This is a genomic window from Chryseobacterium sp. Marseille-Q3244 (assembly GCF_940807095.1).
Taxonomy (GTDB): Bacteria; Bacteroidota; Bacteroidia; order Flavobacteriales; family Weeksellaceae; genus Chryseobacterium.
On the sequence record NZ_CALNWX010000007.1, the window covers coordinates 1 to 57,671 of the forward strand.

Below are 57,671 nucleotides of genomic sequence, written 5' to 3' on the forward strand. Positions count from 1 at the left end.
GTCAACATAAGCTGTTTAACAATGTTACGTATGTTAATGCTCCAATACCAGGTGAAATCCTTAATTTAACTTTTGTAAACTTAATTTTGTTTACAATAATTTTAACAATTTTCGTCATATTTATGCTGTTTACAAATGTTAATATTTATTGTATGCCTTAAAATGGTTAAATTTGATTCCAGTAAATTATTTTTCCAGCAATGAACTTTGAATCTATTTATTCTCCCAGCCCTGATTTCTCAAATCGCTATATTTCCCCTGAAAAATTATTTTCTTACCTACAGACAAATCTCAGCGATTATATTCAGGAGATCGGAACTTCTTATTTAGAGAAGCCTATTTATCAATTAAGCATAGGAACCGGAAACATTCAGGTGTTGGCTTGGTCACAAATGCACGGAAATGAATCCAATGCTACGCATGCCATGCTTGATCTTTTAACAAGCCTTGATAAGGTTCCCAAAATGAAGGATGACTTATTTAGTAAAATCAGACTAGATTTTATTTTTATGCTCAATCCCGATGGATCTGAAAGATGGACAAGACTTAATGCAGCAGATATTGATCTTAACCGTGATTTTCATAATGAAGCAAGCAAGGAGATTAAGTTTCTGAAAAAAGCAGCGGCTTCAAAGAAATATGATTATGCCTTAAACCTCCATGAGCAGAGAACCATTTTTACAACAGACGGTATTCATCCGGCTACACTTTCTTTTCTTGCTCCTTCTGAAAATGTAGAACGTACTGTTACCGAAAACAGAAAAAAATGTATGGCTGTAATCGGAAATGTTTATACCCATTTAAAGGAAATGATCCCTAATCAGATCGGAAGATATTCTGATGAATTTTATCCAACTTCAACCGGTGATAATTTTATAAAAGCAGGAATGCCTACCATCTTATTTGAAGGCGGACATTTTGTAGATGACTATACCAGAAAAGGAACCAGAAAATATTATACTATTGCTCTATATTATGCACTGAAAGCAATCAGTGAACTGAACTCAGACAGTACCGGATGGGAAGCTTATTTGGACATTCCGGAAAACAAAGAAACCCACTACGATATTATCTATAGAAATGTAAGATTGAATACAGAACATGAATGTATTTTAGATATTGCCGTTCAGTATAGAGAGATGAAAGAAGATGGGAAAGATGAGATTTCTTTTGTCCCTTTTGTGATGGAAGCAGGAGATGTGAAAAAAAGAAAAGGCTGGCTGGAAATAGATTGCACAGGAAAGAAATTTGTTTCGTCTAATAAATATCCGAAGCTGGATGCAGTAGTAGATTTTACAATAGAAGATTAAACAGTTTCGGCAACCCAAAGGGTTGCCGAAACTGCTTTTTATATTTTCTATGAATAAAAAATCAGATACATATTGTAGTAGGAAAACTATGATTCAGATCCTTAAAAATGAGAAATTATAGATTATCTTTTTCTCAATTTTTTTAATTTATATAATCTGTAAAATCTGCGAGGGGTTTTAATATTTTATTCAATTAATAGAAATCTCTAGTTTACCACTTTAATGCCACTAGCCAGGAACCTGATTTCTTCCTTAGGTTGTGTAATGGCATCAATTTCCGATTGAGGTTTCTTAGCATCCTCAGCATAATGTTTTTGTTCATCTACAGAAATTACTTTTCTTTCAGCATTTCCTTCTAAAACTACATTTTTACCTTTTAAAGCAGTAGGTACAAAGAAAGCATAGTCTTTCATTTTTACAAAAAACTGAGAGTTGTCATCAGTTTGAATAGTCAGCCAACATCCTTTTTTCTCACATACATCGGTAACCTTTCCTTTGATGGCTACATTTTCCAACTTCTTATTTTCTTTTTTAAGTTTCTTTCCCAGTTTGTCTACTGTAATCGCTTTAGACTCTGTATTGGCAGCAACTCCCGCTCCGTAAGTGTCACCTAACAAGGCATTCCCAGCAGGTGGTGAAAATTTCTTTTGTGATGTCTCCTGTGCAAACGCCAGGGTAGAAGCGCTTACAGCAACTGCAAATAGAATAGCTCTAAATTTCATGTTTAATATTTTTTTCAAAAATACTAATTAATATTGAATCATAAATCCATAAAAATTAATAATAAACAGGTGCTTGTGTAAATTTTTAATAAAATTCAAAATGAAAGGTAGATTTGTTTATATTTGACGCCTATACTTGACTATGCATAAAAAACTGAAACTATGGGATGCCATCATGCTTGTAATGGGATCTATGATTGGAAGCGGGATCTTTATTGTAAGCGCTGACATGATGCGTAATTTAGGCTCCGGTTATTGGTTAATTGTTGTCTGGATTATAACAGGAATCATGACGGTAGCTGCAGCGATAAGTTATGGTGAACTTTCTGCTCTGTATCCAAAGGCTGGCGGACAATATACTTATCTGAAAGAGATCTTCGGTAAAAGAATGGGATTTCTTTATGGCTGGGGGCTGTTCACTGTGATACAAACCGGAACAATTGCTGCCGTGGCAATGGCTTTCGGGAAGTTTACAGCATACCTGATTCCCTCACTGAATGATGCTGCCCCTATTTTCCAAAGTGGGGAATTCAAGATTACATGGATACAAATCTTAGCCATTGCAGTTATTCTTTTGCTTACTTACATCAATACAAGAGGGGTTGAAAGTGGAAAATTTTTGCAGAATATATTTACAGGATCTAAAATTTTAGCTTTATTAGGACTGATTGCTGCAGGATTTATCCTGGTTGATTTTTCTCATTTATCTGAAAACTTCAATCTGGGAATGGATTCTTTTAATAATCTTAAAAAAGATCTGAGCGGTAATTTCTTGAAAGAAGGCTGGGAACCTATTGGCGGAATGACATTAATGGGGGGTATTGCTGCAGCAATGGTAGGTTCAGTTTTCAGTTCTGTAGCTTGGGAAAGCGTAACATTTGTTTCCGGAGAAATTGAAAATCCAAAGAAAAATGTTGTAAAATCAATGATCTATGGAACTTCTGCTGTGATGCTTTTATATATAGCCGTTAATTTTGTGTATTTAAATGCTTTGGACAGAGACAGTATTGCCTTTGCAACCAATGATAGAGTGGCTGTAGCAGCATCACAGAATATTTTTGGAAGTGCAGGAACTATAATCATTGCGGTATTGGTGATGATTTCCACTTTCGGATGTGATAATGGTCTGATCTTAGCCGGAGCAAGGGTATTTCAAACCATGGCAAAAGACGGTATGTTCTTTAAATCTGCAGAAAAAAACAATAAAAATGATGTACCTGAAAATGCATTATGGATGCAGGGAATCTGGGCTTCTTTACTATGCCTGAGCGGACAGTACGGAAACCTGTTGGATATGATTTCGTTTGTAATTGTCCTGTTCTATATGATTACGGTTTTCGGAGTCATTTATTTAAGAGTTAAGCAACCTGCATTGGAAAGACCTTATAAAACATGGCTATATCCGGTTACTCCAATCGTATACCTTATTATAGGAACTGTTTTCTGCATCCTATTATTAATATATAAGCAGCAATATACATGGCCAGGATTCTTACTGGTATTATTAGGACTTCCGGTGTACTATTTTATCAACCGTAAAAAGATAGATCAATAGATTAATATAATATAGATAATGGTTTCAGGGCTTTCAATTCAGTTTGAAGGCCCTCACTTTTGAATAATATTTTAATTTATTATAACAATTATTTAGTGAAAATGTGTATTTTGGTATTTCGTTTTTAAGTAAACGCGACCATGAAGTAAAAAACAAGAAGCTATGGATACACCAAATTACAGAATGCCCTTTGTACCGTCCACTCTAATGACAGAAGGGGGAAGTATCGATACCTGCGATATGGGAGAAAGTATTGCTCACAATATTATGTTGCTGATCACCACCAAAAAAGGAGAGAACAGATACGATGAAAACTATGGAAACGATGTTTGGAACCTGGAATTCGATAATGGAGTAACAAGTGCCATCTGGGAAAATGTTTTTGTCAAAAGCCTTAGAAGACAAATTCTTGAGTATGAACCAAGAATTGTACAGCCACAGATTGATGCTAATATCCAATTTGTAGAACACAGTTACGATACCAAAGAACACACCGAAATTAAAAAGAAAGTAAGAATTGCCATCAATGCGAAGATGGAGGAAACAGGAGAACGTTTCAGTTTTTCAACAGAATTGTTCCTGAGCCCGATGTCTATTGATTAATATTTTTAACAGCGAAAAAAAATTATGAACCTAGATCAAAATATTTATTCCAAAGAATCTGTAAAAGCAAGAATGCTGCAGAATGCAACCAAAGTATGGGGATTGAAAAGTCCGCAGTCTTTAGACCCATTTGTAAAACTATTGATTGATGCATTCAGTACAGAAGTTTTTAAAGCGAATAATGAAATACAGACAGTAAATGCCCGGATTCTTGAAAAACTGGCCAAGCTGTTAACTCCATCCATTTATACCCATCCCATTCCGGCTCATGCGGTTGCTTTCACACAGCCTTATGATTCTACCGAAGTTTTATTGGAACACACAGAGTTTTTCTTCCGAAAGCAAATGACTTCCACGGTAAAATCGGAATCAGATAAACAGCTGAATATTCCTTTTACCCCGGTGGGAAACGTAAGAATTAATAAAGTTCACACTTCAATAATGTTTGTGGGGAATACCTGCTATAGTATTGATGACAGATTTAATAAAATTCCTATTGCAAGATTTAACGGAAGACCTGAAGATTATAGAAAGGTTACAGTTGGGGTTGATGTGAGCAAATATGTGAGCGAATATTTTCCTAAATACATGAGTATATTCTGCTCTAATCCGGCTTTCGAACATTTGGATTTTGTATATAAATTATTACCGTATATTACGGTTTCAAGTAATGGAAACCCTTTGTTTGTAAGAGAAGGATTAAGCTATCTTACAGAAAGTACTCCGGATGGCTATGAGCAGATGTTTAAAGAGCAGTCCATCCGAAGCAAAGTCATTGAAGATATTAAAAGTATCTACCGTCATAAATTTATAGAGATCACAGGACTTTCCAGTAGCTTGTTCTCAGAACCGGGACAACTTCCACAAAACCTGGACTTCCTTGCCGGAAAAGAAGAGATTGTAAAATATCTGGACAATAAGCGTTATTTATGGCTTACTTTTGAATTCCCACCACAGTTTTCCGCAGAAATCCTGGATAACTTCTCATTTGTTCTGAATGCATTTCCAATTTACAACAGAGGTTGGAAAAAAACGGAATACAGCCTTGATATTATGGGAAACAATATTCCTTTAGTAACGGACGAAGGAGAGCACTTCCTGTATGTGGATGAGGTGCAGGATGGAGATGGAAGAAAATATACCGAAATACCATTTACTCCTGCTGATAATCTTAAAAAAGGATTATATACGGTGAGAAAAGGAGGAATGGAGCGTTTCACAAGCAGAAATGCAGTGGATATGATTGCCAATGTGCTGGAACTGACAAGAGATGAGATCGCAGCATTTTCCCTTTTAAACAGAGATAATGTAAAAGGTGTTCTCAGTGAAATGTCTGACAAGATGAAATCTATGGTACAGAAAGTAAACAATGCCAAGAGAAACATCAGACAGGAGCTGAACTACGTAATCATGGAACCTGTAGAAAAAACAGATCATACCTATGCGTCTTTCTGGATCACGCATTGTACATTAGCCAATCACATGCGTCCGGGAACAGAACTTTCCAATCAATTGAAATCACAGACTGTAGTACTGCTTACAGAAACCTTAGGTGGAGCTGAAGAGCAAAAAGGAACTGACAGTATTCAGGCATATAAATATGCTTTGACTACAAGAGATAAGATTATTTCCCTTGAAGATGTCAAAAACTATTGCCGAATGATTCTGAAGGATGAATTAAGAGAAGTAAGGGTAAGAAGAGGAACAATGATTAGTAACAAACCTAAAGAAGGTTTCGTAAGAACCGTTGAGATTGAAATTGTTCCGCAAAACTATTCTTTCTACGGAAGAGCATATTGGGAAAATATGGCAAACATCACCAGAAACCAAATCATTGCCAAAGCAATAGATGGAATTGAATATTTGGTGAAGGTAACCAATGAAGATGTTGAATTTCAGGATATGTAATTTTAAAATATTAAAAACAAAAAAATATGAAGAAGATTATTGTACTTGCAATGGCCCTGTCTTTAACTGCTACAGTGGTAAGCTGTAAAAAAGGTGCCGGAAAACTTGGTAATGCAGTTTTAAATATGGGAGGGGAAGCAGACGCAAATGCTATTATTGATTTTAATAACAATTTTATAGATTCTTATAAAAATACATCCAAACATATTGAAAGGATCTTAAAATATGCAGATGAGGCAGTTGCTAAATCAAAGGGAGAAAATGTCTTGATTATGCCCATTGTTTTGAGCTCAATGGATTACTCTTTTTCAAAAATTAAGGAAGTTCCATCAGGTTTTGATAAAGAGAAGGCTGCTATTGAAAAAGAATTCAATATTTATAAGGATAAAAAAGAAAATATAGATAAAAAGATTGAGGAACTTAAGTCTTATATGACATCTGAAGACTATAAAGATGATAAAGGAGCAAAAGCAGAGGCCATCAGAAAAGAAATCGAGGGTGATGTAAATGCTTTTTATGCAGCTGGGGAGAATATTATGATGAAGATCAAACCCGCTACAGATGCAGCAGAAGAGATTATTTTGAAGGATCATCCAATGAAAGAGTATATTATCTCTTCTAAAAATGTGATGAATTCATTAGATTCCGTAATTGACCTTTTAGGGAGACAATATTCAGGACAATTCAATGAAGCGGAAGCTCAGAAAAAGTATGATGAATATGCCAAAGCGCTAGAAGCTAACACTAAGCTAAACTTTGATGTGAAAGATCAGCAATATTCTTATAAAAAATCTCAGTTTGAAAGCTTCAATAAAAATGCTTCTAACTTTTTAGATTTGTACAGAAAACTAATCAGAGACGCTAAAGAGAAAGGGAAAATTCAGGATAATGATATCCAGCAAGTCGATTCTTCCTATGAAAGTGTATTGGGAGCGTACAATAGCTTTGTGAAATAACCTTTTTTGATTCGTTGTAAAATCAACAATCAATTTTAAAATATGAAATGCCGTAGGATATGCGGCATTTTTTATATTTAAATTTCAAAATGTATTACAATAAAAACTAGTTATTTAAATGAAAAAAACAGTACTTTTTATATCGATTTGTCTTTTCAGCCTTCAGTTAAAAAGTCAGACAATGAATGATCTAAGGAGTAAAATCAATACCATCATATCCACGAAAAATGCAACTGTTGGGGTTTCTGTAAAAGGTATTGAAGATCAAGATACGCTTAGCATCAATGGAAATCAAACAATGCCTATGCTAAGTGTTTTTAAATTCCATATTGCATTGGCTGTTTTAAATCAGGTAGATAAAGGAAAATTAAAATTGGATCAGAAATTTTTTATTAAAAAAGAAGAATTACTACCAGAAACATGGAGTCCGATAAGAGAAGAATATCCGGAAGGAAATATGCCTTTGACATTAGATCAGTTATTAAGATACACCGTTTCCCATAGTGATAATAATGGTTGTGATATTCTGCTGAAGATAGTAGGGGGAGCTCCCATAGTACAGAAATTCGTCAACCAACAGGGCATCAAAGACTTCACCATCCGATTGAATGAACAGCAAATGAATAGCTTTGAATCCTATTTTGTGAATACATCAACTCCTTTAGCTACCACCAATCTTTTAGAAAAATTCTACAAAAAGAAAATACTAAAAAAAGAGACTACAAAATATTTATATCAGATCATGGTAGAAACTTCAAGAGGACTTACCTGGATGAAAGCAGGTTTGCCTGCTGGAACAGAATTAGCCCATCGTACGGGGATTTCAGGAAGAAATGATGAAAATATCAGAGCCGCTATGAACGATGTAGGAATTGTAAAACTTCCCAACGGAAAACATTTCATTTTATCTGTCTATTTAAAAAACATCAATGAAGAAATGAAAGATACAGAAAAGATCATTGCTGACATAGGAAACGCTGTTTGGGAGTACTATGTAAGGAAGCCATAATTACTAGGATGCGTTTCAAATTTTTTTAAAACTGCAATTTTTAAAATAAACTTCCTTATAATCATCTGTGAAAATCAGCGTAATCTGTGTCAAATAAATTCTATAGAAGCGGGCTTTAGCCAGTTTTTTCAATCATAACAGATCCATTGGCTTTAGCCCAAAGCTATATAAGCATTGTTACAGGATCCGGTTCAAAATAAAGTCTTATTATAAAAATTTTAACCCTTTCAGATTAAAAAAAATTCCATAAAATTCCGTAATTTTGCACGTTGTGATTTTCAGGCAAAGTCATTCCAAATTATGAGCAAATCAACAGAATATATAGAAGTTTACGGAGCACGTGAACACAATCTAAAGAATATTAATGTTAAAATTCCGCGCAATGAACTGGTAGTGATTACCGGGCTTTCCGGAAGTGGAAAATCTTCATTGGCTTTTGATACAATTTTTGCAGAAGGCCAGCGTCGTTATATAGAGACATTCTCTGCTTATGCCCGTCAGTTTTTGGGTGGATTGGAACGTCCGGATGTAGATAAAATTGAAGGACTTTCACCCGTTATTGCCATTGAGCAGAAAACAACCAATAAAAACCCTCGTTCTACTGTAGGTACTGTTACAGAACTGTATGACTTTCTCCGTCTTTTGTATGCAAGAGTTTCAGATGCTTATTCATTGTCTACAGGACAGAAGCTGGTAAGTTATACCGAAGATCAGATTCTTGATACCATTAAGGAAAACTATAAAGGAGAAAAAATCATGTTGTTGGCTCCTGTTGTACGCTCCAGAAAAGGACATTATCATGAACTTTTCGTTCAAATGGCCAAAAAAGGGTATGGACAGGCAAGAATTGATGGTGAGCTACAGGATATTGAATATGATTTAAAGCTGGACCGTTATAAAACCCACGATATTGATATTGTGATCGATCGTTGGATCATAGGAGAAAATGCTTCAGAAGGAAGAATGGAAAAATCCCTGCGTACTGCGATGGAAATGGGAGAAGGAATCATCGGAATTCAGAAACTGGGAGGTACAGATATTGAGTATTTCTCTAAAAACCTGATGGATGCTGAAACAGGTCATTCCTTAGCATTACCGGAACCTAATACTTTCTCATTCAACTCTCCAAAAGGTAGCTGCCCAAATTGTAAAGGACTGGGAACAATCAAAAAGATCAACACAGATTATTTCATTGATAACCCTAAACTGTCAATCAACCAGGGAGGTTTGCTGCCATTGGAAGATATTAAGTCTAATAAATGGATTCTGGCACAGATCAAGAATATTCTTGAAATCTTCGGACTAGGAATGACAACTCCATTACAAGATATTCCGGCAGAAGCTTTGGATTATATCTATAACGGATGTCATAAGGAATTCAATAAGGATCTTAAATATGCGGGAATTACCAAGAAGATCAAGATCAGCTTTGACGGTTTGATCGCCTTTATGGAGGAAATTATTGATGAAAGAGAATCCTACGAAGCTATTTTATTGGAAAGACACTTCACTACAGAAGAAATATGTCCGGAATGTGGTGGAACCCGTCTTCAGCCCTCAAGCTTAAGTTTCAAAATTGATGGGAAAAATATTGCTGAGGTCAATGGATTAAGCTTGGCAGATTTAAAAGAATGGCTGGCCGATGTTAAAGATAAATTCTCTGAGAAAAATAAAATCATCGCCCACGAAATATTAAAAGAGATTGAAACCAGACTTCAGTTTTTGTTGGATGTTGGTTTGGACTATCTAAGTTTAAGCAGAAGTTCAAAAACCCTTTCGGGGGGAGAATCACAAAGGATTCGTCTGGCAACACAAATTGGATCTCAACTGGTGAATGTTTTGTATATTCTTGATGAACCAAGTATTGGCCTTCACCAAAGAGATAACGAAAGATTGATTCATTCTTTAAAGAACCTTAGAGATATTGGAAATTCTGTTTTAGTAGTAGAGCATGATAAAGACATGATCTTGGAGGCCGATGAGGTGTTGGATATTGGTCCAAGAGCCGGAAAGTTCGGTGGAGAAATACTTTGGCAGGGAAAACCAAAAGATCTTCTAAAAGCAGATACTATCACTGCTCAGTATATCAACGGAAAAAGAAAGATCGAAATTCCAGCAGAAAGAAGAGCAGGAAGCGGAAAAAATATTGTTCTGAAAGGAGCAACAGGAAATAACCTTAAAAATGTTACGCTGGATGTTCCGCTTGGAAAACTGGTTGTAGTCACCGGAATTTCAGGAAGTGGAAAATCTTCTTTAATTAATGGAACGTTATATCCAATCCTTAATAAGCATTTTTATAGAGCCGTTCAGGAACCTTTACCATACAAGAAGATCGAAGGACTTGATAATATTGATAAAATTGTAGACGTAGATCAGACACCGATCGGGAGAACTCCACGTTCAAATCCGGCAACTTATACGGGAATGTTTACAGATATCAGAAATCTTTTTGCAGAATTGCCTGAAAGTAAAATCCGTGGGTATAAACCGGGAAGGTTTTCTTTCAACGTAAAAGGGGGAAGATGTGAAACCTGCCAGGGGGGAGGATTAAAAGTAATTGAAATGAACTTCCTTCCGGATGTATATGTTCACTGTGAAACCTGCAACGGAAAACGTTTCAACAGAGAAACCCTTGAAGTTCGTTACAAAGGAAAATCCATTTCCGACGTATTGGATATGACAATTGATGAAGCAGTAGAATTCTTCCAACCGATTCCAAAAATCTTTGCTAAAGTGAAAACTTTACAAGATGTAGGATTGGGATATATTACGCTTGGGCAACAGTCCACAACACTTTCCGGAGGAGAGGCACAGCGTATCAAGTTAGCTACTGAGTTAGCAAAAAGACAAACCGGAAATACATTATATATCCTTGATGAACCTACCACAGGATTGCATTTTGAGGATGTAAAAATCCTGATGGACGCGATCAATCAATTGGTAGAACTAGGAAACTCATTCATCATTATTGAACATAATATGGATGTGATTAAACTGGCAGATCATATCATTGACGTAGGACCGGAAGGTGGAAAATACGGTGGACAGATTGTAGCTCAGGGAACTCCGGAAGAGATTGTGAAGTCTAAGAAGAGTTTAACCGGGAAGTTTTTGAAGAGGGAATTGGAATAGGAATATATTAACCTAAATATCAAAAGAATTTGCGCAAGCAGATTCTTTTTTTATTTTTAACTTAGGCTACACACGCTTCGAAGTTGATTGCAGAGGAAAATAAACTGCTTTATTAACCTGAGTTTAGTTTTTATTTTAACCCGTTTATTGTAGGTGATTTTTTGTTAACAATATCATTCATTTACAGTGAAAATAGGAATTAAAAGTCTCAAATTTTACATATTTCAGGATATAAACAACATTCCAATATTAATTTTTAAATTATTTGTCAAATTTAATTAACTGTAAATCAATAATTTAACACTCAATGTTAATTCAATGTTAACTGAAAGTGAATTTAATATGAATTATTTTTAATAACTTTGGTTAAAAGATAAGGATAAACTTATTATAATATTTAAAACCAGTTAGTTATGAAAAATAAAATTCAAATATTGATGGCTTCACTTTTCGTTATCGGATTAGCTACTATAATGAACCAAACTAAAGCACAAACCACAGATAAGAATACAATCCAAGAAATTCAGTTAAGTAAAAGTGAAACTTTTAGTGATATAAGAAATAAACTAATCGCCAATTTTGATCTGGATAATCCTGAATATAAACAAGGAACGGTCAATTCAGTGGTAAAATTTGATATTGCTAAAAACGGAAAAATTGTAAATGTTCATTCTAATGGTGATTGTAAGACGGTAAGCAAAGAAATTGAAACTGTTTTGAGCGAACTGGATTATAGAGTAGATCGCAATAGATTGACAGACAATATGGTGGCATATACCTATGTGATGCCTGTTACTGTAGAAATCCATAACAGATAATATGTATAGGAATCTATATTTAGTTAGAAAGTGTGAATAATGAAATATATAAGCATTAAATTGTAATAATGGATAATAATATTCGTTTTAATTTTACAAAACCATAAAATTAGAACTATATGAAAAATTTAAAAAAGCTGACTAAAGTAGATTTGAAGTCAGTGTACGGAGGAGAGCCAAAAAAATATTGTACCTATTGCGAATGGGCAAATAAAGTATTTTGCAGCGAAATTCCAATCGTTCAGTGCCCATAAAAAATCAAGCCGCTTTTTAAAGCGGCTTTTTTATTGTCGAGCATATTGGATAAAATCATTCAGACTCGTTTTGAGATCCTTGGAACTTCCTATTGAATCAAAAACAATATTATCAATTTTCCATCCTTTTTCAGTGTCAATCAGTTGCAATGTATCAGTCCATAACACCTTTGGAGAGGTCATATCATATTCAAACTGAACAAGTGCTTTTGCCGTTTTATCATGAATAATAATATTTTTGATGGTATAATGGGTATATCCTTCATACAGGCTGGAAAAGATCGCCCCTTCAAATATCAACGGTTTTTCATCCGGATGACTACTGTTTTTCACTTTTTCAATATCTGTTTTTGAAGTATTGATTGCTTTTTCTAATGCCTTTTTTAATTCCGGAGAAAATAATTCATCAGGTATCGGTTGATTGTAAATCATATCATTAGATTTTCCATATTGGCTGTAAAGTTGATTTACTTTTTCAGTAATCAGTTTTTTTTCAGTTGATGGAGATTGTGTTTTGCTGCAAGCTGTAAAGCATATAAGAAAACTTGCATATAGGAAAAGGAGTCGCATCATGATAGAGTATTGGTCTTTTCATTCAAAAGATATACCAAGCATCAGTTGTTGAGTAACTTCTGATCAAAAGCTTAAATTTCCATGACAATATATTCAAATTTAAATTATTTCCTATATTTGTGATAATTAGATCCTAATTAACACAAAAAACACAGCATGAAAAAAAACACGACTTCAGAACGTGTATCCTTTACTGGAGGATACCGTGCTCCTGATAATGCCCAGGCAGTGAAAGAAAATAATACAGCAGGAATTAACCGTGTTGTTAAACTTTCCGCAGTAATCAATGGCGAAATCATTTCAAGTTTTAAACATTTCAAATTAAAGCAAAGTGCAATAACACATCACGAGTTTGAATTAACACTGGCTCATGATGCCTTATCCGAAAAACAAGGTCATCAATTGGAACAGGCCAATACATTTTTGGGAAAACGCCTTACGATAAAAATTGCTTACAAAGATTTCGAAACGAAAAACAGCCCTGAGAGGGTTTTTGTAGGAATTATTACCAAGGTAGGTTTCAGTCAGGAAGCTCACAGCTTGGGAAATATTGTTTTAAAAGGTTTCAGCCCTACTATTCTTCTGGATGTTGCAGCCCATACCCAGAGTTTTGGAGGTGCACAGCCTGTGAATACCGGAATTATAGCTGATGAGGTAATCAAGCAGGGAATAGATCCGTTTTGGTATGACTTCAGAGTGAATGCCAAAGCCTCGTCACAAATTGTCTACAGTACACAATATAACGAAACCCATTACAATTACTTGTGTAGAATTGCCGTGGCTTATGGTGAACAGTTTTTCTATGATGGAGAAGTGCTGCATTTCGGAAATATGCCGGCTCCGGCTGCTCCTCTTGAGCTGATAAGCGGAAGTAATACTTCAAATATTCATACTGAACTTAGGGCAATTCATGCTCAACCTAATTATTACGGATATAACAGCAGTAAAAATACGATGTTGACTTCGGGAGAAACTCCGTTAAAACATATGGGAAATCTTGCTCAAACCGCTTATATAAATAATGAAAGTATTTTCAAGACGCCTTCTCTTCAATCGGCGCCTATCCGGGCAGCTACTGATATGGATGTAGTGAATTCTCAAACCGGAGCATGGGGAAGTAAAGGTGTTGATGTATTTGTAGTATCCGGTGATACCACAATGCCTTTTCTTTATCCCGGTTGCACAGCAGATCTTTATCTGAGAAAACCTGATTCCAGCAAAATAGGGTATTTCACCAAACTCATGATGACCAAGGTTATTCATGAGATTGATACCCTAGGCCATTATAAAGGAAGTTTTGAAGCCATTGCTTCTGATACGGGATATATGCCCAAACCTGAATTTACAGTTCCTTTTGCAGAAACCCAGCCAGCAGTGGTCGTTTCCAATGAAGATCCTTTGGGACAAGGACGTGTAAGGGTAAAATTTCTTTGGCAGCTCAATGAAACTACAGATTTTATCAGAGTAATGAGTCCTGATGCGGGTGGAACAGATCAGATCACCCAAAACAGAGGGTATGTAGCCATTCCTGAAGTAGGAGATCAGGTAATGGTGGGATTTGTTCATAATCATCCCGATCGTCCTTTCGTAATGGGAGGAATGTTTCATGGCGGTGTTGCTCTGGGAGGAGGGATAAATAATCACCTTAAATCGATTCAGACCAGAAGCGGAATTCGTATTCTGATGAACGATGCTGAAGGAAGTGTGAATATTGTAGATCCAAGCGGAAACAATTATTTCATGGATGGAAAAGGAAATATTACCGTATCTGCTCCCAATGATATCAACTTCAATGCGGGCGGAAACCTCAATATCAATGTCGGACAAAATATGTCTACCAGTGTTGGGATGAATAAAACAGATACCGTTACCATGAACCATAGTGAGAGTATAGGAATGATTAAAACCTCTTCCGTAATAGGAGATTCTCAGGTTTTTATAACCGGAAAACTTACAGAGTTTATAGAAGGAGATGTACACAGCGAAGTAAAACAGGAACGTAATGAAATTTCAAGAAAAGAAATGAATTTCAGTACAGAAGAAAATTTTACCACCCATACGAAAAGCTCGATCTTTATGAACAGTGGAGAAAAAGGCCATAATCATTAATACTTTTCCTATGAGCAGAACAAGAATTGTAAACGGAAAGTATACCAAGGTGACCCAAAAGGGGTATAATCTGTACTCTGAAGGAAATACCAATATTACTGCATCAGGTGTAAATAACCTGAATGCTGATAAAGACATACATCATGGTTCAGCGGTGGAAAAAGCGGCAGGTTATCAACCCAAAGATTCCGTAAATGTTTTTATGGGGATGTTTTTTGACGGAACAGGCAACAACAGGTATAATTCTGATAAAACCTATTACAGTAAAATCAATTCCGGAGAAACCTATTATAAAAATGACACCGTTCCCCAGGAATATTACGAAACGATCAAGGATCCCAAAACCGGAAAACAGAAAAAAATAAAAATCTCAGACCGTGACAGTTACTGGAATCCCTATTCGAACGTAGCAAAATTGTTTGATCTTTATAAAGAGAAAAAAAATCCAAGTGAAGATGCAAAAGGAAGTGAAGATGCACATCCGGAATATGGAAACTATGTTATTTTAAAACAATATATAGAAGGAATAGGAACAAAACAGGATAAAGAAGATGATATTGCCGGTTCCTGCGCAGGAAGGGGCGATTGGGGAGTAATTGGCAGAGTAGAAGAAGGAATTAAAAATGTCATAGCCAATGAGTTTGGCAATATTTCTAAAGATAAGAAAATCAATAAGATTGTATTTGATGTTTTTGGGTTCAGCCGGGGTGCTGCCGCAGCAAGGCATTTTTGTAATGAAGTAAAGAAATCTGCAAAATATGATACGGTGATGAGAGATGAGATGGATACCAAGATGGGACGTCCAAGAGTCACTTATGTTTCTGAGCATGCAGGTGGTCTTTTTGGGAAAAGACTGAGTAGAGCAGGGTATAAGCCTGTGGGAGATACTTTTACCATAGAAATTCGTTTTCTGGGGGTGTTTGATACGGTGATTTCGGATATGGTGGTCAAAGAAAATATAGGGTATAAAGTAGCGGGAGCATTGATAACGAATCCTTTAACTGTTCCTTACAGTATTGCTGCTTTTTTGGGACAGGCCTCGCTGCAGAAGATCAAAACCAAAGTCTCAGGGCTGGGGATCAAAAAAATATTTCATATTACAGCACACAATGAGTGGCGGAAGAATTTTGCATTAACCCCTACGGAAGAAGGCTATACTTTATCAATGCTGGGAGCGCATTCAGATATAGGCGGGGGATATGCCCATCTGGATAAATATACCGCGGTACTGGATTATTTTGATGTAAAAGTAGGAGATCATAAAACGCTTCAGGAAAAAGAAAAAATAAGACAGTTTTATATCAACCAGCGTATTTCTACAGAAAAAGAGATTGTGTTTAGGAATACCTACGATCATGTTAAGGAAACAACAGTGACCGGTGCAGGAGTAGGAACACGAGAAATTAAAGCAGAACCGGATTTCCCGGATAAAGAAAAAACAGTATCTACAAGTCCTTATTATCAGATATTCCAGGCTAAAGAATCAGACCATTATATCCTGGAAGATTCTCGGTACATTTCCAATAAATACAGCCTGGTAGCAATGTACATGATGTTGCAGAAAGGAATAGATAATAAAGTCCCTTTTTATAAAGATTATAAGGAAGCGATAAATAAGAAAGGTTTTGTTCCTCATGAATTTGAACATGAAATTCCAGATACGGATAAATATAAAGTTTTAAAGCAGTATATGGATCTGATGCTGGAAGAAAGTAAAAAAGAAGGCGTGGGGATTTATAGTGTGCCGGTTGAAATATATCAGCATATCTGTAATCATTATATCCATCTTTCTGCTAACTTTGGGGGATTGGCAGCAATAGGTGTAAAAACAGGAGACCATCACCTTCTGGAAAGTGTAGGTTTTGTCAACCAGCCGGCAGCACCTAAAGTAGATAAAGATGGGAATATCTATTATGAAAGAGAAAAATGGTACCCTTAGATCAATAAAGTATGATAAAGATAAGAACAATAAAAAGTAATATACTATTTCTTACAAGTTTAATATTAGCAGTAAGTTGTCAACCTAAGGATAAATTTGAATGGAATGTGGCTTGGTCAGCACCCAAATTTTACTCAGCTGCTCCAATGCCTATTGAATTTTTTTATCAGGGAAGAAGTGTTGCAGGTACTTCTGCGACAATAGGATCTGCTCCTGGCTGGGGAATAACAAGCGGAGGGTATACGGGTGGTGATATTTATAAACCTGTTCCTGACAGTATCTATATGAAATGGGGTGATGAAGCAGATGGGAATTACTATGAAGGAGGAGCTAAGCTTCCCAGGGAAAAGATGCTTGAATTATTTAAAAAAGGAAAAATAGTTAATGGAAAAAAAGAAAACTATACTCAGATCATAGCAGGAATGGCACCTGGAGGAAATGCCACAATATGGATGGGTGGCCAGACAGGGAATACAGAAATTACAAGACTTAAAATTCCTAATAAAGGAGTCTGGAGAGGAAATGACAAAGCTTATATGGAATCCCAATCAAAATTAAGAGTTTCTCATGAGTATATTAACTCTGAAGCAAGTAAGTATCAATATCTACATGGTATTCCTTATTCAGTTTGGGAAAAAGGAGATAAATTATACAAATATGATCTAGGTTTTAGTAGTGAAGACAATTATAAATATTCAATTACTTATTACTCAAAAGATGGCAGTGTTTACTTTTTAGATTCTGATCCTTACTTTTTACAATGGGGCAATCGTTTTGCAAGCTATCCTAAAAACCCTAATCCACAGCATCAGTTAAAACTTCCTGTACAGATGGATCTGATATGGCATTCGTATGATAATGAATCACGCTGGTTTGAGGGAAGTGTAGTTTTACCTCAAAATCTACAGGGAACATTTGAAAAAGGCCATTATGATCGAATGATTGTGACAATTCCTAAAGATACAGGAGGGGATTTTGTTGAAGGAGAAATTTATTTTGTGAATAAACAGAAACATGATCGGGTAATGGGCTTTCGTTTAGGAAGATTTAATGATGAACATAAAAAATTAATGTCACCTAAATACACACTCCCTAAAGGATTTGTAGTTCCCAAATGGGAAGGCAGAATTCCCATTCAAAAGCCTACCGATCTGGAATACTGGCAGGAGGAATAACAATAAGGGATAGTATTTATACTATATAACCTTTGCTGCCATGTGCTACAATCTTCTACAATACAACAAATACTTTTCTCATCAATACCAAAAAATCAATACATTTGAATAGATAAAAAAATTGTGGATTCTATTCTCAACGTTGCAGTTCGTTCCCTGTGTGTTTACCTTTTTATGGTAATCGCTATTCGTTTGTTTGGCAAGAATCAGCTTTCTCAGCTCAATGCGGGAGATGTTGTTTTGTTACTTTTAATATCTAACGCCGTACAGAATGCAATGGTTGGTCCGGATACTTCATTGTAGGGAGGTTTGATTGCAGCTTTAGTTTTATTTGTCGCCAATTTTATTTTAAAAAGACTGATGTTCTCCAATCGCTCCTTTGAAGCTTTTATGCAGGATGAACCCGTTATTTTAATAAGAGATGGAGTGGCAGATCAGACCGCCTTAAATCGGGTTAAAATTACGGAAAATGAACTGGAAGAAGCCATTAGAGAACACGGTATCGAAGATATCAAAAATGTTAAATTATCCGTATTAGAGGTAGATGGGAATATAAGTGTGGTCTCTCAGGATGAGAAAAGCAAACAAACCCATTATGCACGAATCAAAAGAAAATACAAAAGAAAATATCATTAATCCTATGAATTACGAATTACGAGAAATGCTTCCCAATGACGAAGCAAGAGTGTTGGAAATTTTCAGACAGGGAGTAGAGGGCGGTATTGCTACTTTGGAAACAGAAGTTCCCACTGCTGAAGCCTGGAGTATGGAATATTTCAATGATTGCCGTTGGGTGCTGGAAAACGAAAATAATGAGGTGATAGGATGGTGCGCCCTTAAACCGGTAAGCAAAAGAGAAGCTTTTAAAGGAGTGGCAGAAGTCAGCATTTACTTCGATAATGAATATCAAGGAAAGGGATTGGGCTCGATATTGCTTAAAAAAATCATACTGGATAGCGAAGACCATGGATTCTGGACCTTGCAGACCAATCTCTTTTCCGAAAATGAAATGGCAATCAAATCTCACCAGAAAAACGGATTCAGAATGGTTGGTGTTCGTAAAAAAATAGGAAAACTGAACGGTGAATGGAAAGACCTTGTTATGATGGAAAAACGAAGCGAAATTATCTGATGAATAATGAGGTTGGGAAAGTTGCTTACAGGATATCTCAACTTTAAGCTCTACACTCCAAAGATTGAATACTAAATAACTTGGCTCGAACCTTGTTGTAGATCATTCATTAAATTGGAAAAAGTAGAAATAATGAAAAGTATGTTTAAGATTACAGGTATTTTAATGGTTGTATTGGTGCTTACTTCCTGTGTGGCATATGATAATGGGGGGTATCAGACCAAGAAAATTCCACCAGGACAAGCTAAAAAAATATATGGCGGAAGTGCAAAAGATTATGCTCCTGGACAGGTGAAAAAAAGAAATGGCTATTAAAAAATTATGATAAAACATTCCTTCAAAAGGAGTGTTTTTTATTTTAAAATAAGATATTTTTTTGAATGATTTGGCATCAACATTGATTATTTTAATACAGAACAAAAAGTTGAAAAAATGAAAACAATGCTTAAGGCTCTTGGAGTCATGGCAATAATACTCACGCTGTCATCTTGTGCAGTAGATGGATATTATGGAGGCAGAACGCATGGATATGGATATTACGGACCAAGATATTATGGTTACGGTCCCAGATATACAGAAAGAGTATATGTTTATGGTGGTGGCCATCATGGCGGATATTATCACCATGGAGGCGGAGGCCATCATAACGGATTTCATAGATAATAGATTAGATAAAAAAAGCACTGAAATTTTCAGTGCTTTTGCTTTTATCATTACAGCCTCGATTTTTTTGGATTCAGAAGCGTGTCAAAAATCATTACTTCCGGTCCGAACTTATTTTCAATTCGCTCTGCGATATTTTTCAATTCACTTTCAAGAAAATCGTTTCTCAGTTCATCATTATCAAAGACTAGAAGGAGATTGTAATTTTTTCCTTCATCAATATAATCACTATGAACTTCAGATAGAATATACTTGTCGACATCCATCAGATTTTCGGTCATTAAAATCAGGGTTTCATCAATATAATTTTCCCATTCTTCCAGATTATTTTTCGTGCAGTGGAAAGTTATACTTAATACGCTCATATTTTAAGAATTTTTAAGATTTTGTGGATAAATTCTAGCGCAAAAATCGGCATTTTTTTCGTAAATTAGCCCGTTAATAAAAATTGGAAATAAATAATTTTCAGACTTACAGCTAATGGTCTGACAATCATTATAATAAAATTTGTTTATGCAAAAAGAAGGAGAAAGACTGATTCCTATCAACATTGTTGATGAAATGAAGTCGTCTTACATCGATTATTCGATGTCCGTTATCGTTTCAAGAGCGTTACCGGATGTAAGAGACGGCTTAAAACCCGTTCATAGAAGAGTACTTTATGGTATGTATGGATTAGGGGTTTTTTCGAATAGAAAATATTTAAAATCTGCGAGAATTGTTGGGGATGTTTTGGGTAAATATCACCCGCACGGAGACTCCTCTGTATATGACGCGATGGTGAGAATGGCTCAGGAATGGAGCTTACGTTATCCTCAGGTTGACGGACAAGGTAACTTCGGTTCCATGGATGGTGACCCGCCAGCAGCAATGCGTTATACTGAAGCAAGGCTGAAAAAAATCTCTGATGAGGTTCTTTCTGACCTTGATAAAGAAACTGTTGATTTCCAGAATAACTTCGATGACAGCTTACAGGAACCGACTGTAATGCCTACAAAGGTTCCTAACCTTTTGGTAAACGGAGCTTCAGGTATTGCTGTAGGGATGGCAACCAATATGGCGCCACACAACCTTTCTGAATCTGTAGATGCCATTTGTGCATATATTGATAATAAAGAAATTACGATCGATGAGCTGATGCAGCATATTGTTGCTCCGGATTTCCCAACAGGAGGTATCATTTATGGATACGACGGAGTAAGAGATGCATTCCATACAGGTAGAGGTAGAGTTGTTCTGAGAGCAAAAGTTAATTTCGAAGAAATCGGAAACAGAAATGCGATTATCGTAACAGAAGTTCCTTACCAGGTAAATAAGGCGGAAATGATCGCCAGAACTGCGGAACTTGTTAAAGATGAGAAAATTCCTGGTATCCATGAGATCAGAGATGAATCGGACAGAAAAGGACTTCGTGTGGTATATGAATTGAAAAACGATGCAATTCCGAACGTAGTTCTAAACCTTTTATATAAATATACAGCTCTTCAGACTTCTTTCAGCGTAAATAACATTGCGTTGGTACATGGAAGACCAGAACAATTGAATCTTAAAGATATCATTCATCACTTTGTAGAGCACAGACATGAGGTAATTGTAAGAAGAACTCAGTTTGAGCTTAAAAAAGCAAAAGAAAGAGCACATATTCTTGAAGGGTTCATGAAGGTGATTGGAGGTCAGGATGCTTTAGACAGAGCAATTTCAATCATTCGTCACAGTGCTAATCCTCAGGCTGCAAAAGAAGGCCTGATCGAAGCATTTGAACTTTCAGAAATTCAGGCTCAGGCAATTCTTGATCTTAGATTAGCTCGTCTTACCGGAATGGAGCTTGATAAGATCCGTGATGAATATGATGCAATTATGAAAGAGATTGCTAATTTGGAAGATATTCTTGCGAGTGAACCAAGAAGATTCCAGATTATCAAGGAGGAGCTGATCGAAATCAAAGAAAAATATGGTGACGAAAGAAGAACTGAAATTGATTATTCAGGAGGAGAAATGTCTATTGAAGATATTATTCCAAATGAATCAGTAGTTCTTACAATCTCTCACGCAGGATATGTTAAGAGAACTTCACTTTCAGAATATAAAATTCAGAGTAGAGGAGGTGTAGGAAACAAAGCAGCTACAACAAGGGATTCTGACTTCCTTGAATATATTGTATCTGCAACGAACCACCAATATATGTTATTCTTTACCGAAAAAGGTAGATGTTACTGGTTAAGAGTATTTGAAATTCCTGAAGGCTCTAAAACGGCAAAAGGAAGAGCGGTACAGAACCTTATCAACATTGAACCGGATGATAAAATCAAAGCATATATCAGAACCAACAACCTGAAAGATTCTGAATATGTAAACCAAATGAGTGTAGTAATGGTAACTAAAAACGGTACCATCAAGAAAACATCATTGGAAGCGTATTCAAGACCAAGGGTAAATGGAGTAAATGCTATTGAAATTAGAGATAATGACCAATTATTAGGAGCTTACCTTACAAATGGTACTTCCCAGATCATGATTGCTACTAAAAATGGTAAGTGTATCCGTTTCCCTGAAGAAAAAGTAAGAGAAGTAGGTAGAGGCTCTATTGGGGTACGTGGTATTGCGATGGAAGACAATGATGAAGCTATTGGTATGATTGTTGTGAATGACGTAGAGAACGAAACCGTACTTGTAGTATCTGAAAAAGGATATGGTAAGAGAACTGCGGTAGAAGACTATAGAATTACAAACAGAGGAGGGAAAGGAGTTATCACCCTAAACATTACCGAGAAAACAGGAAATCTGATTGCTATTCAAAACGTAACAGACGAAGATGGATTGATGATTATCAATAAGTCTGGTGTTGCTATCAGAATGGGAATGGATGAAATGAGAGTGATGGGTAGAAATACACAAGGGGTAAAACTAATCAATCTTAAGAAGAATGACGAAATTGCAGCCATTGCAAAAGTAGAAATGGATAAAGATGTAGAAGAAGATTCTGAAGAGATGGATGGTATTGAAGGAGTTGACGAAACTGAAGGAGAAGTTCAGGAAGGAATGGAGTCCTTATTTGATAACCTGGAAAATGATAATACAACCCCTCAGGCCGAGGAAGATGAGAATTCTGGTTCTGAAGAATAAATGTACAATTAATATAAAATAGTTATTATGAAGAAACTAATTTTAGGTATGGCGATCGTAGCATCTGCTTTTGTTTTTGGGCAGAAAGGAGATGTAAATGCTAAGCTTCAGGCTGCTAACAAAGCTGCTATGGATGCATATAATGCAAAAAATTATACAGCTGCAGCACCTAAGTTTGTAGAAGTTTACGACTTATTGAAAGCGAATGGTCAGGATAATAAGATATATATGTATTATTCAGGACTTAGTCATGCATTAGCTAACGAAAGTGATCCGGCTATTAAAATATACACAGACCTTATAAATTCCGGATTTACAGGAGTAGAAACAACTTATACTGCTAAAGAAAAGAAAAGCGGAAATGTAGTAAACTTGGATAAAGCTACTTGGGAGCTTATGAAAAAGAATTCTGATTATTCTGATTTCAAAACTGAGCAGTCCGCAGGAGTAGAAGTAGATTTATATGAAACTTTATCTTTATTACTCCTTAATGCTAAAAAACCAAACGAGGCACTTGTAATCATTGAAAAAGGATTAGTTAAATATCCAAACAATGCTAAATTGAAAGAAGGACAAACCAATGCCTATCTTCAGTCAGGAAATACAGAAAAATTTGTTGCTGGTTTGAAAGAACAGTTAGCAAAGAATCCTAATGATGCAACCAATTGGTATAACCTTGGAGTGATGCAGGCAAAGACTCCGGCTACAGTTAATGATGCTTTAGAATCATTCAAAAAAGCAACTGAGCTTAAACCTGATTTTGCAAACGCTTATCAAAACCTTGTGTATACTACCATTGGAGATGACTCTAAAATTGTAGCCGATATCAATGCGCTGAGAAAGGACAAGCCGGATGAAGCTACTAAATTAATTGATGCAAGAAGAGAAAGATTTGCAAAAGCTTTACCATTTGCAGAAAGCTGGTATAAAGCAGATCCTAAGAATATTGATGCAGTTAGTACACTAAAGGAAATTTATGTAGTAACTAAAAATATGGATAAAGTTAAAGAAATGAAAGCTAAAGAAGCTGAGCTAAGCGCAGCAGCGAAGTAATCATTAATAATTTAATAATAAAAAGCCGAAACACTGATGTTTCGGCTTTTGTTTTTAGCAAAAATCAAGATTCATTGCCTAAAATTTATCATTCAAAATTTCTATTCTTTCTGAAGAGGATCGGTAAATTTCATCCCTAGAAATTCTCTGCAATTCCGTATCTTTGAGAAAAATTTTACCAAAATGATCGAGTGGAAAACCGCTAAGGAATACGAAGATATTACCTATAAAAAATGTAATGGTGTAGCGAGAATTGCTTTTAACAGACCGGAAGTACGTAATGCATTCAGACCAAAGACAACCTCAGAATTATATGATGCCTTTTATGACGCCTCTGAAGACCCTTCAATAGGTGTTGTTTTGCTTTCAGGAGAAGGACCAAGTCCGAAAGACGGCGGTTGGGCTTTCTGTAGTGGAGGAGATCAGAAAGCAAGAGGAGACCAGGGGTATGTTGGAGAAGATGGAAGACATCGTTTAAATATTCTGGAAGTTCAGCGTTTGATCCGATTCATGCCGAAAGTGGTAATTGCAGTAGTTCCGGGATGGGCTGTTGGAGGTGGACATTCACTTCATGTAGTATGTGACTTAACTTTAGCGAGTGAAGAGCATGCTATTTTCAAGCAAACTGATGCTGATGTGACAAGTTTTGATGGCGGTTACGGATCGGCTTACCTGGCAAAAATGGTTGGACAGAAAAAAGCCCGTGAAATATTCTTTTTAGGACGAAATTATTCCGCCCAGGAAGCATTTGAAATGGGAATGGTAAACAAAGTAGTTCCTCATGCAGAATTAGAAGATACAGCTTATGAATGGGCTCAGGAAATCTTAGGAAAATCCCCAATGTCTATCAGAATGCTGAAATTTGCAATGAACCTTACCGATGACGGAATGGTTGGACAGCAGGTGTTTGCAGGAGAGGCAACCCGTTTAGCTTATATGACCGAAGAAGCTAAGGAAGGAAGAAATGCGTTTCTTGAAAAAAGAAAACCGAATTTCGGAGAAGATCAATGGATATCATAACATTGGTAATGAGTAATAAATAAGAAGCAATTTTTTTCATTATTTATTACCCATTGCTCATTACTTATAAATTTATGACTGATTGGATAAAAGCCGCAAGGCTAAGAACTTTACCGCTGTCATTAAGCGGGATTATTATGGGAGCTTTCATTGCCAAATGGAGGTTATACAGAGAAGGCGGAACCTGGGATTGGAAAATTTTTGCATTAGCCCTTTTGGTAACCCTTTTATATCAGATTTTATCAAACTATGCCAACGATTATGGCGATGGGGTAAAAGGAACTGATGCAAAGAGAATCAATGAAGCAGAGGCAAGAGCTGTAGCCTCAGGAAAAATTACAGCAAAGCAGATGAAAAATGCTGTTATTCTTTTTTCGGCGTTATCATTTGTTGCTACAATTGCGTTGTTGTATGTGGCTTTCATTCCAAACTATATGAATGAATTCTATATTTTTATAGGTTTGGGAGTAGCATGTATTTTGGCTGCAATCGGATATACAGTAGGGAAGAAGCCTTACGGATATATGGGATTGGGAGATATTTTTGTATTTATCTTCTTTGGATTGGTTTCCGTATGCGGAAGTTATTTCCTGTTTACAAAAACATTTAGCTGGGATATGCTGTTACCGGGAACTGCAGTAGGAATGATGAGTATGGCTGTTCTGAACCTGAATAATATGAGAGATATCGAGAGTGATAAGCTATCAGGAAAGAATAGTTTCGCATTAAGAATCGGATTCAAAAATGCAATGATCTATGAAATGATCCTTTTACAGCTTCCATTGGTACTCATCCTTATCTTTTTAGGAGTAAACGGATTTATACAACAGCAAAATTACTATGTATTCATTGTAATGATCCTATTGTTTCCATTAGCAAAACTGAGAAGAAATATCATGTCGGTAAAAGAGCCGAAAGAATTAGATCAATATTTAAAGCAGGTTGGAATTATGACGTTTGTAATGGCTATTCTTACAGCTGCCGGACTTAATTTATTTAACTAAATCTAAAATAGTATATCATGAGTTCCAATGTATATGTTGAAGCGCAAATGCTTATCAGAAAACCGATTGAAGATGTTTTTGAAGCATTTGTCAATCCTGAAGTAACTACTAATTTCTGGTTTACCAAATCTACCGGAAAATTAGAAGAAGGAAAAACGGTAACCTGGGAGTGGGAAATGTATGGTGTGAAAAACGTGGTAAACGTGCATCAGATTATTTCGAACCAACTGATTAAAACAGAATGGGGAGAGCCTTCAGTACATGTAGACTATGAGTTTAAAACCATGGAAAACGGAACTCTTGTTGTGATTAAAAGCTATGGGTTCAGCCAGACGGGTGAAGATCTCCTAAGACAGATTAACGACAATACAGGTGGTTTTACGACGGTTTTAGACGGTTGTAAAGCTTATCTGGAACATGGAATTAATTTGAGGCTTATTGAAGATAAGTTCCCATCGAAATAATTAGAGTAAATAGATAACGCTTCGCGTTTTAAAAAAACACGGATGGCACGAATCTTTTCGCGAATGTCACTCACCTTATGGTGTTATTTGTGAAAGCATTTGAGTCATTTGTGTTTAATAATAATTGAAATTAAACTTACAATGAAAATACAATTTTTAGGGCAAAATTGTTTTCTGTTCACCTACAAGGACAAAACAATTTTAAGTGACCCTTTCTACAACTACAAAAAAGCGGAATCAGGTTTTGATATTGCCGCTCAAAAAATCGACTACATCCTGTTGACCCATGCCCATGGAGACCATATTGCAGATGTAGCAGAAGTATTACAGCATTATCCTGAAGCAACCGTAATTGGAGTGCCGGAAGTATGTGGATATTTTACACAAGCTAAAAATAAAGATGATGTGAACTTAGGAGGATCGGCAAAAATCGACGATCTTAAAATTTCTATGGTTCCGGCTCATCATACAAGTTCTTTCCCAGATGGGAGCTATGGTGGTGTTCCTGTAGGCTATATTTTCAGATTACCTGAAGGTAAGAATGTGTATTTAGCTGGAGATACAGGTGTAATGGCAGATATGGAGCTATTCCCAAGATTATACGGGAATATTGACCTTTCTATCCTTCCAATCGGGAGCCATTATACAATGTGCCCAAGAAAAGCATCTTTTGCCGCAGCAGAATTATTAAAGACTCCAAAAGTAATCGGATGTCACTTTGATACGTTTCCAGCTATTGAGATCAATCATGAAAGTGCATTAAAGCATTTCGCTGATAAAAATGTAGAACTTGTTTTACCAAAATTAGGAGAAACGTTCGAATTTTAATCGATAATAAGACTGAGGTAATATAATAATTAGAAAAATGAAACAGATGCGTAAGGTATTAAAAACAAAAAAAGATAATTATTCAATTACCTCTCTCTTCACTTTAAACCAAAAAAAAATGGCAAGCTACCTAAATCACACCGCTACGACCGATTACCTTTGCTGCGTTCCCACCCTGGAGGATTCTCAGGAGCTGGTTGTTTAGGACTTGCCGTTGCAAAGGTAGGAAATATTTGTAAACTTCAAAACTTTATTAAAGAAAATTTGTCGAAAAAATGCAGTAGTAGAGCTAATCAGCTGACATTTAGGAGGATAATTTTTCAACTTTTTTCTAAAAATTTAAACATGACTAAAAGTCCATCAACACTAGGAATTATACTTTTTATCGCTACAATGATCGTTTTTTTTGTAGTGTACACTTTTTTTTCAGGAATCAATTATTTTGATATCTCACTGAAAGCTAATGCTTTCGTATTGCCTGTTCTGTATGCAGGAGCTGCATTCTGGTCTGTAAAAATCTATTGGAACAACCATAGAGTGGTCACTTTTAGGGAAGCTTTCAAAAGAGCATTCGTTCCGATGTTCATCGGAGGAATTCTTTCGATTTTCAGTATTTATGCTTTTTTAAACTTTGCAGATACCGATGCAAAAAAGCTCTTGAACTATCAATATGTTCAAAGACAGAAGTCGGAATTGGATACAGAATATACCTCTGCGAGAAAAATTTTAAAGCATCAGAAAGATATTGAAGAGCTGGATCAGAAGTATAATGAGAGGCTTCAGAGCTTCAGTCCGGAAGCTGTAAAAGGAAAAGATATGCTTACCGCAAGTCATTTTTCAGGATATTTTGCAGCAATTCTTATATTTTACGTAGTTTTGTCGGTGTTTTTCGGAGCATTTTTCAGAACAAGAAGTATCTATCAGCCCGAAGAAACAAATCAAGACTAATTTTTATTAAAATTAAATGAACTTATCTATAGTTATTCCGTTACTGAACGAAGAAGACTCTCTGGAAGAGCTTTTTTCAAGGATTGATAAAGTCTGCCAAACCAATAGCTTATCTTACGAGATCTGGTTTGTGGACGATGGAAGTACGGATTTATCGTGGAGTATTATTGAGAACTTAAAAGTACAGTACCCTCAAATCCACGCGATTAAATTTTCCCGAAATTATGGGAAATCACAGGCTCTTCATGCCGCTTTTGAAAGAACAAACGGAGATGTGGTAATTACAATGGATGCAGACTTACAGGATTTTCCGGAAGAGATTCCGGAACTGTACAATATGGTGATTCATGATAATTACGATATTGTTTCTGGTTGGAAAAAGAAACGTTTTGATAATGTAATGACGAAAAATATTCCGTCAAAACTATTCAACGCAGCGGCAAGAAAAGTTTCAGGAGTTTATCTTCACGATTTCAACTGTGGTTTGAAAGCTTACAAAAGACAAGTGGTAAAATCTGTAGATGTATATGGAGACATGCATCGTTATATTCCGGTATTGGCTGCCAATGCAGGATTCAGAAGAATTACGGAAAAAGAGGTACAGCATCAGGCAAGACCTTACGGAACTTCAAAATTCGGAACGGAAAGATTTGTTAGAGGATTTTTAGATCTGGTAACTCTTTGGTTTGTAAGTCGTTTTGGAGGAAGGCCTATGCATTTTTTCGGAGCGGTAGGAACCGTGATGTTCATCTTTGGTTTCCTTTCAGCACTGTGGCTGGGAGTATCCAAACTGATTGATGTAGCCAGAGGAATTTATGGCCACTTAATCACTAATAATCCTTGGTTCTACATTGCTTTAACCATGATGATTATGGGAACGTTATTGTTTGTAGCGGGATTCCTGGGAGAAATGATTATCAGGACAAATCGTGAGCATAAGAATTATAATATTGATGAAGTGATATAGTGAATTAAAATAACTGTATTATATCAATTTAAAATAATGGAATCCCTCAGGAAGAAATAGTCTTTTTGAGGGATTTTTTCTGATCTCAGCTTCCTGACTTTTGGAACTGATTCTTTATTTTCCGATATTAGTGTAAGATGAAAAAATAATTTATCTTATCGCATTCCTGTTGTGCATTAATACATTAGCACAGCCCTCCAAACCTTATACTCTTGTGTATAAGGTGAATAAGATAATTGATAAACAAGGATATGTTGCTGATGAAAAAGCGGATAAAAAAAATGAAGTGAAGATCAGGAAACACATTTACGGATATAATGCCTAAAAAGATAGTGTGGTCTATTTATAGTTTTTATAATTCAGAAGTCATAGAGAATGGAGAATCAGCATTGTATACCCTTGAAAAAAAAGCAGATAAAATAAAATTGAACTTTAAGGGAAGTTATGAAATGAATGTTACTCTCATTATTGATCAGAGAACTTTGCGTTAAAATTAAATAAGTCCTATATAAAGAATATAAAGAGAAGCACCCATAGTAAATAGGGTGTTTTTTATTTATTTTTACCTCCAAAATAACCATTAAATAATATTAAATGCTGAATATAGAAAGACTGTTAATTATTGTAATCCTATTATAGAACTATATGAAGGAACAGTGCCAAAGATCGATACCTTGAAAAATAAACAGAACCATTCTAAGTACGGAACAGGCATTTTGAGTTTTCATCAAAATAAATCCTTTAATTCTAAAGAGCTTACGGGAAATTACCAAAATAAAGATACCCTGCTGAAAATGAAATACAATGAAGGTAAAGATACAGTAAAAATGAAAATTGCCTATATCAATAAAGAATATTTGCTGTTGTCATCAATGTCTGAGAAACCTAATACATGGTTTTATAAAAGAATGAAATACAAAAAATAGCATTCACCTGGAAACTAAAAAATTGAAAATTATCAGGTATTTTATTGTCAAAAGACAAAGATTTTTAGAAATTTTAATCCTATTTTTGTTAAAAGATATTATTGAAAGTCCTGAAAACTTTCGGTAAATGATCGTCAATAGAATATTTAAAATTAAATATGAAAAAAGTACTATACACATTGATGTTGGTTGCAGTAGTTTCTTGTGGAAAAGTATCTCCAAAAGGAAATATTGAGAAGAAAGATGTGGATGTTCCGGAATTTGTAAATCTGGATCTGACCGGTAAATTCCGTGTATTTTATGCCAAAGGTCCGAAAAACTTTGTGGAAATAGAAACCTATCCCAACGTAGCGAGTAACCTGGATGTAGATGTAAAAGACAAAACCCTTATTATTAAGGAAAAAAGAGGAACAAAAGGTGTAGATTTTTACAATGTAACCATCTATTCAAAATATAATCTTGAGAAAGTAGCCGTTTCTGACTCAGTAGAAGTGAATATTTCAAGTGAAATTAAAACAGATAATTTCAGACTGAATATGAAAAATAATGCAAGCTTCATGGGATCTGTCAACACAAGAAGAGCAGAGGTAGAAATGCATAACAGAAGCCGTGCTAACTTTTTAGGATTATCCAAAGATGCTGTGATAAAAATTTCCGATACTGCAAGTCTAATTGCCCCTTATTGGAAAATTACCAATCTGAATATCGATTCCAAAAATGGAAACTATGCTGAAGTGAATGTAAAAGACTCTTTGAAAGGAAATATTCAGAATACAGCAAAATTTATTTACTATAATGATCCGATCAGAGCATTTAAAATAGAGAAAACAACAAAAGTTGAGAATAAGAAATTAGATTAGAGGGCTGGAAGATGGGAGCCGGAAGCTGGAGGTAATTCTAGTTTACCAAACTTCATTTTTCACTTTTTAATCAAGCCAAAAATAGAATAATTAAATAAAAGGCAGAAGTCTGAATTAGGGAATGCAATATCTTCCATCTCCCAGCTTCCTATTTCCAGCCTGATAAAAGACAAAATAATAAATCAAAAAGCTGAAAGGTTGAACTGGGACAAAAACTACCTCCCTCTTCCAGCCTCCAGCTTCCAAACTAAACTAAATATGAACACATTAGAAAAAGCGAAACTTTGGTTAAGTGAGACCTTCGATGAAGAAACGAGAAAGGCAGTACAGGCATTAATCGACAGCAATTCCCCGGATCTGGAAGATTCTTTTTACAGAGAATTGGAATTCGGAACAGGAGGTATGCGTGGAATTATGGGAGTAGGAACCAACCGCTTAAATAAATATACGCTAGGACAGGCGACTCAGGGATTGGCTAATTATATGTTGGAACAGTTCAAAGGAGAGGAAATTAAAGTAGCTATTGCCTATGATGTTCGCCATAATTCAAAAGAATTCGGAAAATTGGTAGCAGATGTTTTAACGGCAAACGGAATTAAAGTATTGCTTTTCAAAGATCACAGACCCACTCCTGAACTTTCTTTTACGGTTCGTGATAAAAAATGTAACGGAGGAATCGTTTTAACGGCTTCTCACAATCCACCTGAATATAATGGTTACAAAGTATATTGGAATGACGGTGCACAAATTGTACCGCCAAACGATGAAGCGATCATCAAAGAAGTATATTCTGTAAAATTTGAAGAAATCAAATTCAACGGGAATGATGATCTGATTGAATGGATCGGAGAGGAGCAGGATGATGTTTACATTGATGCATGTATTGAAAATTCTACGTACCAGAACGAAGGAAAAGAAAACTTAAATATTGTTTTCACCTCTATTCACGGGACCACTTATACTACGATTCCTAAAGCGCTGGCAAAAGCAGGTTTCAAAAAAGTAGATCTTGTTAAAGAGCAAATGATCCCAAGTGGGAATTTCCCAACTGTAGACTCTCCAAACCCGGAAGAACCTGCTGCGTTGGAAATGGCAATGGATCTGGCAAAAATAACCAATGCGGATATCGTTATCGGAACAGACCCGGATGGTGACAGATTAGGAATTGCTGTAAGAAACCTTGAGGGTGAAATGCAGTTATTGAATGGAAACCAAACCAATACTATCCTTACTTATTACATTCTGAACGAATGGAGAAAGCAGGGAAGAATTACAGGTAAAGAATTCATCGGTTCAACAATAGTAACTTCTGATATTTTCTATGATATTGCCCAAAAATTTGGTGTTGAATGCAAAGTGGGTCTTACAGGGTTCAAATGGATCGGAAAAATGATCCGTGAAGCTGAAGGAACTCAGAAATTTGTGTGTGGTGGAGAAGAAAGTTTCGGATTTATGACCGGAGATTTTGTTCGTGATAAAGACTCTTGTGGAAGTATCCTTTTGGCTTGTGAAATTGCTGCTTGGTGTAAAGCTAACGGTAAAACAATGTATCAGTACATGATCGAAATCTATGAAGATCTGGGGATGTACTTTGAAGGATTAATCAATATTGTTAGAAAAGGAAGACAAGGTGCTGAAGAAATTCAGAATATGATGAAAGACTTCCGTGAAAATCCACCAAAAGAATTGGCTGGCTCATTAGTGGAAGAAGTAAAAGATTTCAAAGAGCAGACAAGTCTTACCATTTCTACAGGAGAGAAAAAAGTAATGAACGAAATTCCACAATCTAACGTATTGATTTACTATACACAAGATGGAACAAAGGTTTGCGTAAGACCTTCAGGAACAGAACCAAAAATTAAATTCTATGTTTCAGTAAAAGATGCCATCTCTTCTGAAGCAGACTTTAAAGATAAACTGAAATCATTAGAAGCTAAAATTCAGGCCGTTAAAACAGACTTAAAGCTGGATTAATCTACTGATAAAGAAGAATGATAAAAAAAATTATAGCAGTTTTTATGCTGTCTGTAGCTGTAGTTTCCTGTAAAAAGGAAACTACGGTTTCTGATGTAAAACCTGCAAATGACTCAATAGCTAAAAACGAAACCAAAGAGAATCAGTATAAACCCATTGACACAGCGTGTTCTTCAGAAAATAAAACGGAGGATTATATTACAGCTTTACAATGGTATCGTACTAAAATAAATAAAGAGATTGCAGGAAACAGTCTGGAGCAGAACAATAAAGTGTATGAAGCTTATGTGAAAATCAGAGATAAGTACACCGATTGTTTGAATACGTCTCAAACTGAGGTGCTTGACAAATATATCGATTATCATACAGGACCTGAGACCTATAATCTGCCGGATCACATAAAGAAAATGGCCGCCGATTTGAATAAAGTAGGTCTTGAATTCCGCGAGATGGGAGAAGGTCTTACAGAAATTCATTCGTTGCCGGGATATTATGAGTCTGTTTTTAAGAATAAGGTAACTCCTGATTATGATGCTTACATCTTACAGAAGGCAAAAGATAATAAGGAAAATTATGCTGTGAATGGTGGCCTATTAATTACCTGGGAAGAGCTGGGAGACCGATTGATCGCTTGGGAGAATTTTATTAATAAATATCCTAAAAGCCCGTTGATAAAGGCTGCAAGAAATATATATAACGATTATTTGCTGGACTATCTGCTGGGAATGGACAGTGATCGTATTTATGATAGTGAGGAAGAAAAAATTTATGATGATAAAAGAGAAGCATATAACAAACTCATCAAAAATTATCCAAATTCTACTACCGCGAAAAAAACTAAAGAACTAATAGCCGCTTACGATGCCCACGTTCCTGTGGATCAAATAGAAGACAAAATTAATCTGAGAAGATAATATTAGTAAATTTTAAATAAGAATAAAGTGAAAGTTTCAAAATTAGCAGCGAACCTGATCGGTTCTGAAATTGTAAAAATTGGTAACGAAGTAAATGATCTAAAAGCAAAAGGTGCACAAATTGCCAATCTTACTATTGGTGACCTGAATTCTAATATCTATCCTATTCCAGCATTGCTGAAGGAAGAAATTCAGAAAGCCTATCAGAATAACCTGACAAACTATCCACCTGCCAACGGACTTTTATCTTTAAGAAAAGAAGTATCCAAGGATTTGAAAAATAGATGGAACCTGGACTATTCTCCTAATGATATTTTGATTACGGCTGGATCAAGACCTTTGATCTATGCAGTATACAAAACCATCGTAGATGAAGGAGATAAAGTAATATATCCTACACCATCATGGAATAACAACCATTATGCTTACCTTACTTCTGCCAATGCTATAGAAGTAAAAACAAAGCCTGAAACCAATTTCCTTCCTACAGCAGATGATTTACGACCTCATTTGGAGGGAGCTGTTTTGTTAGCCCTTTGCTCACCATTGAATCCAACAGGAACAATGTTCACAAGAGAGCAACTTTCAGAAATTTGTGAATTGGTAATTGCTGAAAACAAGAAAAGAGGAGCAGACGAAAAACCGTTATACCTTATGTATGACCAAATCTATTCTAACCTTACATTTGGTGCAGAACACGTAGATCCGGTTTCTCTTTTCCCTGAAATGAAGGAATATACTGTATATATTGATGGGATTTCAAAATGTTTGGCAGCTACAGGAGTACGTGTAGGATGGGGATTCGGTCCTGCACACATTATTGATAAAATGAAGGCTCTTCTTACGCACGTTGGAGCTTGGGCGCCAAAACCAGAGCAGGAAGCTACAGCAAAATTCTATGAAAATCCTGAAAATGTAAACGTATTCGTAGAAGATTTCAAAGGAAAACTTGAAGAAAGTTTAAAAGTTCTTCACGGAGGAGTTCAGGATCTGAAAGGAAAAGGTTTAGCGGTAGACAGTATCGAACCGATGGGTGCTCTTTATCTTACCATTAAATTAGATTATATAGGAAAAACAAAACCGGATGGAGCGGTAATTGAAAACTCTTCTGATCTTGTATTCTACCTAATCAATGAAGCAGGGGTAGCTTTAGTACCATTCTCAGCTTTCGGAGAAGATAAATCAGAGCCTTGGTTCCGTGCTTCCGTTGGAGGATTAGCTGTTGATGAGATCAAAGTAATGCTTCCGAAATTGGAAACAGCTTTGAATAACTTGAAGTAACTTCAAATAAATATATACTTCGACTCCGTTTAGCATGACATCGTTAAGGCTTACAAATCTTAATACCATTGTCACGCTGAGCGGAGTCGAAGCATTTTTATAGTTTAATAACTCATGAAATTTCCAAGAAAATCCCTTTATTGAAACAAAATATTTATTTTATTCTACACTGGCTATTATCATAGTAGTGATTATCAATGTTTGGCTTTCCGGAAAAGAAGATCACCGATCTTTATTTCAAAATTCTATCTTATCAACCTCTATTCTGGCAGGAGCATTTTTCCTTTTTATCACGTTAGGATTGTATTTTTTTTCGAACATTGTTATGTGTTTAAAAACGCTGGAAAATGTAAAGGAGATCTGGTTAAAAGCGTTGGACTCGGCTTTTTATACTCATTTCTCTATATTTTTCTGGGTCTATGGAATCATCTTCTTTATCAATTATATAAACTACATTAGATGGGTATTTTATAAAAAAATTAAATAAATATTAAAAAATAAGTAAACATTTTGTAGTAAAGTCAACAAGGATTTATCTTTGGGGCTTTTATAAGCTAAGAATAAACAGGGTTGAAAACAACAACGATGAAAAAATTGAGATTTTTGCTGCTGCCAATGTCTATACTGGTATGTTCGCAAGAAGTAGATACGTTACAGGTAAAGGAACTGTCGCCAGTACCAGACTTACCTAAAGTACAAACTTACACTCTGAAAGACGGTTCTGTCAGAACATATCCAAAACCTAAACTTCTGGATTTTGTAACCAAGCTTCCGCGAAATTTTATTGATACCAATAAAGATTTTGTAGCAAAAGATCATGCCTACTATTTAGGAGGTGCCGTTGCTTCAACACTGATCCTTTTGCCTTTTGATCAGAAACTCATCGATAACTCAAGAGAGTTGGGTGAAAGATGGGGTATGAATAAAGATAACAACTATACCAAATTGGGTGGTGTTTTCAAAATTCCTAAAGATATCGGATCTACATTGTATCTTATAGGAAATGGATCTACATTAGTATTTCTTGGAATCGGTTTCGGAGCCTATGGTTTAATTAAAAATGATTATAGAGCACAGGCAACAGCGAGTGGATTAATGGAAAGTTTAATTCTTTCCGGAGTTTTCACCCAAACGATCAAAAGAATCACCGGAAGAGAAAGTCCGTTTATTGCCGAAGAAAACGGAAATAAAGGAGGGGCATGGAATCCGTTCCCAAGTTTTTCAGCATTTGGAAAATATACTTCTAATTATGATGCCATGCCATCCGGACACTTAACAACCTTTATGGCTGGGATCACCGTTATTGCAGACAATTATCCGGATGCTCGATGGATAAAACCTGTAGGGTATACATTAGCCGGAGCTTTATGTTTTCAGATGATGCAAAGTAAAGTTCACTGGGCATCAGATTATCCTTTAGCATTATTAATGGGATATTTTATTGGAAAAACCATTTCAAAAAGCAGGTATACAACCTCAGAAGGAACAATAGGAAAAACAAAATATAAATTTGACCTTATGGCATCCCGCCAATGGGAATACAATATGGTAGGCGTAAAGCTATCTTTTTAACAACTGACTCATTTAAATAAAAATCTATACCCGATTCCCACATCTTCAATAAGAATGTGGGAATTTTGTTTTTTTAAAAGAGATAAAATTATAGCGTTTAATAGATAATTTGGTTAGAATACCACATTTTATAGAACAAACTAAAATAGTTTTCACTATTTTTGGTCTGAATAAGCCATATCATTCATTTTTTTGGAGATATTGGCTTGAAAAGACTTAATTAATATTTACTGAATGAAAATAATCGCTGTTATCCCTGCGCGCTATGAAGCAAGCCGTTTTCCGGGAAAACTGATGCAGATTCTGGGAGAAAAAACTGTTATTACTACTACTTATCAAAATGTTGTGGAAACAGGACTGTTTGATGAAGTATTTGTAGCAACTGATTCTGAAATTATCCTGAATGAAATCACTAAGAATGGAGGAAAAGCTGTAATGACAGGACAGCATGAAACAGGAAGTGACCGTATTGCTGAAGCTGTACAAAATATAGATTGTGACATCGTTATTAATGTTCAGGGAGATGAACCATTCCTTAAACTGGAACCTTTGAAGCAGTTGATTGAAGTTTTTAAGCAAGACGATCAACAGGAGATTTCCCTGGCTTCCCTTAAAATAAAATTGTCCGAAAAAACAGAAATAGAAAACCCGAATAATGTAAAAGTAATAACGGATAATAACGGTTTTGCCTTATATTTTAGCCGTTCCGCAATTCCTTTTCACAGAGAAGTTTCTTATGATGTGAGCTACTTTAAGCATATTGGAGTGTATGCATTCAGAAAAGAAGCTTTATTACAATTTTCTAAACTTGAAATGAAACCCCTGGAGATATCCGAAAAGATCGAATGCATCCGCTACCTGGAATATGGAATGAAAATCAAAATGATAGAAACCAATTTCGTTGGAGTAGGCATCGATACACCGGAAGACCTGGAAAAAGCAAGAAAGCTGATTTAATTTGAAAAACGCGAGAGAACTTGAGAATAATAATACGACTCATACTTTCTCAGTCTTTTTGCTTTTTATCCCAATTCCCCTTATATTTGAATTGATAAATAAGTTTTTGATAAAGGTCTTATTTTATAAGTATTATTTTACGGTTCAGTTTTGAAATCTCAAATTGTCACCTGTAAAATTTGAAAATAAAATATTATATCTTACAAAAACGTTAGGTTTTAAAGAAGATCCGGGAATGATTTTAAATATATAAATGAAAATCATGTTCCTCAAAATAAAAATAGCAAGGTAGACTTGATTTTTAATTCTTCTTTAAATAACTATTTTAATAAAATTAAATGAAAAAAATAATATACTTACTCCTTTTTACCGTTACGAGTTCATTGTACTATGCTCAAACCGCAAAGGAAATTATAGATAAAAATATTGAATTATCCGGAGGTTTAACCAATTGGAAGCTTTTAAACTCCGTATTGCTGCAAGGAAAAGTGGTATTGGGAATTAAGGATGAGTATCCTATAAAAATATATCAACAGCGCCCTAATCTTACCAAAACGATTATTGTAATTGGAGGAAAAGAAACTGCAATTGAAGGTTTTGACGGAAACAAAGGTTATGCGATGAACTATGCCGCCAATAAACTTCAGGTATATCCGGAATATGTACCGGAAAACTTTGATAATGATTTTATTGACTGGGAAAATAAAGGCTTTGATGCTAAATATCTTGGAAAAGAAAAAGTAGGTGAGATTTATTGTCATAAAGTGGAACTAACAAAGAATGTGAATAAGAATATGTATTATTTTGATACAACAACTTACATGCTTTTAAAGGAGATTAAAAAAGAAGAAACGGTAGTATATTCCGATTATAAAAAAGTAGGAAACCTTACGATGCCTTTCAGAATAGAATCTTCAAGTCCTAAAAAAGATGGAGACTATGTGATGCTTCTTAACAGAATAGATATCAACAAGGTCTTTCCTGCCAATATTTTTAAGTTTTAATTCATCTGCAGCTTCGGTTGCTTAAATTTATAAGAAATGAAAAATATTTTTTTAATGCTGCTTTCTTTTATTGCGTTTCTGCAAAGCTGCACCAATCAAAAAAGTGAAATTTCTCAAGCTAAAACCAAAGAACTTATGGGAAAAACAATATATGACTTTAAAGTTGAAAGCCTTGATGGTAAGGAGATCAACTTTGCAGATTTCAAAGGAAAGAAAATTCTGATCGTGAATACAGCTTCTGAGTGTGGTTTTACTCCTCAGTATGCAGACCTTGAAAAACTATATGAAGAATACAAGGACAAACTGGTAATCGTAGGCTTCCCAGCCAATAATTTTGGCGGACAGGAACCTGGAACCAATGCTGAAATCGGAACATTTTGCCAGAAAAACTATGGTGTGACATTTCCTATGGCAGCGAAAGTTTCTGTAAAAGGAGATGATACGGCACCTATCTTTAAATATTTAACAGAACAGGAGTTGAACGGAGTAAAAAATACAGCTATCCTTTGGAACTTTACCAAATTCCTGGTTGATGAGAATGGAAAGCTGATTGATAGTTTTGTAAGTACTACAAAACCTACAAGTGAGTCAATTACAAAATATTTGAAATAAGAAATAAAAAAGTATATTTTTACAAAGTGGATGATTACATCCACTTTTTTTATTTTAAAATAAACAATAACTCATGAAAAAAATATTTTTTGCAGTTTGCATTCTGGCAGCTTTTTTATCAGGATTTGCCTTTAAAGCAGTGACAGAAAAAGAATCTGACGCTCTGAAAAGAGTAACAGGGATAGGTGGAATCTTTTTTAAATCCAAAGATCCCAAAAAAATGAGAGAATGGTATAAAGAACATTTAGGTTTTGAAGTCAATGAATATGGATCTGTCTTTGAATGGTATCAAGGAGCAGATAATTCTAAAAAAGGTTTCAGCCAATGGAGTCCTTTCAGTGAAAAAACAAAATATTTCCAACCTTCAGAAAAAGATTTTATGATTAATTATCGGGTTCACGATCTTGAAAAGTTGGTTGAGCAGTTAAAAAAAGAAAACGTAACCATTCTGGACAAAATTGAAACCTATGATTACGGAAAGTTTGTTCATATAATGGATATTGAGGGAAATAAAATAGAGCTTTGGGAACCTAATGATAATGAATATGAGAAATTAGGACAAAGCATTGGAAGTAAGACCACAAAATAAATTATATTTTTGTTCCGAATCTTAAAAAAACAAACTAAATCAAAGCATCTGTGCCAATCTGCGAAAATCTATGGTTAAATAAAAATTACCACAGATTGCACGGATTTACACAGGTTTTTTAGTATAATATTTTATCATCCATCAATACCCTTTTCCGCAAAACAAAAAATATTACCCAGTTTAATACTGGAATATCCATTACTTTTTATCTTAGAAGAATTAATCATTGCCTTTGCTAGAATATCTGTAGGTAAAGGCTTTTGACTTTCGAATAAGCCTAATTTATTAGCAAATTTTATAATCCTGCTGCCCAGAACTTCACCGGTTCTCTCAGAACTTTTTCGCTCCAGCATTCCAGGTTTAAAAATGGTGATTTTATTGAAATGTAATTGTTTTACAGCTTCTTCCAGCTCACCTTTCATTTTAGAATAGAAAATCTTAGATTTTGGATTGGCTCCATAAGCAGAAACCAGGATATAATCCTCTACATCATTCTCTCTGGCTGCTTTGGCAAATTCATATTGGTAATCAAAATCTACTTTTTTCTGAGCTTCCTTGCTTCCAGCATCTTTCAAAGTTGTTCCCAGACATGAAAATGCAACATCTCCTTTCACCATTCCTTTCCATTCTCCAGGATTTTCAAAATTTACAATATGAACTTTTAGCTTTTCATTCTTAATGTCAACCGGTTTTCTTACAAAAATATCGACTTCTTCAAAAGCCTTGTCATTAAGTAGCTGATTCACCAAGTCTTTTCCTGTAGCGCCTGTGGCACCTATTACTAAAGCTTTCATAACAATCGGGTTTGATATAATGGTATTTTCTTTCTTAAATTTACTAAATTTGAATAAAAGATAAAAGATAAAAGATAAAAGATAAAAGATAAAAGATAAAAGATAAAAGATAAAAGAATACCTTAAACATCTGATTGTATTTTAAAAACTCAATTATCATTAATCATATTACTAATTACCTATTACTCATTACTTATAAATCTATGGATGCCAACGAAATATTAGATTATTGTCTTACTAAAAAAGCGGTTACAGAAAGTTTTCCATTTGATAATGAAACCCTTGTATTGAAGGTGGATACCAAAATGTTTCTGTTGATGGGTCTTGAAAGGCAGCCATTGTCGATCAATGTAAAGACAGATCCGGAATGGAGTGCGGAACTTCGGGAGCAATATCCTCAGATTACGGGAGCATATCATATGAATAAAACCCATTGGAACTCAGTGTATTTGGATGGATTAAAAAGAGATTTAATTTTAAAATTAATAGATCATTCTTACGATTTAGTGTTTAAGTCGCTTACCAAAAAAGTACAGCATACCATTAATAATTCTTAAAAATTTTAATTCCTGATGTAAAGTAAAATTGATTCAGGTACGGATTTTGTTATCAAGTATCTGTGAAATATTAAACTGAAATTAATTAAAATAAGAACATATGAGAAACTACCTTTTATTATTCATGGCAGCCGGTGCCTTAACATTATCAAGTTGTAATAAAACAGAGAAAAAAGAGCAGCCAGCTACTCCTGAAAGTACCGAGAGTGTGAAATCAGAAAATCTTAAGATTGAATTTACAGGGACAGAGAAATTCACAATTAAAAATCCAAAGCTTAAAGTAAGTCTATACGGAGTGAGTGAAGGCCTTCAAGATGCCCCTGCAACATTAATTACCGAACAAGAATTTGAAGGAAAAACAATTCCTTTTACCATTGAACTATCAGTACCACAGGATGCGGAAAGCAAGATCAATCCAAAACCTACGAATGGAGTAAAATATTATATTGCTACTGAATGGGATTCTGATGGTAACGGAAAAGCCAACGAAAAAGGAGATATTTTTATTGACCACGATAAAGCGTTTCCTAATGTGAAATTAAATAGTGACACCCAAAAGATCTACGTAAAGATTTTGAAATAAAAAATTAAAAGGCTATTCAGTGATGAATAGCCTTTTTTGTATCTTAAAAATTAAATTCTTCTGTTAGTCGCTTATCTTCATCAAGCCGTTCAATAAGTTTCTCTAATCCTTCAAACTTGATTTCATCATGAAGAAAGTCTCTGAATCTCACAGTGATCTTTTCATTATAAATATCTTTATCAAAATCAAGGATATATACTTCAACGGTTAGTTTTTCTCCATTGACCGTAGGATTTGTTCCAATGCTCAGCATTCCTTTGTATTGTTGACCTTTTATTTCCACTTCAACAATATAAGCTCCTTTTTTAGGCAAAAGTTTAATGGATTCCGTATCAATATTGGCCGTTGGATATCCAATAGTTCTTCCAATTTTTTTTCCATGAACCACCGTTCCGGAAACAGGGTAGGAGTATCCCAACATTTCATTGGCCTCTTTAATATTGCCAGTTAAAAGTGCATTACGAACTTTGGTTGAACTGATGTTATTCTCATGAATATTAATGGCTTCCATCTGTTCCACTTCAAAATCAAGTTCTTTAGACAGCTTTTGAAGAAGTTCAAAATTTCCGCTTTTATTTTTTCCGAAAGAATGATCGTATCCTATAATAAGATATTTTACATTAAGTTTATCAATCAAGATCTGACGTACAAATTCTTCTCCGGTAAGATTTCTGAATTCTTCATCAAATTCCTTCAGAAACAAATTATCAATGCTGTATTTTTCAATACGTTCTTGTTTTTCCTCTATGGTATTCAGAAGTTTTAAATCTTCATTGGGATTAAAAACAAATCTCGGATGTGGCCAGAAAGTAAGAATAGCAGTTTCCAGATTGTTTTCTGTTCCTACCTTAATGAGCTCATCAATAATACTTTTATGTCCAAGATGTACCCCGTCAAACATCCCTAAAGACAATGCTAAAGGCTTTTGAGAGGAATAATCTTTAAAATTCTTGAAAACTTTCAAAACGGAAAAAATTTGATTTGCAAATATAAAGCCTTTAAAATTATTCATAATGATATAATTTAATTATTTGAAATATTATTTATATTTAAATGGTTTTATTATTTTCATTGATTTATTCTCATTTAAAATTGTATTATATTGATTGTTTTTGTATTTTAGAAAGAAAATATTATGAATAAAAAACTATTTATTGGTGCAGTTGTTTTAGGAATTCAAATAAGTGCACAGTGCAATCCTTTGAATTTACCCTATACTGAAGATTTTGAAAGTGTAACAACGCCGGCATTGCCCACTTGTTCTACCATAGAAAATGCAGGTTCAGGGAATGACTGGACTACCAGACAGAATGCCTTTACCGGTATTGACAGTAAGGCATTAACCTATAAATATCACTCCTCCAATGATGCTAATGCCTGGTTTTTTACCCCAGGTCTGAATCTTGTAAGTGGAGTAGAATATAAATTGACATTCACCTATTCAGGAAGCGGATTTGATGAAAAGCTAAAGGTGGCTTACGGAATGAATCCTAATAGCTCTTCAATGACCAATCAACTAGCAGATTATCCAGATATTGCGGATGAAGATATTCATACGGAGACCGTAACATTTATACCTCAAACTACTGGAGCATATTACATGGGATTTAACTGTTACTCAGATGCTGATCAGTTTTATTTGCAAGTTGATGATATTAGTGTAACGACTTCGCAGCTAAGTACAGCAGAAGTAACAAATAGGAATAATGCAGTAAAAATATATCCTAATCCATTTACAGAGGTAATCAGTATTAATAAGATTGAAAATGTACGATCCATTTCAATTACAGATATTTCTGGAAAATTGATAAAAACTTTTGATAAGCCTTCATCAGAATTATATGTAAAGGAGATTGGCTCCGGAATATACATGTTGAAGTTGGAAATGAAAGATGGTTCACAAAAAGTGGTTAAGATTATAAAAAAATAAGTATTTAATTGATTATCTGAAATAAGCAATTAAATAATAATAAAAAATATTGATAGGTTAGAACCAAAGGAGTTTTTCTTCTTTGGTTCTTTTATTAAAAAGCATGATAAAAATCTTTTTTTTACCAATTGCGTGTTTACGAAGAATCACTATATTTGCACCAAGAAAAAATTTAGCAATGGCAAACCAAATTAAAGGTAAAATTTCTCAAATTATTGGTCCGGTAATCGACGTTGTCTTTAATGATGTGGAAGCAGTTCCAGCAATCTATGACGCGTTAGAAATTACAAAAGAAAACGGTGAAAAAGTAGTTTTAGAGGTAGAACAACATATTGGCGAAGATACAGTAAGATGTATTGCAATGGACGCTACTGATGGTCTTAAGAGAGGTCAAGATGTAATCGGATATGGAGATCCTATTACTATGCCAATCGGTGAGGCTGTAAACGGAAGACTATTCAACGTTGTTGGTGATGCTATCGACGGACTTAAAAATATATCTAAGGATGGTGGTCTTCCAATTCACAGACCAGCTCCAAAATTTGATCAATTATCAACTTCAGCAGAAGTTTTATTTACAGGTATTAAAGTAATCGACTTAGTTGAACCTTATGCAAAAGGAGGTAAAATTGGATTGTTCGGTGGTGCTGGTGTAGGTAAAACTGTATTGATTCAGGAGTTGATTAACAATATTGCAAAAGGACACGGAGGACTTTCTGTATTTGCCGGAGTAGGTGAAAGAACGAGAGAAGGAAATGACCTTTTGAGAGAGATGCTTGAATCAGGAATTATCAAGTATGGTGATGATTTCATGCACTCTATGGAAAATGGAGGTTGGGATCTTTCAAAAGTAGACCTAGAGGCTATGAAAGAATCTAAAGCTGCATTCGTATTCGGACAGATGAATGAGCCGCCAGGTGCAAGAGCTAGAGTAGCACTTTCTGGTCTTACATTAGCTGAGTACTATAGAGATGGTGGAGAAAGCGGGCAAGGTAGAGATGTACTTTTCTTCGTAGACAACATCTTCCGTTTTACACAGGCTGGTTCTGAGGTGTCTGCACTTCTTGGTCGTATGCCATCAGCGGTAGGTTACCAACCAACTCTTGCTTCTGAAATGGGTGCGATGCAGGAAAGAATTACTTCAACTAAAAATGGTTCAATTACTTCAGTACAGGCAGTATATGTACCTGCGGATGACTTAACTGACCCAGCTCCTGCAACAACGTTTGCTCACTTGGATGCAACTACGGTACTTGACAGAAAGATTGCTTCATTAGGTATTTACCCAGCGGTAGATCCACTAGCTTCTACTTCAAGAATCTTATCTCCGGAAGTTATCGGTCACGATCACTATAACTGTGCTCAAAGAGTAAAAGAAATTCTTCAAAGATACAAGTCACTTCAGGATATCATCGCGATTCTTGGTATGGAAGAACTTTCTGAAGAAGATAAATCAGTTGTCTACCGTGCAAGAAAAGTTCAGAGATTCTTATCTCAGCCTTTCCACGTAGCAGAACAGTTTACAGGTATTCCAGGATCTTTAGTAGATATCAAAGATACTATCAAAGGATTTAACATGATTATGGATGGTGAATTAGATCACTTACCAGAAGCTGCTTTCAACTTGAAAGGAACCATCGAGGAAGCTATCGAAGCTGGACAAAAAATGTTAGCTGAAAACGCTTAATAATTAGACATAAGATTCTTAGACGTGAGATGAGAGACATTCAATATGTCAAAATCTTTTATTCTTTCAATCTTTTAATCTTTTAATCTAAATTAAAATGAATATAAAAATTTTAACACCAGAATACGTAGTTTTTGAAGGAGAAGTAAACTCAGTATTATTGCCTGGAAAAAATGGTGAATTCCACATCATGAAAAACCACGCAGGAATCGTTTCTTCTTTAGTTGGTGGTAAAGTGAAGCTTTTTACAAACTCTGTAAATGAAGCTTATGCTAAAAACCTTACCAAGGAAAATGATAAAGATTCTATCTTTTCATATTCTATCAAAAGCGGTGTTGTGGAATTTAATCATAACAAAGGAATTATCCTTTGCGAATAATTAAATGAAAAGCTAAATATATTTTCAAAAAAGTGTAACTTTGGTTACACTTTTTTTATTTCATTTCATGTAAAAATCTGGTTCTATGAAGAAAAGTATAATCATATTCTTTACAATTTTGGGTATATTCCTCAATGCTCAGAATATTAAAACCAAAAGAGGAATTATCAATTTAGACGGAATCCCGGTGGCTAAAATTTCAAATAAGTCCAATGAATACACTTTCATGGACTTAAAGGAAACGCCTTTGTACACTATAAAATTTATTGATAAAAGTATTGTTGATTCTGTGAGGGACAGTTATATACAAATCAATAGGGTATATAACAGGGATAAAACCATCGAGGTCGACTATTCTTCACCTTCTGCGTTTTCCGGGGAAGAAAAATCTGCGGTTTATACTTCCGTGAAAGACTTTAAAATTATAGATACTAAAGGCATCAATGTAAAGACCCTGGATGAGTTGTTTTCAAATGTGCCGAAAAGGAAACTGGACAGTAAGACGAAGGATGCCTATACCATCAGAAAAAAGATCGATAAACTGAATCTTGAAGTAAACAAGGTAGGTGAAATTCTCAGTAATGGTGTTCCTGTGGGATATTTTACCAATTTACCGGTAAGTTTTGGCTCAGATGATAAAATTATAGATAAAAGCTTTATTGATATTGAGATCTATGATGCAAAGAGTAAACTCATCGGGAAATATATTACAACAACAAAACAATTGAAAACGGCTGGCGGAAAGTCTTTTACCCTTTTCAAAGAAATGTCCGGCAGAGCATCTATTTTAAAATATCCAACCTATAAAGCGCTTGCAGAACGTATGGCGATTATGGATCCGAATTTTATTAAAATTCAGGAAAAAGTGTCTGTAGGACCTGTTACGAAAGATACCCCTAATTGAGTCTACTGAAAAAAATATAGATAAAAAAACCTTGGAAAAGCTTTTTTAGGTTTCATTTTATCTATTAATATATATTTTATTCGTGTATTCGCGGCAGAAAATAGATGCTAAGAATACACGAATTTTCTTATAAAATATGATATAATAATCAGAGAAGCCGGAATGGCAAAAATTATGGACATTTTATTTTTAGCAGATATAAAGCTATTCAATAGAAACGGGCTTTAGCCCGTTTAATTATAAAATTATAAAAAGAGAATTCCATTGGCTTTAGCCAAAACCTATTTTTACCCTTGCATTTAGAAAATTCTGCTATTTAGAAAATCCCTGAGAAAAATTGCTGCAATTTTACAAACTCAAAATTACTCCATTTTCCTTCAATTGTTGCATTGGTTTTGAGAACCAGAACAATTCGAAATCTTCAAAATTCTCTTCAAAATGATTCTTAAGTTGTTGAGCTGTAGGTTTTTTCTGATTATCTATTGAATATTCTTCCAACATGCTCGTCAGCCATTCTGCTTTGTCCTGTTCCATCTCCACCTTAACAATATTGGTTTTTAGGTGGAATGTAAGAAGCGTATATGTACCAGAATATTTCTTTTTATTTTTTATGCGATTCTCAGCGATTACATTTTTAGTTAAAAAGACAATTTTTGAATTTCCTTTGAATTTAAAATCTTCATCTTCTAATAAGCTATCATGAATATAATCGGGATGAATTGTTGTTCTTGGAATTTTAAAATCAAACCACTCTTGAAGAGGAAGTTCAAAATTAACTCCGTGCATATAATTGAATAAAGATTTTTTTAAACCTGAACTAAATTTATTATGATCGATCCCTGTTTTGTCTGTAAAGTCAATATCATTATTTGCAAATAGAATTTCCTGCTTGATGGGAGTAACTCCAAATTCTTCTGGATTTAGTCCAACTGGTGAATGAGCAGTCATTGCGAACTGATGCCAAAAACCACTTTGTAAAATTCCCATTTCAAATAACTGACGAATCATTTCCATAGAATCAATCGTTTCCTGAATGGTTTGTGTTGGGTAGCCATACATCAGATAAGCATGGATCATAATTCCGGCTTCTGTAAAATTTCTTGTCACTTTTGCAACTTGTTCCACAGAAATCCCTTTATCAATTAATTTCAACAAGCGATCACTTGCCACTTCCAATCCACCGGAAACTGCGACACAACCTGAAAGTTTTAATAAATAACACAAATCACGGGTGAAACTTTTCTCAAAACGGATATTCGTCCACCAGGTAACGACAAGATTTCTTCTTAAAATTTCAAGGGCTACTTCTCTCATCAAGGCAGGAGGTGCTGCTTCATCTACAAAATGGAAACCGGTTTCTCCTGTAGTTTTAATGAGTTCCTCCATTCTATCAACCAGAATTTTGGCAGAGATAGGTTCGTAAATTTTAATGTAATCTAAAGAGATATCACAGAATGTACATTTCCCCCAATAACATCCATGGGCCATCGTTAGTTTATTCCATCTTCCGTCACTCCATAAACTGTGCATTGGATTAGCTATTTCAATAACAGAAATGTATTGATCCAGTTTTAAATCGGTATAATCCGGAGTTCCAATATCCGACTGCTTATAGTCGTGCCTTTTGGAATTGTTCTTATAAACGACTTCCTGATTTTCAATTAAAAAAGTCCTTTTATATTGAGATTCTTCACTTTGCCCAGAATGACCAAAAACATTTTCACATAGAAGCTCAAGAGGAATTTCACCATCATCAAGAGTAATAAAATCAAAGAATTCAAATACTCTTTGATCTTTTATTTCTCTTAATTCTGTGTTGGGAAAACCTCCGCCCATTGCGATTTTAATATGCGGGTAATTTCTCTTGATAAATTGTGCGGATTTGAAAGCCGAATATAAGTTTCCAGGAAAAGGAATAGAAAAACAAACCAATTTAGGCTGAACTTCTTTTATTTTTTTCTGAAGAATTGTTAAAGTAAAATCATCGATAAATGTTTGCTGATCGGATAATTTTGAATACAATTCATCAAAAGAATTGGCGCTCTTTCCAAGACGCTCAGCATATCTGCTGAAACCGAAGTCAGCATCAATATTTTCAACGATATAATCTGAAATGTCCTCCAGATATAAAGTCGCCAAATGTTTAGCTTTATCTTGTAAACCCATGTTTCCGAAGGCAAATTCCATATCATCCAATTGGTTGAAACGGGAAGCTTCCGGGAGAAAGTTCATGCTGCAGATCTGCCTCGCCAATGTTGGCGTTTTCCCTTGTAAAAAAGGAATAACCTGATCGATGGTTTTTAAATATTCTTCTCTTAATGCATAGATTCTCTGAGCGTTTTCAGAAGCATTATGAATATCAATTTCTTTATTGAAAACCTTTTGTAATCCACCTTTTGAAAATAATTCCAAAATAACATCTATTCCTAAATCAATCTGATAACTGGAAATATTTTTGGTATTTAAAAATCCTTTAATATAAGCAGTTGCCGGATAAGGAGTGTTAAGTTGGGTAAAAGGCGGAGTAATAAGAAGTAGGTCTTTCAACAGAAATTTTTTGCAAAGTTATTCTAAAGTTTTTTTAGAAAAAAATTTTTTGCTCTGATTATAAACAGGGTTGAAATAATACCTGTATGCTTTGAATTATTTTCTCGGAGATCTCACTGATTTCGTAGATCATCGTATAGTTTTATAGTATTACCAAAAAAAGAAAATTTTTTGCATTTGTGGCTTAAAAATTTATGCCACGAATGCACGAATTAAATAGTGTAGTTTTTTAGAACTTCAATAAGGTAAAAGGATGGGTAGATATTTTGAATTTTGTTTTGACGCAAAGTTTTTATTATTAAGTTGGATATTTTAAGGGAGCAAAAGATGGAATCAATGAAATTGATTCTTATTAAGCGAGCGCATAGCCATAAAGCTTCTTCAATGACGAAGTCAGCTCCTTAGCTCCCTAAAATAAGATATTAGAATAATTTTAGCTTTGCGTTTAAAAATAAATATCTACTATTTTTAACGCAAAGTTTTTTTATAATTAAGTTGAATATTTCAAGAAAGCAAAAGATGGAATCAATGAAATTGATTCTTATTAAGCGAGCGCATACCCACACAGCTTCAACGACGAAGTCGGTTCCTTAGCTCTCTAAAATAAAACGTTAGTTTGGCGTTTAAAAATAAATTATAGCTATTTAAATACAGTATCAACAGCATGATTACTGATGAAATTAAGAAAAGATTCTTCGTCAAAATATCCATTTTCATCTATAAGCTCAGGATGTAAAAATTCGGCTTCATGAGAACCATCTAAACTTATATTTTCTATAAATCTGCCTGTTTTTCCCTCAATTACATTGTGAAGACTTATTAAATATGTTGAATGTATACTGCCTTCTGCAACAGTATAATGTCCGTTTTCTGCAATAAGGGAACTGGTTATATTTCCATTACTATACGTTTCATTATCGTTGCCGGATGCTCCAAACAAAATATTACAGGAAATATTTCCTGAACAATAAAGACAACCATTAACAATGATATTTTTGGCCTGTATATTTCCGATAACAATAAGTACAACATAATCCTCCACAAAAAGATCTTCGGAAAGGTCAATGTCTTGCTCGGATAAGATGATTTTATATCCTTCTCCGTCTTCTGTAGTTAAATCAAGAGTGTTCGGTTCTTCGTTTTCTGCAAGGATAATCGTAGGCGTACCATCATCATTATTGGAATCTAAAGAAGCTGCTTTTACCTTTTCCGCAGTTTCCTCATCCAACATTTCAATAAATTCTGAAAGATCTTCTTCCTCTAAAGAGTGATCTTCGAAAAAAGTGAAATCCAATGTTGATGAAACTGTAGAATAAAAACTTTCTGAGTGATTTTTAAGTCGGGTATATAATTGATCTTTTGTGAGTTGTTGTAATTCTTTCATAAACTTTAACCCTATTGCATCTACTTATTGTAGAGAAAATAGGATAGATGCAATATAAGGAGATAAGTTTTATTATGCTAAAAAGCCAAATTTATTCTCAAACATTTTTCCGATCACCGGAATAGGTTTTTTCTGTTCATTGGCAGCATTAATAATCCCAAATACCCATAAGATTAATAAAATCAATCCTATATAATTTAAAAAAGATAAGGCAGGAAGAATAGGGATTACGATGGAAAGAAGAACATTGATAACGACAGTTAATAAGAAGAATCCTAGCCCTTGTTCCAAATGATAGTTAGCCAGGTCATTTTTAGCATGCAAGTCTTTGCTTTTAACATAAGCAATGATCCATCCGATAATTGTTACATAACTTAAAATAGAAATTGTTTTACTGTTCATATTGAATATTTTTTGTCAAAGGTAGAACAGTAGATTTCATCTATCAATAACTGATTGGTTAATGGCAACTTTCAATTGGTATTCAGTAGATCTTGGCAAAAAATGATATTCCTGTAATTTTATTCTTCCTTCATCAGTTTAAAAAAAGCTTCTTTCTTTGCCCTTGATATCGGAATACTGGCTCCGTTTTCCATTTCAACCATCCCTTCTCTGGAATAACTTACAATATAATTGGTATTAATTAGAAAAGACTGATGTACCCGGAAAAAATCAGGCGGAAGGAGAATACTTTCATAGTTTTTAAGAGGTTTGGAAATCATGATTTTCTTTCCATCATTTAGGTAGAAAGTAGTATAGGAACCGGAAGTTTCACAATGCATAATCTGGTTGATCTTTACCACATGCATTGCTTCCTGGGTAGGGAGAATGATTCTTTGGGGAGTTCTGTGCATATTATGACTGAGTTCATGTACCTGTTGTTCTTCAAGAAAACGTTCCTTTATTCCTGAAATTCTGTTAATTGCTATTTCAAGTTCCTCAGCATCAATAGGTTTTAGTAAATAATCCAAAGCGCTGAATTTGAATGCCCGAATAGCGTATTCTTCATAAGCCGTTGTAAAAATCAAATGAAATTTCCGGTAAGAAATCTGTTGAAGGACCTCGAATCCTGTTCCATTTTTTAACATAATATCCATAAAAACAAGATCAGGCTGTAGCCTGTTAATAAGTTTTGCTGCTTCATCAGCACTTTCAGCATAGCCTATGATCTGGATTTTATCCGGGGCAATCATTTCCAACATAATGGACAAAGCTTCCCGTAAGTGATATTCGTCTTCTATGATTATTGTTTTGTACATATTTTATAATATTGGAATAAATAATGTTACCATACAGCCTTGCTGACCATCTTTATCAATGGTCATTTCCCTTACTTCAAGTTTTGCCCTTGAATTATCTTTAAGCATAAGAAGCAATCTCTCATCCGTAATCTTAGTCGAAAGAGAACGATGAGAATCATCTGTTTTCTGCTTTCTGGAAGCGGTAAGTCCGATTCCATTATCCCTAATGGTGCAAATGAGAAGGTTTTCTTCCGGTTTTTCTTCAAAATTAATGAATAATACTCCTTTTTGGAAGGCTTCTAAAGGTTTTAATCCATGCTCAATGGCGTTTTCAACGAATGGCTGTATTAAAAGTGGGGGAATATGAAGCTGCTGATCTACAGATTCTTCACATTGTATTTGGTAATCAAAACTTCGATTTAAACGAAGCTGCTGAAGTTCAATATAGTTTTCCAACGTATGTATTTCTTCTTCAAGAGTAATCGTTTCCATGCGGGATTGTTCTAGTACTCTTCGACTGAGTTTGGCAAATTTTCCAAGATACAATACTGCAAGATCTGTATCTTTTCTGAGAATCATTCCCTGAATATTTCCTAATGCATTAAAGATGAAATGCGGATCCATCTGAGATTGTAACAGTCTTCTTTCAAGAGATAGTTTTTCCGCTAAGCTTTCCAATGTTTCCTTTTCCAAAAGTTCCATTTTAAGTTCATTATTGGTTTGTTGTTGTTGAAGGAAATCTTCTCTTTTCTGATGATAACGCTGTCGGAAATAGTAAGACCGATACATAAAGACAAGTCCCACAAGTAACACTGCGGAAATTCCATATCCTAATAACTGATTTTTTTTCTGAAGTTTATTTTCCTGCTCCAGCTGCTCAATACGAACTATTTTCTTTTCTGATTCATATTTGGCATCAGCATTCTGAAGGATCTGCTGAGTTGATTCGTCATACTTTAGTTTATTATATTTGATAAAAAATGTATCGTATTCAAGATAGGCTTTATAGTCTTTTTCTTCTGCTGCAATATTTTTCAGACATTCATAAAATGCTGCCAAAAGATAGTTGTCTTTGTAGGGCAGAGTCTGTTGATAGGTAATCCCTTCTTTAAAAAGATGTTCTGCGGTTCTATATTCTCCTTTTGATACATAATACTGTCCGCGTAACCCCATAGAACTTCGGTATACGCTTTTGATACCATACTGTTTCCCAATAAGTAAAGCTTTTTCCAATGCAGATAAAAATGAATTTTCATCAATTGGCTTAGGCCCATTCATGTATAAAGCAGCAAGGTTGATATAGGCAATTCCGATATTACTTTTACTGTCTATTTTGGCTTCATTTTTTTCTATAAAAGCAATGGTTTGTTTAAAAAACAAAATGGCATCCTGCCAACGACCGGTGTTTCCTGAAACAATGAGATCAGAAAGATAATTTCCTACCGCCAGTCTTGCATGAAGAATACTTTCAGGATTCCCAGATTTTTCCGCGAATGAAAGTCCTTCATCAGCATATTTTTTAACTTTTTCAGGAGAATCTGGTGAAAAGAGGTAAGAGATATCCGCACCGAGTTTAGCAGATTGGTCATAGCTCTGCATTGTATTAAATAAAGTATAAGCTTTCAAAAAATAAGTAAGAGCCTGTGACTTATCATCAGTATATGATTTGAGATATCCCATCGCAGCATTAGCAAAAGCTTTTGCACGATCACTTTTTAAAGACTTGGCAATGTCATAGGACCTTTCTGTGTATTTTGTGAATTCCTTGAGATGAAGAAGACGTTTATGGGTGAAAGCAAGATAAGCATTACAAATCGCTTCATCTTCTTTATTTCCTGTTTTTTGAGAAACTTGAAGAGCTGCCATCTGCATTTTGAGACTTGCTGACGAATCAGTAAACCTTTTGGAATATCCTTCACTGGCTGCATGTTCGGCAGAAGATACTTGCTGAGCTTTTATGGAGCCACAGGAAATCCAGCAAAATATAAAGCAAAATAGAAGTTGGGTTATGTCGTTTTTTTTGATCATTTCAGTTGATAGATTGGGCTAAATTATACATTGTGGAAGGATTAACAAAATAGCACTGGTTTTAAAATGCTGATTTTAAGGGAAAATTTGAACCTAATTAAGCACATTGTCACCAGTTTTTTACCAAATACCAATTCAAAATGTATATATACCAATTGATGCTGGCAAATAGTCATTCGAATATTTAATCTTGCATAGAATATTAGTGCAATAGCCATGAAAACTATATATAAATTCCTGACTTTCCTTATTTTATTTTTTCCTGCCAAAATGCTGCTTTCCCAGCAGACAGATGAAAAGCGGATGAAAATTCAAGTATCTGTGAAAGATGGAAAAAATCAGATTGTTTCTGTTATTAAATCCTATACCATATCCTATAACAGAACTTTATTAACCCCTGAGAATAATAAATCAGGGGAGACTAAAGCATTTTATATATCATTGGATTTTGAAAAACAGGATATTCCTTTTTTAAGAGCATTTATCCAAAACAAAGCAGGTTTGGATGGTCAGATTACAGTAACAGATACTTATGGGAAATTACCTTCCCGAAAAATTGATTTTCAATCGGCCACAATGGATATTATGAATGATCAGGCGATGGGAGAGTACAGTGGGATGTTCATGAATCTAAGCTGTAATGTTATTACTATTGATGGGTTGAAAATAGAACATTAAACCTCACAAATGATGAAAAAAAACACAATATACTTAATGCATCAACAATCCTGAAATGGGATATCTGTAGTGTAAAGATAGTAAATATGCATTTCCTGAACTTTCTTTACGATTGGAATCTCTTTAGAGAATCTTTAGAATGGTATCCTAAAATAGGAAAAGCTTTTACAGCAATGAATGAAGAGTAGCTGAAAGAAAAGAATATATAAATCTAAAGATAAGACCGTGAATACATTACATCAGGAAGCCATTGAAGCATTCCGTCAGAAAAACTATGCTGTTGCTGCTAAAAACTGGATCAAAGGGCATGCTCTTCCGGATGATAGAGAAGAGCTTAAGGAAATCTACCTTTGGGCCAATTCTTTAAATGAAACTTCTCCGGATTCTGATCTTTGCGCCATATTAGGACTTATTGCTCTGGATCATTACGAAATATTTACGAGTAACCGTGAAAAAGCCCTTATTCAGTGTGTAGAATGGAGCAAACAGGGAATCAGTATGAGTCCGAATCACCCTTGGTGCCATCGTCATGCCGGTTCTGCTTTCTATTGGATGGATCAATGGGAGGAAGCAGTTCCTTATTATGAAAAAGCAATGTCTTTGGTACCATCTCCAACTTTACAGGTGAGACTGTTTATGATTAATAATAAAGAAAATGTTAATCCTGATTTTCTGTTGCTGGATGTAAATCCCGAAACTTCCGAAGCCATGGAGGCCTATAACGCTGGTGTTGAAATTAATAGAATTCTCAACCAAAACCCTCAAATATCTGAATTTGAAAAGGAGAGACTTACCCAATTGAAAAGAGACTGTTATACTGTAGCTTATCATCTTTATCATAAAACGTTGGTTGAAAGAAACGGAGATTCCTATAATGAAGATCCTCATACCTTTGCGATGTGCTGTAATAATTTAGCTGCAGAGCTTATCAGCCAGGAAAAATATGATGAAGCTATTGCTGTCACTACAGAAGGGATGAAATTCAGTTATTTCATGTACATTCTCCAGAATAGATTTAATGCGTACTTAGAAGCAGGATATCTCAAAGAAGCTGTAGCAGATGGAGAAAAGTTCATGGAGGATTTTATAAATGACATGGATTCTGTAACCTACTTTAATAGTATAGACCAGCTTTGTTACAGTTATATGGAATTGAAAGATGATACGTCTGCTATGGAATGGATTAATGCAGGGTTGGAAAGTTATCATGAATTAGATACGACAGATCCTTTACTGACCCATCCGGAAATTGTACGATGCTTTACCAATTTTTATATCCATAAATCAAAAATTGAAGAACAGACAGGAATACAACCAGATCCAGCTATGGCTTCAAAAGAAGCTGATCGTATTTTGGAGGAAATGCCGGATAATCCAAGTATACTCATCAGCCGTTCCAATATTTTTTTAGAAGAAGAAAACTATGCAAAAGCGCTGGAATGTTTGCAGTATGCTATACATTTTGCGTCAGAACAAAATAAGATAAGATCTGGGCAGGTGGCTTTATACAATATGGGATATATTCAGGTTGCGAAACTTCGTGATGAAGCAACGGCATTTGAAAGTTTTGAACAGAGTATAGCTTTAGGAAATGAAGATTTCTGGTGCTGTTATTGGGCGGTTCACTGTGGGTATCATTTGCAGGAAAATGAAAAGACGGTTGAATATGCTTTGCTGGCTCTTCAGGCTTTGCCTCAACAGGATGGAGTAACCGCTGATATTATTGCGGAGATTTATGAACATTTAGGAACAGCACAATTAGACTTAGCTCAATATTCTGAGGCAGCAGAAAATATAAAATTGTCTTTACAGTACAATCATTCACCTATAGCAGAAGAAAATCTGAAAACTGCCGAAACAGAAAATAAACGTAATTATTCCGGAGGCTTTTTCAAAAAGATATTTGGAAAATAATGATGAATGAAGCTAGAGGCTGAAAGATTATCATAACTTCCAGCCTACAAAATATAAACCCCGGAGAATTCCTGTTCTCCGGGGCTATTTTTATAAATTACTTTAAACGCTTTACAAGTGAACTGTGCTCTTCCGGTCAGAAATAACATTCAGTATTACGCCCAGTAAAATAAGTGTAATTCCAATCAGTAAGTTGGTGGTAAACTTTTCATTAAACATAAAGACACTTACCATTACAGCGACAACAGGCTCCAGTGCACCTAAAATAGCAACCGGAGTAGAACCAATGCTCTTAATAGCATACACCAGACATAAACTGGAAATAACTGTAGTAAGAAATGCAAAAATAAGAAAGTTAATAAAAATAGTTATCGAAGGGATTGCAAATGATTGATGTCCAATAACAGACTTGCTCATAAAAAATACAGACGTAAAAAGCATCGAGTAGAAGGTAAGTTTAAACCCGGAAACTTTCAGTTTCGATTTATTGACAATCACCATATAAAGGGCATAAAACAATGAACTGAGCATAACGATTCCCAATCCTGCAAAATTGATTTCAAAACCATTTCCTTTCAGGCATAAAACAATGACGCCGGCAAAGGCAAGAAATAATGAAGCAATAGATAATTTGGTGAGTTTCTCTTTATAAAAGAAAAACATAATCAATGCTACAATAACGGGATAAATAAATAAAACTGTAGAAGCAATTCCCGGGGTAAGAAAATCATATCCTATGAACAAAAATTCAGAAGAAAGAGCATAGCATACTCCCAGAATAGCTAATACTAAAGCTTCCTTTTTATTGATTCTGAAGTTTTGTTTAGAATAAATGAGATATCCACCCACTATTATGGCTGAAAAGAAAAACCTGTAAAACAGTGTAATATCCATTGAAAAATGAGCCTGTTTAATCGGTAGGATAAAAATCGGAATCAATCCATATGAAACCGCCGACAAAACCCCCAATAAATAACCTCTAAGTTTTATTTGCATTTTATAGTGTATAGTTTTTAAAACAAAAAACCACTGAATCAATCAGTGGTTTTTTATTATTTTGTTAAAGATTAGATCGGTTTAAAACTTAATCC

The 57,671-nt window shown here is 34.9% G+C and carries 53 protein-coding genes, 1 other RNA gene and 1 pseudogene (1 of these 55 running past the window's edge); 42 read left to right on the forward strand and 13 right to left on the reverse strand.

Annotated features, from left to right (window positions below):
• Positions 1–200: 200 nt before the first annotated feature.
• Positions 201–1,310: a M14 family zinc carboxypeptidase gene (locus tag NBX25_RS13555; RefSeq protein ID WP_250254011.1), complete on the forward strand. Its 1,110-nt coding sequence runs from the start codon at positions 201–203 to the stop codon at positions 1,308–1,310.
• Positions 1,311–1,516: 206 nt separating this feature from the next.
• On the opposite strand, the gene NBX25_RS13560 is transcribed toward NBX25_RS13555, so the two are convergent.
• On the reverse strand, positions 1,517–2,032 hold the full coding sequence (locus NBX25_RS13560) for a DUF4920 domain-containing protein (RefSeq protein WP_123856051.1): 516 nt from the start codon (positions 2,030–2,032) through the stop codon (positions 1,517–1,519).
• 142 nt (positions 2,033–2,174) lie between these two features.
• Between NBX25_RS13560 and NBX25_RS13565 the strand changes: the two genes are divergently transcribed.
• From NBX25_RS13565 to NBX25_RS24890, 8 genes are all read left to right on the forward strand, one after another.
• Positions 2,175–3,587, forward strand: coding sequence for an APC family permease (locus tag NBX25_RS13565; RefSeq protein ID WP_250254012.1), 1,413 nt, complete (start codon positions 2,175–2,177; stop codon positions 3,585–3,587).
• Between the two features lie 162 nt (positions 3,588–3,749).
• A complete protein-coding gene (locus NBX25_RS13570) occupies positions 3,750–4,190 on the forward strand; it encodes a GPW/gp25 family protein (RefSeq protein WP_089736402.1) in 441 nt (146 codons plus the stop codon).
• Between the two features lie 24 nt (positions 4,191–4,214).
• Positions 4,215–6,098: a type VI secretion system baseplate subunit TssF gene (locus NBX25_RS13575; protein ID WP_123911303.1), complete on the forward strand. Its 1,884-nt coding sequence runs from the start codon at positions 4,215–4,217 to the stop codon at positions 6,096–6,098.
• Between the two features lie 26 nt (positions 6,099–6,124).
• The gene (locus NBX25_RS13580; protein WP_164464484.1) at positions 6,125–7,054 is read left to right on the forward strand and encodes a DUF3829 domain-containing protein; all 930 of its coding nucleotides are present in this window, start codon (positions 6,125–6,127) and stop codon (positions 7,052–7,054) included.
• A gap of 181 nt (positions 7,055–7,235) precedes the next feature.
• Positions 7,236–8,063 carry a class A beta-lactamase, subclass A2 gene (bla, locus tag NBX25_RS13585; RefSeq protein ID WP_250254014.1) on the forward strand — a complete coding sequence of 276 codons (828 nt, stop codon included), beginning with the start codon at positions 7,236–7,238 and terminating at the stop codon, positions 8,061–8,063.
• A 300-nt stretch (positions 8,064–8,363) separates the two neighbouring features.
• A complete protein-coding gene (uvrA, locus tag NBX25_RS13590; RefSeq protein WP_250254016.1) occupies positions 8,364–11,195 on the forward strand; it encodes an excinuclease ABC subunit UvrA in 2,832 nt (943 codons plus the stop codon).
• A gap of 413 nt (positions 11,196–11,608) precedes the next feature.
• A complete protein-coding gene (locus tag NBX25_RS13595; protein WP_123911307.1) occupies positions 11,609–12,013 on the forward strand; it encodes a hypothetical protein in 405 nt (134 codons plus the stop codon).
• 119 nt (positions 12,014–12,132) lie between these two features.
• On the forward strand, positions 12,133–12,267 hold the full coding sequence (locus tag NBX25_RS24890) for a bacteriocin-like protein (RefSeq protein ID WP_123856045.1): 135 nt from the start codon (positions 12,133–12,135) through the stop codon (positions 12,265–12,267).
• 30 nt (positions 12,268–12,297) lie between these two features.
• On the opposite strand, the gene NBX25_RS13600 is transcribed toward NBX25_RS24890, so the two are convergent.
• Positions 12,298–12,840 carry a DUF3828 domain-containing protein gene (locus tag NBX25_RS13600; protein WP_250254017.1) on the reverse strand — a complete coding sequence of 181 codons (543 nt, stop codon included), beginning with the start codon at positions 12,838–12,840 and terminating at the stop codon, positions 12,298–12,300.
• Between the two features lie 156 nt (positions 12,841–12,996).
• On the opposite strand from NBX25_RS13600, the gene NBX25_RS13605 reads away from it, so the two are divergent.
• The 7 genes and pseudogenes from NBX25_RS13605 to NBX25_RS13635 all read left to right on the forward strand — a co-directional run bounded on the left by NBX25_RS13605 (position 12,997) and on the right by NBX25_RS13635 (position 19,858).
• Complete coding sequence (locus tag NBX25_RS13605) at positions 12,997–14,949, forward strand: type VI secretion system Vgr family protein (RefSeq protein WP_250254019.1); 1,953 nt, start codon at positions 12,997–12,999, stop codon at positions 14,947–14,949.
• 10 nt (positions 14,950–14,959) lie between these two features.
• Positions 14,960–16,888, forward strand: a complete 1,929-nt coding sequence (locus NBX25_RS13610) for a phospholipase effector Tle1 domain-containing protein (RefSeq protein ID WP_250254020.1) — start codon at positions 14,960–14,962, stop codon at positions 16,886–16,888.
• Between the two features lie 11 nt (positions 16,889–16,899).
• Entirely contained in the window at positions 16,900–18,063 is a 1,164-nt protein-coding gene (locus tag NBX25_RS13615) for a DUF2931 family protein (RefSeq protein ID WP_250254021.1), read from the forward strand.
• Between the two features lie 123 nt (positions 18,064–18,186).
• Positions 18,187–18,699: pseudogene (locus NBX25_RS24895) on the forward strand (DUF421 domain-containing protein).
• Positions 18,659–19,195, forward strand: a complete 537-nt coding sequence (locus tag NBX25_RS13625; RefSeq protein ID WP_228412793.1) for a GNAT family N-acetyltransferase — start codon at positions 18,659–18,661, stop codon at positions 19,193–19,195. Before NBX25_RS24895 ends, NBX25_RS13625 begins: the two are co-directional and overlap by 41 nt.
• A gap of 132 nt (positions 19,196–19,327) precedes the next feature.
• Positions 19,328–19,510, forward strand: a complete 183-nt coding sequence (locus NBX25_RS13630; RefSeq protein WP_250254023.1) for a quinol oxidase subunit 4 — start codon at positions 19,328–19,330, stop codon at positions 19,508–19,510.
• 117 nt (positions 19,511–19,627) lie between these two features.
• Positions 19,628–19,858: a hypothetical protein gene (locus NBX25_RS13635; RefSeq protein ID WP_228412794.1), complete on the forward strand. Its 231-nt coding sequence runs from the start codon at positions 19,628–19,630 to the stop codon at positions 19,856–19,858.
• 50 nt (positions 19,859–19,908) lie between these two features.
• Here the strand turns inward: NBX25_RS13635 and NBX25_RS13640 are convergent, their stop codons facing one another.
• Positions 19,909–20,223: a DUF4286 family protein gene (locus NBX25_RS13640; RefSeq protein WP_250254024.1), complete on the reverse strand. Its 315-nt coding sequence runs from the start codon at positions 20,221–20,223 to the stop codon at positions 19,909–19,911.
• Positions 20,224–20,371: 148 nt separating this feature from the next.
• Here NBX25_RS13640 and gyrA point away from each other — a divergent pair, with 148 nt between their 5' ends.
• The 6 genes from gyrA (at position 20,372) to NBX25_RS13670 (ending at position 27,350) form a co-directional block, all read left to right on the forward strand.
• Positions 20,372–22,981 carry a DNA gyrase subunit A gene (gene gyrA / locus NBX25_RS13645; RefSeq protein ID WP_250254026.1) on the forward strand — a complete coding sequence of 870 codons (2,610 nt, stop codon included), beginning with the start codon at positions 20,372–20,374 and terminating at the stop codon, positions 22,979–22,981.
• Between the two features lie 27 nt (positions 22,982–23,008).
• Complete coding sequence (locus NBX25_RS13650) at positions 23,009–24,034, forward strand: tetratricopeptide repeat protein (RefSeq protein WP_250254027.1); 1,026 nt, start codon at positions 23,009–23,011, stop codon at positions 24,032–24,034.
• Between the two features lie 183 nt (positions 24,035–24,217).
• Entirely contained in the window at positions 24,218–25,054 is an 837-nt protein-coding gene (locus tag NBX25_RS13655; RefSeq protein WP_115925838.1) for a 1,4-dihydroxy-2-naphthoyl-CoA synthase, read from the forward strand.
• A 74-nt stretch (positions 25,055–25,128) separates the two neighbouring features.
• Complete coding sequence (gene menA / locus NBX25_RS13660; RefSeq protein WP_123856035.1) at positions 25,129–26,058, forward strand: 1,4-dihydroxy-2-naphthoate octaprenyltransferase; 930 nt, start codon at positions 25,129–25,131, stop codon at positions 26,056–26,058.
• Between the two features lie 17 nt (positions 26,059–26,075).
• Entirely contained in the window at positions 26,076–26,522 is a 447-nt protein-coding gene (locus NBX25_RS13665; RefSeq protein ID WP_250254028.1) for an SRPBCC family protein, read from the forward strand.
• A 141-nt stretch (positions 26,523–26,663) separates the two neighbouring features.
• Complete coding sequence (locus NBX25_RS13670; RefSeq protein ID WP_123911318.1) at positions 26,664–27,350, forward strand: metal-dependent hydrolase; 687 nt, start codon at positions 26,664–26,666, stop codon at positions 27,348–27,350.
• Between the two features lie 116 nt (positions 27,351–27,466).
• Here NBX25_RS13670 and ffs read toward each other — a convergent pair.
• Positions 27,467–27,564: signal recognition particle sRNA small type (gene ffs, locus NBX25_RS13675), an RNA gene on the reverse strand.
• A 131-nt stretch (positions 27,565–27,695) separates the two neighbouring features.
• Here ffs and NBX25_RS13680 point away from each other — a divergent pair.
• From NBX25_RS13680 to NBX25_RS13735, 12 genes are all read left to right on the forward strand, one after another.
• Positions 27,696–28,298 (forward strand): DUF4199 domain-containing protein, encoded by a 603-nt coding sequence (locus NBX25_RS13680; RefSeq protein WP_123911319.1) that lies wholly within the window; start codon positions 27,696–27,698, stop codon positions 28,296–28,298.
• A 16-nt stretch (positions 28,299–28,314) separates the two neighbouring features.
• Entirely contained in the window at positions 28,315–29,265 is a 951-nt protein-coding gene (locus NBX25_RS13685) for a glycosyltransferase family 2 protein (protein WP_123911320.1), read from the forward strand.
• A gap of 674 nt (positions 29,266–29,939) precedes the next feature.
• Positions 29,940–30,191: a hypothetical protein gene (locus tag NBX25_RS13690; protein WP_250254030.1), complete on the forward strand. Its 252-nt coding sequence runs from the start codon at positions 29,940–29,942 to the stop codon at positions 30,189–30,191.
• Positions 30,192–30,349: 158 nt separating this feature from the next.
• Positions 30,350–31,051: a GIN domain-containing protein gene (locus tag NBX25_RS13695; protein WP_250254031.1), complete on the forward strand. Its 702-nt coding sequence runs from the start codon at positions 30,350–30,352 to the stop codon at positions 31,049–31,051.
• A gap of 258 nt (positions 31,052–31,309) precedes the next feature.
• Positions 31,310–33,025 (forward strand): phospho-sugar mutase, encoded by a 1,716-nt coding sequence (locus NBX25_RS13700; RefSeq protein ID WP_123911324.1) that lies wholly within the window; start codon positions 31,310–31,312, stop codon positions 33,023–33,025.
• A gap of 17 nt (positions 33,026–33,042) precedes the next feature.
• Positions 33,043–33,939, forward strand: a complete 897-nt coding sequence (locus NBX25_RS13705) for a hypothetical protein (RefSeq protein ID WP_250254033.1) — start codon at positions 33,043–33,045, stop codon at positions 33,937–33,939.
• 27 nt (positions 33,940–33,966) lie between these two features.
• Positions 33,967–35,220, forward strand: coding sequence for a pyridoxal phosphate-dependent aminotransferase (locus tag NBX25_RS13710; protein ID WP_123911326.1), 1,254 nt, complete (start codon positions 33,967–33,969; stop codon positions 35,218–35,220).
• Between the two features lie 585 nt (positions 35,221–35,805).
• A complete protein-coding gene (locus tag NBX25_RS13715) occupies positions 35,806–36,792 on the forward strand; it encodes a phosphatase PAP2 family protein (protein ID WP_250254034.1) in 987 nt (328 codons plus the stop codon).
• A gap of 234 nt (positions 36,793–37,026) precedes the next feature.
• The gene (kdsB, locus tag NBX25_RS13720) at positions 37,027–37,749 is read left to right on the forward strand and encodes a 3-deoxy-manno-octulosonate cytidylyltransferase (protein ID WP_123911328.1); all 723 of its coding nucleotides are present in this window, start codon (positions 37,027–37,029) and stop codon (positions 37,747–37,749) included.
• Between the two features lie 338 nt (positions 37,750–38,087).
• A complete protein-coding gene (locus NBX25_RS13725) occupies positions 38,088–38,753 on the forward strand; it encodes a histidine kinase (protein ID WP_123911329.1) in 666 nt (221 codons plus the stop codon).
• A 36-nt stretch (positions 38,754–38,789) separates the two neighbouring features.
• A complete protein-coding gene (locus NBX25_RS13730) occupies positions 38,790–39,365 on the forward strand; it encodes a glutathione peroxidase (RefSeq protein WP_123911330.1) in 576 nt (191 codons plus the stop codon).
• Between the two features lie 73 nt (positions 39,366–39,438).
• A complete protein-coding gene (locus NBX25_RS13735; RefSeq protein WP_349815579.1) occupies positions 39,439–39,954 on the forward strand; it encodes a VOC family protein in 516 nt (171 codons plus the stop codon).
• Between the two features lie 134 nt (positions 39,955–40,088).
• On the opposite strand, the gene NBX25_RS13740 is transcribed toward NBX25_RS13735, so the two are convergent.
• Positions 40,089–40,748: an NAD(P)H-binding protein gene (locus NBX25_RS13740; protein ID WP_123911331.1), complete on the reverse strand. Its 660-nt coding sequence runs from the start codon at positions 40,746–40,748 to the stop codon at positions 40,089–40,091.
• A 203-nt stretch (positions 40,749–40,951) separates the two neighbouring features.
• On the opposite strand from NBX25_RS13740, the gene NBX25_RS13745 reads away from it, so the two are divergent.
• Positions 40,952–41,305 (forward strand): MmcQ/YjbR family DNA-binding protein, encoded by a 354-nt coding sequence (locus tag NBX25_RS13745; protein WP_250254036.1) that lies wholly within the window; start codon positions 40,952–40,954, stop codon positions 41,303–41,305.
• 100 nt (positions 41,306–41,405) lie between these two features.
• A complete protein-coding gene (locus tag NBX25_RS13750) occupies positions 41,406–41,888 on the forward strand; it encodes a hypothetical protein (protein ID WP_185145574.1) in 483 nt (160 codons plus the stop codon).
• 43 nt (positions 41,889–41,931) lie between these two features.
• Here NBX25_RS13750 and NBX25_RS13755 read toward each other — a convergent pair whose 3' ends face one another.
• Positions 41,932–42,852: a bifunctional riboflavin kinase/FAD synthetase gene (locus tag NBX25_RS13755; RefSeq protein WP_123911867.1), complete on the reverse strand. Its 921-nt coding sequence runs from the start codon at positions 42,850–42,852 to the stop codon at positions 41,932–41,934.
• Between the two features lie 171 nt (positions 42,853–43,023).
• Between NBX25_RS13755 and NBX25_RS13760 the strand changes: the two genes are divergently transcribed.
• From NBX25_RS13760 to NBX25_RS13775, 4 genes are all read left to right on the forward strand, one after another.
• The gene (locus tag NBX25_RS13760) at positions 43,024–43,818 is read left to right on the forward strand and encodes a T9SS-dependent choice-of-anchor J family protein (protein WP_123911333.1); all 795 of its coding nucleotides are present in this window, start codon (positions 43,024–43,026) and stop codon (positions 43,816–43,818) included.
• Between the two features lie 178 nt (positions 43,819–43,996).
• Positions 43,997–45,505: a F0F1 ATP synthase subunit beta gene (atpD, locus tag NBX25_RS13765; protein ID WP_123911334.1), complete on the forward strand. Its 1,509-nt coding sequence runs from the start codon at positions 43,997–43,999 to the stop codon at positions 45,503–45,505.
• A gap of 97 nt (positions 45,506–45,602) precedes the next feature.
• Positions 45,603–45,884: a FoF1 ATP synthase subunit delta/epsilon gene (locus tag NBX25_RS13770; protein WP_123911335.1), complete on the forward strand. Its 282-nt coding sequence runs from the start codon at positions 45,603–45,605 to the stop codon at positions 45,882–45,884.
• Between the two features lie 85 nt (positions 45,885–45,969).
• A complete protein-coding gene (locus NBX25_RS13775; protein WP_250254037.1) occupies positions 45,970–46,788 on the forward strand; it encodes a hypothetical protein in 819 nt (272 codons plus the stop codon).
• Between the two features lie 348 nt (positions 46,789–47,136).
• Here the strand turns inward: NBX25_RS13775 and NBX25_RS13780 are convergent, their stop codons facing one another.
• The 5 genes from NBX25_RS13780 to NBX25_RS13800 all read right to left on the reverse strand — a co-directional run bounded on the left by NBX25_RS13780 (position 47,137) and on the right by NBX25_RS13800 (position 53,988).
• Positions 47,137–49,335: a B12-binding domain-containing radical SAM protein gene (locus NBX25_RS13780; protein WP_123911337.1), complete on the reverse strand. Its 2,199-nt coding sequence runs from the start codon at positions 49,333–49,335 to the stop codon at positions 47,137–47,139.
• Between the two features lie 640 nt (positions 49,336–49,975).
• On the reverse strand, positions 49,976–50,719 hold the full coding sequence (locus tag NBX25_RS13785) for a hypothetical protein (protein WP_250254038.1): 744 nt from the start codon (positions 50,717–50,719) through the stop codon (positions 49,976–49,978).
• A gap of 72 nt (positions 50,720–50,791) precedes the next feature.
• The gene (locus tag NBX25_RS13790; protein ID WP_250254039.1) at positions 50,792–51,121 is read right to left on the reverse strand and encodes a DUF4870 domain-containing protein; all 330 of its coding nucleotides are present in this window, start codon (positions 51,119–51,121) and stop codon (positions 50,792–50,794) included.
• Between the two features lie 119 nt (positions 51,122–51,240).
• Entirely contained in the window at positions 51,241–51,978 is a 738-nt protein-coding gene (locus NBX25_RS13795; RefSeq protein ID WP_123911340.1) for a LytR/AlgR family response regulator transcription factor, read from the reverse strand.
• Positions 51,979–51,981: 3 nt separating this feature from the next.
• Complete coding sequence (locus tag NBX25_RS13800; protein ID WP_250254040.1) at positions 51,982–53,988, reverse strand: sensor histidine kinase; 2,007 nt, start codon at positions 53,986–53,988, stop codon at positions 51,982–51,984.
• 216 nt (positions 53,989–54,204) lie between these two features.
• On the opposite strand from NBX25_RS13800, the gene NBX25_RS13805 reads away from it, so the two are divergent.
• The gene (locus tag NBX25_RS13805; RefSeq protein WP_250254041.1) at positions 54,205–54,666 is read left to right on the forward strand and encodes a hypothetical protein; all 462 of its coding nucleotides are present in this window, start codon (positions 54,205–54,207) and stop codon (positions 54,664–54,666) included.
• 225 nt (positions 54,667–54,891) lie between these two features.
• Entirely contained in the window at positions 54,892–56,580 is a 1,689-nt protein-coding gene (locus tag NBX25_RS13810) for a tetratricopeptide repeat protein (protein WP_250254043.1), read from the forward strand.
• 111 nt (positions 56,581–56,691) lie between these two features.
• On the opposite strand, the gene NBX25_RS13815 is transcribed toward NBX25_RS13810, so the two are convergent.
• Together NBX25_RS13815 and NBX25_RS13820 are read right to left on the reverse strand one after the other, a co-directional pair.
• Positions 56,692–57,576 (reverse strand): DMT family transporter, encoded by an 885-nt coding sequence (locus NBX25_RS13815; protein WP_250254044.1) that lies wholly within the window; start codon positions 57,574–57,576, stop codon positions 56,692–56,694.
• A 71-nt stretch (positions 57,577–57,647) separates the two neighbouring features.
• On the reverse strand, positions 57,648–57,671 hold the end of the coding sequence (locus NBX25_RS13820; protein ID WP_185145615.1) for an aminotransferase class I/II-fold pyridoxal phosphate-dependent enzyme. Its footprint extends 1,248 nt past the window's final position; the window shows 24 of its 1,272 coding nt (coding positions 1,249–1,272); its start codon lies off the right edge, out of view; the stop codon is at positions 57,648–57,650.

Bases quoted from the DNA above. Each gene is read 5' to 3' on its own strand.
- NBX25_RS13740 (WP_123911331.1), bottom strand. From the start codon at position 40,748: ATGAAAGCTTTAGTAATAGGTGCCACAGGCGCTACAGGAAAAGACTTG.
- NBX25_RS13715 (WP_250254034.1), top strand. From the start codon at position 35,806: ATGAAAAAATTGAGATTTTTGCTGCTGCCAATGTCTATACTGGTATGT.
- NBX25_RS13595 (WP_123911307.1), top strand. From the start codon at position 11,609: ATGAAAAATAAAATTCAAATATTGATGGCTTCACTTTTCGTTATCGGA.
- NBX25_RS13800 (WP_250254040.1), bottom strand. From the start codon at position 53,988: ATGATCAAAAAAAACGACATAACCCAACTTCTATTTTGCTTTATATTT.
- NBX25_RS13775 (WP_250254037.1), top strand. From the start codon at position 45,970: ATGAAGAAAAGTATAATCATATTCTTTACAATTTTGGGTATATTCCTC.
- menA (WP_123856035.1), top strand. From the start codon at position 25,129: ATGACTGATTGGATAAAAGCCGCAAGGCTAAGAACTTTACCGCTGTCA.
- NBX25_RS13685 (WP_123911320.1), top strand. From the start codon at position 28,315: ATGAACTTATCTATAGTTATTCCGTTACTGAACGAAGAAGACTCTCTG.
- gyrA (WP_250254026.1), top strand. From the start codon at position 20,372: ATGCAAAAAGAAGGAGAAAGACTGATTCCTATCAACATTGTTGATGAA.
- NBX25_RS13565 (WP_250254012.1), top strand. From the start codon at position 2,175: ATGCATAAAAAACTGAAACTATGGGATGCCATCATGCTTGTAATGGGA.
- NBX25_RS13655 (WP_115925838.1), top strand. From the start codon at position 24,218: ATGATCGAGTGGAAAACCGCTAAGGAATACGAAGATATTACCTATAAA.
- NBX25_RS13790 (WP_250254039.1), bottom strand. From the start codon at position 51,121: ATGAACAGTAAAACAATTTCTATTTTAAGTTATGTAACAATTATCGGA.
- NBX25_RS13785 (WP_250254038.1), bottom strand. From the start codon at position 50,719: ATGAAAGAATTACAACAACTCACAAAAGATCAATTATATACCCGACTT.
- NBX25_RS13705 (WP_250254033.1), top strand. From the start codon at position 33,043: ATGATAAAAAAAATTATAGCAGTTTTTATGCTGTCTGTAGCTGTAGTT.
- NBX25_RS13700 (WP_123911324.1), top strand. From the start codon at position 31,310: ATGAACACATTAGAAAAAGCGAAACTTTGGTTAAGTGAGACCTTCGAT.
- NBX25_RS13680 (WP_123911319.1), top strand. From the start codon at position 27,696: ATGACTAAAAGTCCATCAACACTAGGAATTATACTTTTTATCGCTACA.
- NBX25_RS13665 (WP_250254028.1), top strand. From the start codon at position 26,076: ATGAGTTCCAATGTATATGTTGAAGCGCAAATGCTTATCAGAAAACCG.
- NBX25_RS13770 (WP_123911335.1), top strand. From the start codon at position 45,603: ATGAATATAAAAATTTTAACACCAGAATACGTAGTTTTTGAAGGAGAA.
- uvrA (WP_250254016.1), top strand. From the start codon at position 8,364: ATGAGCAAATCAACAGAATATATAGAAGTTTACGGAGCACGTGAACAC.
- NBX25_RS13745 (WP_250254036.1), top strand. From the start codon at position 40,952: ATGGATGCCAACGAAATATTAGATTATTGTCTTACTAAAAAAGCGGTT.
- NBX25_RS13760 (WP_123911333.1), top strand. From the start codon at position 43,024: ATGAATAAAAAACTATTTATTGGTGCAGTTGTTTTAGGAATTCAAATA.
- NBX25_RS13615 (WP_250254021.1), top strand. From the start codon at position 16,900: ATGATAAAGATAAGAACAATAAAAAGTAATATACTATTTCTTACAAGT.
- NBX25_RS13805 (WP_250254041.1), top strand. From the start codon at position 54,205: ATGAAAACTATATATAAATTCCTGACTTTCCTTATTTTATTTTTTCCT.
- NBX25_RS13610 (WP_250254020.1), top strand. From the start codon at position 14,960: ATGAGCAGAACAAGAATTGTAAACGGAAAGTATACCAAGGTGACCCAA.
- NBX25_RS24890 (WP_123856045.1), top strand. From the start codon at position 12,133: ATGAAAAATTTAAAAAAGCTGACTAAAGTAGATTTGAAGTCAGTGTAC.
- NBX25_RS13625 (WP_228412793.1), top strand. From the start codon at position 18,659: ATGCACGAATCAAAAGAAAATACAAAAGAAAATATCATTAATCCTATG.
- bla (WP_250254014.1), top strand. From the start codon at position 7,236: ATGAATGATCTAAGGAGTAAAATCAATACCATCATATCCACGAAAAAT.
- NBX25_RS13630 (WP_250254023.1), top strand. From the start codon at position 19,328: ATGAAAAGTATGTTTAAGATTACAGGTATTTTAATGGTTGTATTGGTG.
- NBX25_RS13555 (WP_250254011.1), top strand. From the start codon at position 201: ATGAACTTTGAATCTATTTATTCTCCCAGCCCTGATTTCTCAAATCGC.
- NBX25_RS13735 (WP_349815579.1), top strand. From the start codon at position 39,439: ATGAAAAAAATATTTTTTGCAGTTTGCATTCTGGCAGCTTTTTTATCA.
- NBX25_RS13730 (WP_123911330.1), top strand. From the start codon at position 38,790: ATGAAAAATATTTTTTTAATGCTGCTTTCTTTTATTGCGTTTCTGCAA.
- NBX25_RS13640 (WP_250254024.1), bottom strand. From the start codon at position 20,223: ATGAGCGTATTAAGTATAACTTTCCACTGCACGAAAAATAATCTGGAA.
- NBX25_RS13795 (WP_123911340.1), bottom strand. From the start codon at position 51,978: ATGTACAAAACAATAATCATAGAAGACGAATATCACTTACGGGAAGCT.
- NBX25_RS13560 (WP_123856051.1), bottom strand. From the start codon at position 2,032: ATGAAATTTAGAGCTATTCTATTTGCAGTTGCTGTAAGCGCTTCTACC.
- NBX25_RS13580 (WP_164464484.1), top strand. From the start codon at position 6,125: ATGAAGAAGATTATTGTACTTGCAATGGCCCTGTCTTTAACTGCTACA.
- NBX25_RS13670 (WP_123911318.1), top strand. From the start codon at position 26,664: ATGAAAATACAATTTTTAGGGCAAAATTGTTTTCTGTTCACCTACAAG.
- NBX25_RS13600 (WP_250254017.1), bottom strand. From the start codon at position 12,840: ATGATGCGACTCCTTTTCCTATATGCAAGTTTTCTTATATGCTTTACA.
- NBX25_RS13575 (WP_123911303.1), top strand. From the start codon at position 4,215: ATGAACCTAGATCAAAATATTTATTCCAAAGAATCTGTAAAAGCAAGA.
- NBX25_RS13605 (WP_250254019.1), top strand. From the start codon at position 12,997: ATGAAAAAAAACACGACTTCAGAACGTGTATCCTTTACTGGAGGATAC.
- NBX25_RS13650 (WP_250254027.1), top strand. From the start codon at position 23,009: ATGAAGAAACTAATTTTAGGTATGGCGATCGTAGCATCTGCTTTTGTT.
- NBX25_RS13815 (WP_250254044.1), bottom strand. From the start codon at position 57,576: ATGCAAATAAAACTTAGAGGTTATTTATTGGGGGTTTTGTCGGCGGTT.
- NBX25_RS13635 (WP_228412794.1), top strand. From the start codon at position 19,628: ATGAAAACAATGCTTAAGGCTCTTGGAGTCATGGCAATAATACTCACG.
- NBX25_RS13725 (WP_123911329.1), top strand. From the start codon at position 38,088: ATGAAAAAAATAATATACTTACTCCTTTTTACCGTTACGAGTTCATTG.
- atpD (WP_123911334.1), top strand. From the start codon at position 43,997: ATGGCAAACCAAATTAAAGGTAAAATTTCTCAAATTATTGGTCCGGTA.
- NBX25_RS13750 (WP_185145574.1), top strand. From the start codon at position 41,406: ATGAGAAACTACCTTTTATTATTCATGGCAGCCGGTGCCTTAACATTA.
- NBX25_RS13570 (WP_089736402.1), top strand. From the start codon at position 3,750: ATGGATACACCAAATTACAGAATGCCCTTTGTACCGTCCACTCTAATG.
- kdsB (WP_123911328.1), top strand. From the start codon at position 37,027: ATGAAAATAATCGCTGTTATCCCTGCGCGCTATGAAGCAAGCCGTTTT.
- NBX25_RS13695 (WP_250254031.1), top strand. From the start codon at position 30,350: ATGAAAAAAGTACTATACACATTGATGTTGGTTGCAGTAGTTTCTTGT.